Raw genomic sequence first — 51,173 nt, forward strand, 5'->3', positions numbered from 1 at the left:
CTATGACAAATTAAATGCAAAATGTTAATAAAATAGGAATAATTTCCAATTTTTAGAATATTTACTTTAGATTAGTTATTTTTTAACCAAACTGCTGCTTGTTTTGCAAAATAAGTTAGGATGCCATCTGCGCCAGCACGCTTAAATGCTAATAATGACTCCATGATTATTGCTTCTTCTGCAAGCCAACCGTTATCAATGGCTGCTTTATGCATGGCATATTCACCACTGACTTGGTAAGCAAATGTTGGTACACCAAATTCATCTTTTACGCGACGTACAACATCTAAATATGGCATGCCAGGTTTCACCATAACCATGTCTGCACCTTCTTGAAGGTCAAGGGCTACTTCACGAATAGCTTCATCAGAGTTGGCAGGGTCCATTTGATAGGTCTTTTTATCGGCGCCTTTCAAGTTACCTGCAGAGCCCACTGCATCACGGAACGGACCGTAGTAGCTTGACGCGTATTTGGCAGAGTAAGCCATAATGCGAGTATGGATATGGCCTTCGGCTTCGAGTGCTTCACGAATTGCACCAATGCGTCCATCCATCATATCTGAAGGTGCGACTATATCGGCACCTGCTTCGGCATGTGATAGCGCTTGCTTAACTAAGATTTCAGTTGTTACATCATTAATCACGTAACCATCTTCATCAATTATGCCATCTTGGCCATGTACTGTGAACGGGTCAAGTGCAACATCAGTGATCACACCAAGCTCAGGAAACGCTTCTTTTAATGCGCGAACTGTACGCTGTGCTAATGCATCAGGGTTGTAGGCTTCTTCAGCTAGTAAAGATTTTTTATCGCTAGGTGTTACGGGGAAAAGAGCAACGGCAGGTACACCTAATTCAACGAGTTCTTTTGCTTCTTCAAGTAGTAAATCAATAGAAAGGCGCTCTACGCCTGGCATAGACTCAATAGCTTCGCGGCGGTTTTTACCTTCTAAAACAAATACAGGAAAAATAAGGTCATTAACGGTCAGTTGGTTTTCAGCCATTAGGCGACGAGAGAAGCCATCACGACGCATGCGGCGCATACGTGTATAAGGGAAAAGGTCGAGTCCTGATTGGGCCATGCTTGTATACTCCTAGTTTGGTAGAGGATAACTCACTACGCGATTTCGACCTGATTGCTTAGCATGATATAAGGCTTTGTCGGCATAGTCAGTGAATAAACTTGGGTTATTAATGTCTTCAGCAATTGCGCTGTAAACACCTGCACTCAAAGTAAATTTAATCGTTGTTCCGGCAACTATTATATCAGTCTTTTCTGCGGCTTTGCGTATTTGTTCGGCAATTTCTAATGCACCTGTCAGTGGCGTATTAGGCAACAGCACGACAAATTCTTCGCCGCCGTAGCGGGCCACTTCATCGAGAGGTCGTTTCAAGTGCTGTTTAATGACATCGGCAGCAGATTGAATGGTTTGATCACCACTTAAATGACCGTAGGTGTCATTAATTGCTTTGAAATGGTCAATATCTAACATGATTATGGCTAAAGGTGTTTGTTCACGTCGCGAGCGACGAATATCCATCAGTAGCTTTTTATCGAAGTAACGGCGGTTCTTGGTTTTTGTCAGCGCGTCTTCCATATTGAGTTGTTCAAGCTCTCGGTTTTTCTCTTCAAGCTCGCGTAACGTCACTTGTAACTCAAAGGTACGCTCCTCGATATTTGCTTCAAGGTCTTGGCGCGCTTGTTCTTGCAGTTCAAGGCGTTCGCGCATTAAGGTATCTTTAGCTTTGCTTTCTGCTAATGCATTTTGTTGTGCTGCGACTTCAGCATCGCGCTGCATCAAAAACAATTTTATGACTGCATAACTCAAGCTCAAGCTACAAACCAAAAAGCAAATGAAGGTGAGTGAAAGCACGCCGATATTTAAATTAAATGGGTTAAATACTCCTAGTGCGCTGTAAATAATGGCGCAGAAAAAAGCGAATAGGGCGATTAGAAAAGCGCTACAAGGCTGTTTATACTCACGGTTAAACTGCTTTAGAGCAATACTTGCAAAGATGATAAGCACCACAGGTAAACTTAATAAGCAAAGTGTAATTGCAATATGAATTGGTAAGAACCACATTATTACAGTGACAAGCACTACGACCCACGCTAACCAATTCTTAAAGCGATTTAAGCGAGATTTGGCAAAGCCAAATATATACCCTTGCAATGGCACAAATAACGCACCACAGATAAAAAATAGGGTCGGAATAGTCAATTGTTGAAACGATGAACCGCTCGGTTGTAAGTAACGATAACCAAAGCCATAAAGGTACACTAACGACAACCAAAGTAAGGTAAGTAATAATCCTGTGTAGGCGAAATAGCGGCGCCTAGAAAAGCCATAAAGTACTAAATTAGTGAGTGCGAGCGATAAAATAAAACCGACTAATAAACCGTACAATAAATTGAACTTACTTTTGTGTTTTAGGTATTCAGCGGGGCTCCAAAGGCTTAGAGGCACTCTTAAGCCACCGTTGTTTTTAACTTTAAGGTAGATTTCGGAATGGCTGGCTTTTGGGATAGTTAATGAGGCTAACAGCGATTCATTCTTAATTTGACGATTGGCTAAAGGAACGGCGTCACCTATTTTGGTGTTAAATAATACATGCCCACCTTGCAGATGAAAGACACTTACTTCATCGAGCAAAGGGTTATCTATCGATAATATCAGGGGGACATCATCTAATGAGGTGTTTTTTATCGATAGCTTGAGCCACATGGGCTTTAAGATCATGCCTAGATTTAAGGTTTCACCTCGGATTGTCTGCCATTTTACATTAGCATTGCTAAATGCTTGTTGTTGAGTAATAGGATCAAGAGTGTACTCAACATTCAGCGTATGTTGAGATTTGAATTGTGAGCTAACAACAATGGAGTTAGCCTGCAAGTAAGGAGTAAATAAAACAACGAAGAGTACGCCACACAGTGACCATAGGCGCTTCATCTTAACCCTTAGTGGTAAATAATTGCCAAAAGTTTAGTGTAGTGTGTTTTGCAACATCAGTAAATTCGCATCCTTTCAAATCAGCAATTTGCTGGCATATATAAGGAAGGTTCTGAGGCTCATTGCGGCGAGATTTCGGTCTTGGTCTGATATTTCTCGGCATCAAAAAGGGGGCATCGGTCTCAATTAACAAACGATTCAAAGGAATTGACGGTACCAAGGCCTGTAGTTGCTCACCTCTGCGCTCATCGCATACCCAGCCCGTGACACCAATATAAAGCCCCATAGCTAGGTAGTTTTGTAATGCATCTTGGTCACCAGTAAAGCAGTGCAATACACCTCGCACCTTATAGTCACTCAAAATTGCGAGCATATCTTCGCAGGCATCTCGTTCATGCAAGTACACTGGCATATCAAGCTGTTCAGCAAGCTTCAGTTGGCGTCTAAACACGCTACGCTGCACATCTCGAGGAGAAAAGTCACGATTGTAATCTAAACCACACTCACCAATGGCAACCACTTCCATGTTTTGGCTAAGAGTCATTAAGTGTTCTTCAAGGTGTTTATCTGCTGTTTTTGCATCGTGAGGATGAACTCCTGCTGTGCAATACTGATTGAACTGTTTAGCGAGTTTCAAAGAAGTTTGGCTGCTCTGAAGATCGCAGCCAATAAGCAGCATCTGTGTTACATCTGCCTCAGCGGCACGTTGTAACACAGCGTCATGAATATCATCAAATTGATGATTGCTTAAGTTGACACCAGCATCAACTAGCGAAGTGCTCATTAGTTAGTACGTTTTACACGAATCGAACGGTTTTGACCTTTAACTTTTAGGAGGAAAGAATTGAAAATACCTCGTTCAATTATGACAACATCTTGTGCTTTTAAACGTAAGCTATCAGAGCCAACTTGACGCCATTGCTGACCATTATCAAGCTCGATGATCAGTTCACCATAAGGTGCTTTTTTTACGCTTTTTACTAAGGAACTTATTTGGTCATCGTTAACTTTTGCAACTTCTTTATGCTCTAAACCAAAGTCTTCATTTTTTGTTTTTACAATTTGTTCGCTTGTTGCAGCTGCAACAGGCGCCGCGACAACAGCTGCTGTAGAGCTTGCTGCAGGTTGTTTAATTTGTTGTTTTGTTGCTGGTTTAGACAGCGATTTACCAGCCATTACGTTGTCGTAACAAAGTAAGCGATTAAAATCATTTTCAACAAAAGTACACGCTTGTAGTGCTTGTAAGTTAACTTCGTTTGCTTGAGTAGTACCAGCAATTGTTAAAAGAGCAACGAAGGGAATGAGTTGTTTTTTCATTTTATTCCTCGGATTCCTGTTGAGGCTTGGCGGTATAAAATGCAGCCAAAATTAAACCTAATTCAAATAATAACAGCATGGGTAATGCTAGTAATGTCTGTGACAGTACATCAGGAGGTGTTAAAAACATGGCAACCACAAATACACCTACCACAATATAAGGTCGTTTTTCTTTTAAACTTTTTGTTGTTGTAGCACCACTCCAGCATAACAGCATGATGGCGACGGGTATTTCAAACGCAATACCAAAAGCAAAAAACAGTTTTAAAGCAAAACTTAAATAGCTACTAATATCAGGCGCTAATGTCATCATATCAGGGCCAGCGTTAGTAAAAAACCCTAAAATGATTGGCAGCACTACAAAGTAGCAAAATGCGATACCACTATAAAATAGCAAAATACTCGAGGCCAAAATCGGCATTAGCATACGCTTTTCATGTTGATACAAGCCGGGTGCTATAAAGCTCCAAACTTGGTGCAGTATCATTGGAATAGCAGCAAATAAAGCCACAAATAGAGTGAGTTTAAACGGTGCAAAAAAGGGTGCGGTTACATCCGTTGCGATCATGGTGGCAGTGCTTGGCAAATTTGCTATAAGAGGTGCTGCAACAAAGCTATAAATATCGTTGGCAAAATAAACCAAGCCGATAAATATTAGCAAAATGCTTAACAAAGCTTTCATGAGTCGATTTCGCAACTCAATTAAGTGGCCAACAAAGCCTGTGTGAGCTTGCTCGGTCATAATTTACTATTCATCATCGTTGTTATTGACCACAAAAGCAGAGATTAAATTCACTTTTTTTCATCATTATTGTTAATTTCTGCTTTTTCAGGCGTGTCTTTCTTGTAACTGTGGGTGACTGACTGGGCAGCCTTTTGTAGTTCGTTTACAGAGTCTTGCAGATCTGGAGAGAGTTCTTGCAAATTTTGTTGCTCTGCTTTTTTTAAGTTTTCGTGAAGCTCATGGATACGGAGTTCTTCGTTCACTTCAGCTTTCACTGAGTTGGCGACTGATTTTAATGTTTTTACCCAGCGGCTCACAGTGCGAATTGCCACAGGCAAGCGCTCTGGACCTAATACAATCAGACCTACGATCAGTACGACAACAAGTTCCCACATCCCCATGTTGATTAAGCCTTATGGTCGTCTTTGCTTTTCTCTACGGTTTCTTTGCTTTGCGTGTTAGAAGATTTTTCTATCTGCTCGCTTTTTGCGTTAGTTTGGTCTTCATCAGACACTGCTTTTTTAAAGCCTTTTACAGCACTGCCTAAATCACCGCCAATGCCACGAAGTTTCTTTGTGCCAAATAACAAAACGATGATTGCTAAAATAATGATTAATTGCCAAATACTGATACCACCAAAACCCATGGGTTACTCCGTTTTTATCAAATTTTTAGAATAGACTTGTCTCGATTATACTCACCAAAACATAAATAGCACTTAGTTTATGTGCTTCGCCATGCAGCAATAAAGCCCGCTACAGCAAAGCCAGCGGTAATTGCGCTCGCAACTAAATCATGCTGTAAATAACATAAGCCTGAAACAATCAAGCAGCTACCAGCAAAGATGCTAAGTAACAAAGGTTTAGCAGATTGCGGCGCAGGCAATTGTACAGGTTGTTGTTGACGTTTTAAGTTTTGATAAATTAAATCAGGTAATTCAGGCATTTTTTCTGCCCAAAATGGCAAGTTCGCATACATTTTTTTCATTACTGCAAGCGGACCAACTTGTTCTTTGACCCAATCTTCTAGGAAAGGTTTAGCAGTTTTCCATAGATCAAGCTGCGGATACAGTTGTCTGCCAAGGCCTTCAACATACAACAGCGTCTTTTGCAGTAACACTAATTGCGGTTGAACTTGCATATTAAAGCGACGAGCCGTATTAAACAGGTTGACTAACACATGGCCAAAAGAGATTTCAGCTAATGGTTTATTAAAAATTGGCTCACACACAGTACGAATAGCAAACTCAAACTCTTCGATGCTGGTATCGGCTGGTACCCAGCCAGAATCAACGTGTAGTTGCGCTACTTGGCGATAATCACGATTGAAAAAGGCAATAAAGTTTTCTGCTAAATAGCGTTTATCTTCGCGATTAAGGGTGCCTACAATGCCACAGTCAATACCTATATATTTTGGGTTATGTGGGTTTTCACGAGAAACAAAAATATTACCCGGGTGCATATCTGCATGGAAGAAACTGTCACGGAATACTTGCGTGAAAAAGACTTCTACTCCGCGTTCGGCTAGTAGCTGCATATTGGTATTTTGCGCAAGCAATGCTTCAGTATCTGATACAGGAATTCCGTAAATACGCTCCATTACCAATACATTACTTCGACTGTAATCACTGTATACAAAAGGGATGTAAAGTGAATTTGAGTCTTCAAAGTTACGACGTAGCTGTATTGCATTCGCCCCTTCTCGCATTAAGTCGAGTTCATCCAACAAGGTTTTTTTGTACTCGTTTACGACTTCAATAGGACGTAAACGTTTAGCCTCTTTTAATAACTTTGCAACTAATCGAGCGACTTTTTGCATCAGCATTAAGTCAGCATCAATTTGCTCTTTTATATTGGGGCGTATGACTTTAATTACCACATCTTGAGCTGCGCCATGCTCATCAATTAAGGTAGCAGTATGGACTTGTGCGATCGATGCTGATGCTAAAGGTGTTTGCGAAAAGTCACTGAACAATTCACTAATATCATTAATACCCAGCGCTTTTTCGATAAGCTGCTGGGCAAGTTCACCTTCAAAAGGTTCAACCTGATCTTGAAGTAGTGCAAGCTCTAATGCGACATCATGAGGGAGTAAGTCACGGCGTGTTGAAAGCATTTGGCCAAACTTGATCCATACCGGGCCAAGTTCTTGTAGAGCAAGTCGCAAGCGCATACCTGCAGGTTTATCTTTATGTTGGTTGCGTAACCAAAATAAGCTTCCGCGTCCGAGCTTTGCAAACCAAGGCACTCTTTTACGCGGAATTAATTCGTCTAAGCCGTAGCTCAGAAGGGTTTTAGTGATGTAATAAAGACGAGCAGACGACACACAAGTTCCTTAGCGCATTAGCGTGACTGTAACAGCGCGTTAATTCGCATCTCTAATTGAGATACTTGGCTTTTTAATTGGCGATTTTGCTGTTTAAACTCAGCAAGCTCAAGAGGGTGTATGGTCACTGCTAACTCATCTTGGCAAAGTGTTGTTAAGGTATTTTCTAACTTACTCTTTGTTTGTGAACCACGACGTTTTAAGGTTTGTAAAGAGAGCCACAACTGTTGTGCTGGGGCATCGCCAATGTATCGAGAAAAGTGCTCTGGCCAGTCAATATCAAGCTCTGCAAAAGCATTGCTAAAGCCTTGTGCAAGATTTAAATCGCCTTGCAAGTCGAGCTTATCTTGGCGAATGAGTTGCGTTAGCATTGACGGATCTTTAAGCGCCAACAAGGTATTGATATCAGCGCTGATCATGCAGTCAAAATTGCGCTCTTGCGTACTGTATAAATGAATTTGCTCGTCGCTGTATACGCACAAAATTGACTGTTGCCAATCACGTATCTCAACCAACAGCTGTTTATCAGCAATTGCTGCAAGTTTGCCTTTTAACTGAGGGTCTAACTGCAGCAGTTGATTAATGATTCGTTCGACGAGTGATAACAGAGCGTTTGCTAACATCGCGTTACCTACTTAATTAATAGAGTTTTTAGTATTTAAAACCACGATGGAGGGCAACAATACCGCCAGTAAGATTTTGATAATTAGTTTGTTCAAAACCTGCATCTTCCATCATGCTTTTTAACGTTTCTTGATCTGGATGCATTCGGATAGATTCCGCAAGGTATTGATAAGACTCGCCATCATTCGCTACTAGCTCACCCATTTTAGGTAAGATATTAAATGAATAGAAGTCATAGGCTTTGCTCAGTATTTCTTGTTCCGGTTTAGAGAATTCAAGTACTAATAAGCGACCGCCAGGCTTCAGAATACGATACATTGAGCGTAGTGCTTTATCTTTATCGGTAACGTTACGAAGACCAAATGCGATAGTGATCAAGTCAAAGCTGTTATCAGGAAATGGCAATGCTTCTGCATTCATTTGTACATATTCAATATTGCCAACACGACCAAGGTTACGAAGTTTCTCGCGGCCAACTTTCAGCATTGAAGAGTTAATATCGCCTAAGATAACCTGACCCGTTTCACCAACTAATTGACTAAATTTAGCGGTTAAATCACCAGTACCGCCCGCAAGGTCTAATACATAGTGACCTTTACGAACACCTGAACTTGCAATAGTTTGGCGTTTCCATAAACGATGAATACCGAACGACATAAGATCATTCATTACGTCATACTTTGCAGCGACTGAGTGGAATACATCTGCAACCATTGATGCTTTTTCGTTTTCAGCAACGGTTTTATAGCCAAAATGCGTGGTCTTTTCTTGATTCTCGTTCATGATTAATCTCTATCGTGGCAATAAAGACTAGTGTACTTGATTGTGGCTGTGGGGTGCAATTTGATTATAACTAAATCATCAGATTAGCGTGGCTTTTCATGACTTAGCGCAGTGTTAAACTTTATTGACCGGCAATAAAACTACTTTGTCCAAGCGACTTGGCTTTAGCTGCTGCTAAAGAAGCTTTACGGGCTAAACTATTAAAGTCACCATCGCCTTCATGCTTGGCAATACCAAGGGCTAGGGTGATAGCAGGTAGTTTGGTGCCATTTCTTGAGCTTACAAAGCGTAGCTTTTCGACACCATTTCGTACTTTTTTAGCTATTAAGTTGGCAGTTTCAGGCTCTATGTCAGCAAGTAAGATGGTAAATTCATCCTTACTTGTGCGCCCTGGCAAACCACTTTCTTGTACGTATTTTTGCACTTGCTTCGCGACTTTACTTAAAATGACTTCACCAATGACATCACCATAGTTTTCAATAAAATGATTTAAGTTTTCTATGTGAATAGAGATAGCACAAACCGCTTTATTTTGGCCGACCCAGAGTTGGGTTTGTTGATTTAAGTAATGGCGCTTGTATAAGCCAGTTTGTTGGTCGGTAATGTGTTGCTTGCGTAATTGAGTGAGCTGTTTTTGGGTTTTTTCTTGTATTGATTTGGCTTTTGCTATTTCTTGCTTAAATTGGCGATGCTGGTTGAGCAGTACTTCAGATTGCTTACTGAGCATTTTTAATGCGTGACGCGTTTGTTCAATATTGTTTTCATCGATTGAATGCACACAGTCACTAACTTGATCAGCAAAGCGCACAATATTTTGCTCGTTATTGCTAGCATTACGCGAAAGGGTGTTAATGACTGAGTCAACGTTGCGAACAATGGCGGTTTTCATTTTATGGCCTTGTTCTATAAAATCGAAATACAGCTGTTCTACATAGACACAATCAATGGCTTTTCTTTGTGCAATGGCGCGGTCAATTGTGGCATTAAGTTTGGGGTTAGATTGGCTGACGTAGGTGTAAACAACTTGGTAGTTAAGTGGTGACGGCGGTAATGCATGGTGTTCTAAAAAGATACATACCTTTGTCATTTTTTCTTGAGCAATAGCCATGGGATCATGGAACATCATTTTTCAATACCACTAAATACGCATATCAACCAATTAATCATCTCTTCCGTAAAGTGTATTTGCTTCCAAGCATAAATACTGAGTCTACAGTAATCTGTAATCAGCCTATTTAAAAGCAAAATCGCTAATTTTGGAACTTAAATTTGTTCTGTTTGTGTCTATTAGCTGATTTTCTCAACAACTTTAACAAGTGTAATTAAAAATTGCTTAAAGCTTGCACATTGATGCTTCCCCAGTGATGCTAATTTGAGCGCATTTAAACTGAGCTTGGTCGCATTTGCTTGGGTTTTAGTCAGTGCTGCGCTACTTTAGCAATACTGATTAAAACTAAAAAGAATGCTATGAAACAAACACTGTCGCGAACTTTAAACCGTTCTGTTATTGCGGTTGCTTTAGCTTGTACTTTAAGCGCTTGCCAGGTAACAAATATTGATGCTGATCAGCAATTTACTCAAGTAGCCGAAAATATTGTTAATTACCGTCAAAGTATCAGTCCATATGGTAAAGAAAATGGCGTAGATGGTTATTTATTAGAAAACCTATCAGCAGAGTTTCTAGAGCAAAAATATAAGAAAAATACAGCTTTACTCGCCGATTTAGATGCTATAGACCGTGATAAATTATCTGAAGAAAACCGCATCAACCTAACTATTTTACGTGGTCAAGTGCAAAATAGTGTCGATGAATATGTGTTTAACACGCATTATATGCCACTAACGTCTGAGTATGGGTTTCATTCTAGCTTATCATTTATGATTTCAAGCTCTGACTACACAAAAGAACAAGATTACCAACTATATCTTGCTAAATTACAGCAAATTCCTCGCTATTTTTCGCAAAATATTGGTTGGATGCGCAAGGGTCTTGAGGTGGGGCTGACTCAACCTAAGGCTGTTTTAGAAGGGTATCAAGACTCAATTACTGCGTATATTGTTGATGATGCAACAGAGTCAGAATTCTACAAACCATTTTTAAAAAATACCGCAGGTATTAGTGACAGCGAATTTGCAGCATTGCAAAAGCAAGCGCAAACTATCATTAAAGAGCAGGTTATTCCGGCTTATCAAGGTTACTTAACTTTCTTTAATAATGAATATCAGCCAGGTGCACGAACAGACATTGGTATTTCTAGTACGCCAAACGGTAAAGCGTTTTACGAAAACCGTGCTAAATACTATACCACCACAGATATGACGCCAAAAGAAATCCACGAGCTGGGTTTACAAGAAGTGGCACGCATTCGTGCCGAAATGGAAAAAATTATTAAGAAAGTAGGTTTTGAAGGCTCATTTGCTGATTTTGTCCACTTTTTACGTACTGATCCGCAATTTTACGCAAAAACACCAAAAGAACTGCTAAAAGAAGCCTCTTACATCGCTAAGAAAATGGATGCTCAATTACCTAAGTTATTCCACACCTTACCAAGAATGCCTTATGGTGTTGCGCCAGTGCCAGCGAGTATTGCGCCTAAATATACAACTGGCCGTTACTCAGGTTCTCGTCGCGATGACCAAGCGGGTTATTATTGGGTTAATACCTATGCGTTAGACAAGCGTCCATTGTATGTTCTTGAAGCATTAACTTTGCACGAAGCTGTTCCGGGGCACCACTTGCAAATCTCACTTAATGCGGAACTTGAGTCACTGCCAAGTTATCGCCGTAATGCTTATTTATCGGCATTTGGTGAGGGTTGGGGCTTATATTCAGAGTTTTTAGGTATCGAAGCGGGTTTTTATCAAGACCCATACAGTGACTTTGGTCGTTTGACCTATGAAATGTGGCGTGCAGCTCGTTTAGTGGTTGATACAGGTATGCATATGTATGGCTGGAGCCGCGAGCGTGCGATGAAGTTTATGAGCGAAAATACCGCGCTTTCATTGCATAATGTGAAGACCGAAACCGACCGTTATATTTCATGGCCTGCACAAGCTTTGTCATACAAAATTGGTGAGTTAACAATTAAACGTTTACGCCACGAAGCTGAGCAAGCGCTTGGTCAAGATTTTGATATTCGCGAATTTCATCATCAAATATTACGTCATGGCTCAGTGCCAATGTCAGTACTTGAAGAGCAAATTCAACTTTATATTAAAGCTGAGTTAGCCAAACGAGCAGCATAGCGGCATAAAAGAAACGAAAAGGCGTGATTTAAATCACGCCTTTTTTGTTTATTGCACCTAATATAAACAACTTATATGATTTGATAGATGTCATTTCACAAAGGGGCCTTGGATGAGTGATTTTATAATTTTTAGTATCGATGTATTTGCCAGTTTATTTATTTTTGCATTAGGCATCGTTTTGCTAGTGATTGTGTGTTTTTACATTAGTGATGTAACGCAATCTAAACATGCTATTCGCCGTAACTACCCAGTGATTGGCCGCTTTCGTTACTTTTTTGAACGCCAGGGGGAATTTTTCCGTCAGTACTTCTTTGCTATGGATAGAGAAGAATTACCCTTTAACCGTGCAGAGCGGAGTTGGGTGTATCGTGCTGCGAAGAATGTTGACCGTACGACGGCCTTTGGTTCAACTCAGAGTCTTGAAGCGACAGGAACCGTAATGTTTATGAATTGCGCGTTTCCTACCTTAGATGAAGAGGCGCTCGATCCTAGTGAAGTCACTTTAGGACCTTATTGTCCTAAACCCTATACCACAAATGCATTATTTAATATTTCAGGCATGAGCTTTGGTGCACTATCTAAGCCGGCTGTTCGAGCACTATCTCGAGGTGCTAAATTAGCTGGCTGTTGGATGAACACAGGTGAAGGCGGGCTAAGCTCTTATCATCTTGAAGGTGGTGCTGATATCGTGTTTCAGATCGGCACGGCAAAATATGGTGTACGAGATGAGCACGGTAAATTAAGCACCGAAAAACTCAAAGCAATTGCTGATCACGAACAAGTTAAAATGTTCGAAATTAAAATGAGCCAAGGCGCAAAACCCGGTAAGGGAGGTATGTTGCCGGGACGTAAAGTGACTGCAGAAATCGCAAAAATTCGGGGGATTCCTGAAGGGCAAGACTCAATTAGTCCAAATGGTCATCCTGAGATTAAATCACCAGCTGACCTACTTGATATGGTCGCCATGGTGCGCAATACCACGGGCAAACCCACAGGTTTCAAAGCGGTGATTGGTGAATACACTTGGCTCGAAACCTTATTCAGTGAAATTAATAACCGTGGCATTGAATCAGCCCCAGATTTTATCACAATAGATAGTGCCGATGGTGGTACGGGCGCTGCCCCTCAGCCTTTGATGGATTCTGTGGGGTTGCCCCTGCGAGAAAGCTTACCTTTGGTTGTTGATTTATTGAAGAAACATGGGCTTAGAGAGCGAGTGAAAGTGATTGCCTCGGGTAAGTTGATTGTACCATCTAAAGTTGCTTGGGCATTGGCATTGGGCGCTGACTTTATTGTTTCAGCTCGTGGTCACATGTTTTCGCTTGGTTGTATTCAAGCATTGCAATGTAATAAAGATACCTGCCCAACCGGCATTACTACGCATAATGAACGCTTACAACGAGGCTTGGATGTAACAGACAAAGCCCAGCGTGTTGCTAACTATAATAAGTACATTCATTACGGCGCAGGGCTTATAGCCCATTCGTGTGGCGTATCAAGTGCCAGAGAGCTGGCTCGTCAGCATGTGCGGGTGGTACAAGAAAATGGCTTATCAGAACCGCTCGATAAAATGTATGAGCACTACAATAAATAATCTAGTTGGGTTGAATAATTAAAAGGCGCATTGAGCGCCTTTTTAAATTTTTGACTATTAGTTTAATAAACTGATTAACAAAGAAAAGAACTCGTCTTTATTATTACAGCTTGTGGCATTGAGCATCAGTTGCTCGCCGAGTACAAGTGTTTGTTGTTGTACTGCTAAACGCGCTTGTTCATCTTCAATTCCATCGATATCAGCAACATGGGCTAAACCAATAGTACGGCGAATAAGTTCAGCGCCACAGTAGCCAATCGCATCTCGCAGTACTTGTTGTAAGTAATCTTCGCTAAAAGCGCGATTTGCAAAGCTAATATCAGTTGCTTCGTTACTTGCTAGGTTTAGCCAGTGTTGTTCAAATTGGCTATAACAGTCTTGTAAGCAAGTTAATAAATGGGTTTGATACTGACGGCGTTTTGCTTGTTCTGTGATACGGGCGTTTTGGGCGCAGTAATTTAGTAACAAATTACCCATAAATGAGCCGATATCAAAACCAACAGGACCAAAAAAGCCGAACTCTGGATCGATCATTTTGGTGGTATTGCTATCAACAAAAATACTGCCGCTATGCATATCACCATGTAATAAAGTTTGTGGGCAAGATAAGAATTTAGCTTTTAATTTTGCTGCTGCTAGTTTTAAAGCATCATTATTACGAATACTTTCGACGTGCTCATTAAGCTCAGCTGGGAAATTATTGCGCTCATGCTCAATGTACGGATCAGTAAAGAATAAGTCTTCTGTGATCTTACATAAATCAGGATTAATAAATTGACTGACTTTGGCTTTTTTATCTTCAGCAGATAAGTAAAAGTCTGAGTTATAAAAGCCTGTTCGGCTTAAATAGAGCGCAACATGACTTGCCAATAATGGAAATTGCTCTGCGTTGATTTGTGCGCCACGTAAAATTTGTAACTCACCTAAATCTTCTAATACAGTTAAAGCCAGTTCTACATTATGATGCAATATCGCCACTGTATGCTCTGGACATAACTGACCATGATTAATCAATACTTCGGCTTCAATGCGTGCGCGGTCCAAAGATAACGGCCATGACTCACCTACACAACGGGCGTAAGGAAGTGCTTGTTTTAAAATTACACTATTGTTGTGCTGATCAGCAACACGAAAAACTAAGTTTAAGTTTCCGTCGCCAAATTCGTATGCACTAAGCTTTGCATCATTAGTGAATACTGAAATTCGCTTACTTTCAATAAGTTCTTTAATGTAATCAACAGCATGCTCTGCAGTGAAGGCAGTATATTTAGCCATGGCTTAATCTCGTAATACAATTAACTTTAAGCATTCTATACCTGTAGCCGTTTAGATGTCCATACATCTAACTTGTTAGTTCTCAAAACTGATGTAAAATAACGACTCATCTAAATTAGTTATCTGGATTTTGTATGCAAGATCTCATCGCGAGCAGTATTAAATATCAGCAAGGTACGCTAACCGTGCTTGATCAGTATTTGTTGCCACATCAACAGCATTGGCATGTATGTAACGATGTTGAAACGATGAAAGATTTGATTCTGACTTTGAAAATCCGGGGCGCACCTTTAATCGGCTTAGGTGCTAGCTTATTGGTTGCACATTTAGCTGAGCAGGGCATGAGTCAATCAGCACTTTCTACTGCCATTGATGAACTTGAAGCAACCCGCCCAACAGCGGTAAACCTTATGCACTGTATGGCCAAGTTACGTGCAGCGCTTGCAGAGACGAATTATGTTGCAGCTGTTGTCTCTACAGCTGAGCAGTTATTTAAAGAAGATATTGCCCTTTGCGATAGTATGGCTGAACGTGGTGCTGCCTTGGTTGATAAAGGCGACAACATTTTAACCCATTGTAATACAGGTGCGTTAGCGACTGCGGGTGTTGGCACTGCACTAGGCGTTATTTATAAAGCGCAGCAACGCTATGGTGATATTCATGTTTGGGTTGATGAAACACGACCGTTACTGCAAGGCGGTCGTTTAACTGCTTTTGAGCTCGAGCGTTGGCAAATTCCTTACACCTTGATTTGCGATAACATGGCGGCCAGTTTAATGGCTGCGGGCAAAGTCGATAAGATATTTGTGGGCGCAGATCGTATTGCTGCAAACGGAGATTTTGCCAATAAGGTAGGCACTTATAACCTCGCTGTGTTAGCGCATTTCCATAACATTCCATTTTATGTTGTAGCGCCACTCACGACACTTGATACGCAAACGATATGTGGTAATGACATTGAAATTGAGCAGCGCAGTGTAAATGAAGTGCGCGGTGTTAGTGGTAGTTTTGGTGAAGCAATGTGGGCACCGACTAATGCACAGGTTTATAACCCAGCGTTTGATGTAACACCTGCTAACTTAGTAACAGGTTGGGTGCTCGATACCGGGGTTTATAACCAAGCAGATATCGAGCAAGGTATTTTAAAGCAGTTAAAATAGCGGATTTATTCAGCGCTTTTTTTAGTGTAGAGCTCAATGCTATTTTGATTGTTGGCAGTTAAGAAGGTCACTGCCAGCTTGTCGTTTTTAGCATTAAGGCGCGATATATAGTGAGAAGGCTTCATTTGAAGTATTGACTCAACGCCCTGCATTTTGGCTAAATTAATGCTGAAAACTTCAGTATCAGTGGCGATATACAAGCTATGTAGGTTACTTGCCATCGACACAATAGAAGGCTTTAACTCAGTTAGTTTGTCTGGTGTAGTCAGCTCACTATAGGTATTGTTATCGCTGTCTAAAAGCAGGTATTTATCGTATTTAGAATGAACAATCAGCTGTGTATCGTCATACCATGCGATAGCTAGAGGTGTATCTATAGTACTTTTGATCACTTCATCGCTGTTGGTGTGAAGAATCATTATTTGATTTAGCTGATTGCTAAGATCGGTATATAGCACGGCAATCTTGTTACCTCTTATAGCTGCCAACTTGGTACTACCAGGAAGTGTCCAGTGCTTAATTTCTGAGAAATCAGCTGCATTTAATAATGTTAATTGCTGATTGGTTTTATTAAAGCTAACAAGTCGGCTACTGTCACTATTTACTGCAATTACTGAGCTATCTTCACCAATTTTGCCAGTTATATTGATGTATTGGTTTGCTTTTCTGAGCCAGTGTTGGTGTTCTGCAAACTCAAAGTCAGAGAAGTACACATCATTATTGGCTAATGCGACTAAGTCGTCTTCGTGCTTATTCGCTGTGGCGATGTAACTCATTGTTTTTGAATTAAGGTCAAATATTGCGGCATCTTTATCGTGAAGGTCAGTACTGATCAAAACACTTTCTTTGCTTAACGGGTAAGCATAGTTTGCTCGCTTTACTGGCGCTTTTATAGCGGGTTGTCGACTCATACTATCAAAAGAGAATGATTCAATAGTTGAGGTGCCGCGGCTATACCAAACAAGAGAGTTAGTTTGCTGATCATAAGTTGCAGCCCAAGCTCGGTAATCGTTCGTCGTTAAAAGTTTAAGTGAACTGCCATCTAAATTCGCCATGTATATTTCTACTTGGCCAACATTATGGCGCTCGAAGATGATGCGGCTCGGGTTTTTAATAGTTGTTAAAATAAAGTCCCCAGTGCCAGTGATATTGGGTGTGCTAATGCGAATTTCTTCACCGGTTTTTAAATCTTGTGCATATAAAGCATATAAATGAGTTAAGCCACGGTAATTATTACGTCTTGAAATTGCGACATCACCCACTTCGATGTACTGACTTGGCTGAGAATTAAGTAAAGATTGGTTAATACGTGGTTTTATTAACGCTTCACTTGATAACAGGTTGCTTGCTTGCCAAGTGATACAATCGCTGTAGTCTTTGTTTTCACAGGAACCGTAAAATAATCGTTCTCCATCCTCAGACCAACCCTGTAAAAAGATATTGCCAGAGGCAATCACATATTCTTTTTTAGTGGTTAAGTCGACAACATAAAGGTACTTATTATCAGTATCATTTTGCAGTATGTAGGCTAATTTTGTTTTGTCTTGATTGAGCATTAAGCGATAGTGTGTGCCTTTATGCCATGAAATAGTTTCTGCTTGCAGGTCTAAATGAGGTACTTCACTTTGCTCTTCAGTAGTGGCTTTAGGCTGTTGTAAGAACAACCAAATAGCAGCAAGCAATAAACTCAATACTAAGGCTGCAAAAGGCCACGGCCAGCGTGAAGTATGATCTTTTTGTGGACTAATGTTGGCTGTATTAACTTGAGTCTCAGCGTCTTTATCTACTGTTATTACATTTTCTGTTTTTAGCTGTTCTGTACTCACAGCGTGATCAAGAGACTTAACTTCAATAAATAAACTGTAACCTTTGCGGTAATGGGTTTTAATGGTTTGCCCAGGTTGCTTTTCTGACTTGAGTACTTTTCTTAGCTCTGAGATTGCACGGTTGATGGCATTGTCATCAACAAAGCTTTGTTGCCAAATGTTCTCAACTAATTCTTGGCGAGTAATAATGCGATCATTATGGGTAATGAAAAAGCATAATAGTTTATAAAGTAAAGGTTCTAGTTCGCGCGTATGAGTGCCATCGCTGATGGTTTGCTGCTGTGTGTTAAATTGCCACTCACCCACATAAATAACAGTATCGCGTAAGGGTGAAAATGCCGACCCCATGTTTAGTCCTTTAACTAATAATTAGTAATGATCTTGATGAGGGAGAATAATAACAGCTTTTGTTCTTTATTTGGGTTTTTTTGTTTTAATTTTGTAAATTAAAGGCTCTTTTTAGCAACATATAACCAAGCTTGGTTGCTACACTGAAATGTTTCTTCAATGCGCTGATAATCGTCAACTTCGTAAGCATCTGCCTGAGCAAGCTCTTGTTCGGTGATTAAGTAAATTGTGCCATTAACCGTATCACTTTGTTTGCCCGTTTTGATTAAAGCGGGGTGAAAACGCTGGCCACTACTTTTAAGAACTGCTTCGTCGGTGATCTCGACCTCGCCAATGATATACCCTGATAATGTCGCAGGAATACCTTCTAGCAAGCGCCCGAAGGTATCCAATTGAACTTGTCGGTACTGCAAGGTACCGTACGAAAATAGCTTTTCCATGTTAATCCAGCAGTGGGAAGTTGGTCGCAATGGTTGACTCAGTGCTTTTAGCGACCCAACCTTCGGTATTATTGAATAAGCGAATTGCTGTGAATTCAGGGTCGCTGCCCATATCAAACCAATGTGGTGTGAGTTCTGGTACTGAAATTAAGTCGCCTTGTTGGCAAAGCACTTGATACACCTTATCGCCTAAGTGTAAGCAAAATAAACCTTGGCCTTTTACAAAGAAACGTACTTCATCTTCGCTATGAGTATGTTCAAACAAAAATTTGCTGCGTAACTCGCTGGCATTGGGGTTACCTTTGGCAAGTGAAATAACATCGACTGTTTGATAACCACCCTCTGCTTTAAGACGCTCTATATCGTTAGCATAGGCACTTAAAATAGCGTTATGACTGGTATCCTGATCAATCTTTGCCGTTGCTTGCCATTGCTCAAAGCGAACGCCAACTGCATTAAGCTCTCTAGCAATAGCGCTTAAATCTTCACTATGAAACAGTATGTTATCTGCGTTTGTATCATTAAAAATAGTTAATTGACTCATACTAAAAGCTCCGCGCTGAATGCTGTGAAATCGTTAATATATGGGTGGATATCACTTGCTTCTTGGCCATCTCGAATAAGGTGAAGCGTTCGCAGACCTGCCGCTTTTGCTGCATCAAGCTCTGCTACCACATCGCTTAAAAACAATACTTCTGCAGCATCAAATGGCAACTGTGCAATAATATTCTCATAAGAGCTTTGTTGTTGTTTTGCACCGACTTTAGTGTCGAAGTAATCACTGAACAAAGGTCTCACATCACCATAATCAGAGAACTCAAAAATCAGGTGCTGGGCTTTTACTGAGCCCGATGAGTAGACATATAAACTTTTGCCAGCCTGTTTTTGGGCTTGTAAAAAGTCATAAGCATCTGGGTAAAGGTGGCCTGTAAAATCGCCATTTTCGTAGCCCGTTTGCCAAATTAAGCCTTGTAATTGCTTGAGTGGGGTAATTTTTTGATCTGTTTCAATCCAATGAATTAAATGCTTAATTACCGTCTCGATATCGGCATCAGGTTGTTCTATATGTGCTTTAACAGCCTCAATTTGGGCTGCTACTTCTGGGTCTATTTTATGTGACTTTACAAACTCAGGTAACTGCCCAGCCGCGTATGGAAATAATACGTCCTTAACAAATGAGATTCGGGTAATCGTGCCTTCAATATCGGTTAAAATCGCTTTGATCATGGCTGAACTCCGGCTTGAATACCTTCTAGTTTTAAGCGCTCAAGTTCACAGCTAAATAGGAACTCTAAGCCTTCTAAATGACGAAGTACTTCTTTGATATTTCGACCTACTACATATAAACCATGGCCACGAATCAATACAGCATGCTCAATAGGGGTGTGAAGGTGATGATCACTAACAAGTAAGCTTAAACGGTCGATGTCTTGGTCATTATCAAAAATTGGAATACTTAGCGTATCTAAATGCGATTTAACACCACTTAGAGACTTTTGCATTTCGTAGCCATTTAAGTTGATAGTATGGCCCTTAATAACACGAGATAGCACGGTTGCTGCGACAGAATGAGTGTGCAAAACAAATTTAGCAGATGGGATTAGCTTATACATATTTAGATGTAGCTCAGTTTCTGCTGATGGATTACCAGAGCCTTTGGTGCGATTGCCTTCATGATCAAATTCGATAAATGCATGAGTGCCGAGTTGACCTTTATCGAAGCCACTTGCCGTGACAACATAACCGCTTGCAGTGCGGGCTGAAAAGTTACCACCAGTAGCAGGGACCCAGCCACGTTGGCTTACCCATTTACCAGCTTCAATTAGTTCTGAAATAGCGGTATTGTTGTGCATATATTCCTCGACATTCTAAAAGTTATTTAGACGGCTATACATCTGTTTTAAGCAATGATAGCATCGCTTTGGGCGCAAAACCATCTTTAAGGAACCTCTGTGTTTGAAAGTAAATTGCCGAATTTAGGCACTAGTATTTTTAGTCAAATGACAGCTCTGGCAAATCAGTACCAAGCTATTAATCTATCTCAGGGTTTTCCTGAGTTTGATGCACCTGATTTGTTAAAAAAACAACTCAATCACTATGTACTTGAAGGGGTAAATCAATATGCGCCTTCAAGTGGGGTTACAAAGCTACAACAGCAAATAGCTGCTCTGATTGCTAGAAAATACCATAACAACATAAACTACGAGCAACAAGTCACTGTCACTTCAGGGGCAACAGAAGCATTATTTGTAGCAATTCAAGCGCTTGTTAAAGAGGGTGATGAAGTTGTGGTGTTTGACCCCGCTTATGACTCGTACCAACCAGCAATTGAACTTGCTGGCGGTCGCTCAGTTCACGTTGCCTTGCGTGCGCCAGACTACAAAATCGATTGGCAAGCCGTATCCGATGTTATTACTGACAAAACACGTGTCATCATCATCAACACGCCACATAACCCAAGCGGTAAAATCTTTAAAACAGAAGATATTAATGCCCTTAAAGCGCTTGTTTCTAAGCATGATTTATATGTAATTAGTGATGAGGTGTATGAGCACATCACCTTTGATGGTGCTTTGCATTTAAGTGCGCTGAGCGATTCTGAGTTATTTGCACGTAGTTTTGTGATCTCAAGCTTTGGTAAAACTTTTCATAGCACTGGTTGGAAGATGGGTTATTGTGTTGCACCTGCCCAGTTGATGGTAGAGTTTCGTAAAATTCACCAATATGTGACTTTTTCAAGCTTTACGCCTGCCCAGCATGCACTAGCCGATATGCTCGAGTTAGAGCCAGAACATGTTGATGAACTAAGTTGTTTTTACCAACAAAAACGCGACTTGCTCAGCGAAGCACTAGCGCAAAGCCGTTTTAAAATATTACCAAGTGAAGGCACCTACTTTTTACTACTTGATTATAGTGAGGTGTCTGATCTTGATGATGTTGAGTTTTGCCAATGGCTGGTTGAGCAAGCGGGTGTTGCAGCTGTACCACTCAGTGTGTTTTATAACAGTGCTAGAAGCGATAAAGTGATTCGTTTATGTTTTGCTAAAAATGATGACACATTAAAACGTGCCGCGGAGATTTTATGTCAACTTTAACCTTAGCTTTAGTGCAGTCTTCACTACATTGGCTTGATAAAAGCGCTAACCTTGCGCACTTTACAGAGCAGCTTAACAGTTTTAGCGAGCAGGTTGATTTAATTGTCTTGCCAGAAACATTTGCCACGGGTTTTGCGATTAATCTAGATTGCAGCGAACCAGAACAAGGCGAGGTACTTAGCTGGTTACAAGCCACAGCTAAGCAAAAAAATGCTGTGGTTGCTGGCTCTGTTTTAGTTGCACAAGACGAGAAAAAGGCTAATCGCTTTTATTGGGTTTGGCCTAATGGCGAAGTGAAGTATTACGACAAACGTCATTTATTTTGCTTAGGTAACGAAGGCAATTTTGTTGTAGCGGGTAAGCAGCGTGAGATATTTACGATTAATGACTTTCGCATTTTACCGCAAGTTTGTTACGACTTACGCTTTCCTGTATTTCAGCGAAACTGCAACGATTACGATGTGATGATCAACGTAGCCAATTGGCCAGCAGCTCGTCGCCATGTATGGGATACCCTTCTAAAAGCACGAGCGATGGAAAATCTTTGCTTTGTCGTAGGTGTGAATCGCATTGGGGCTGATGGTAATGATGTTGCTCACAGTGGTGGCACCGCGGTTTATGACTATAAAGGTGATACCTTGGCTGAGCTGGAGGATAACCAATCGGGTATCATTATTCAGCAGCTCGAAAAGTCACCACTTGATGATTTTCGAAGAGCGTTTCCTGCTCACTTAGATGCTGATCAATTTCAGTTACTGTAATTGCTCGAAGCCGCATACTGAAAAATTTGTTAAACTCATGGTTGGATTATTTACTTTAAGCAATCATGAGTCGCAAAATCACCCCCGTTATTCTTGCTGGTGGCATAGGTTCTCGTTTATGGCCTTTATCGCGAAAAGCGATGCCTAAGCAGTTTTTATCTTTACTTAGCGAAAAGTCACTATTACAGAGCACGCTTTTACGAGTGGCTGACTCACGATTTAATGCCCCAATTTTAGTATGCAATGAAGAGCATCGCTTTATCGCTAAAGCGCAAATAGCAGAAATCACTGATAGCTATACGTTACTGCTCGAGCCTGAAGGTAAAAATACCGCGCCAGCGATTGCGTTAGCCGCTGAATTTGCATTGCAAAATGGCCTAACCGATCCCTTATTGGTGATGCCAGCTGATCACCACATAAGTGATTTTGATAAGCTTATTGCATGCTTAAATAAGGCTATAGCGCTTTGTCAGCAACAACAATTAGTGACTTTTGCAATTACACCTACTGATCCACATACCGGCTATGGTTATATTCGCCAAGGTGAGCAGTTAGCCCAGGAAGGCTGCTTTAAGGTGGCTGAATTCAAAGAAAAACCAGCCCTGCAATTAGCTAAAAAATACCTTGCCAGTGGTGAGTATGGCTGGAATAGCGGCATGTTCTTATTTCTGCCAGAAGTGTATTTAAACGAGCTTAATCGCTTTGCGCCAAAGATTGCACAAAGTGTCGCAAAAGCGGCTAGCTTTACTGAAGACTTAGGGTTTCAAAGGCCTGTTGCGAATGCGCTCACAGCATGTCCAAGTGATTCTATTGATTATGCTATTTTGGAGCGTAGTGCTAACGTTGCAGTTATTCCTGTTGATTTAACTTGGAGTGATGTTGGCGGCTTTTCAGCATTATCGAGAATCGCTGAAAAAGACCATCATGGTAACTATCTGGGCTCGCAAGGGGTGAGTTTAGATAGTGAAAATAATCTACTTATAAGTGAAGCAGAGCACACCATTGCGGCGCTCGGCGTCAGTAATAAAGCAATTATACATACTCATGATGCCACTTTAGTGGCAGACAAAAGCTCGCTCGATAAGCTTCCTGATTTACTTAAACAGCTTGCTGTAGTTGATAGTGATAAATTGACTCACCATCAAGCCGTATTTAGACCTTGGGGAAACTATCGAACTTTAATTGAAAGTACTGGTTTTAAGGTAAAGAAAATAATCGTCAACAGTGGCGCAAAGCTCTCAACTCAACGCCATCAGCATCGTGCAGAGCATTGGGTTGTAGTATCTGGTGTCGCAAGTGTACGAGTTGGCGATGAAGAATTTGAATTAACAGCCGATCAATCTTGTTATATTGCCGCTAAGCAATTGCATAGTCTTGCTAATCAACAAAGCACGCCACTGATCGTTATTGAAGTGCAAACTGGTGCAATACTTGATGAATGCGATATCGAGCGATTTGATGACAGGTATGGGAGAGGCTAGCTGAAAGCTATAAGTTTTAAGCAGATCGAGAGAATTGCTTTTTGATAGAGATAGCTTGGCTATCGTGAATTGGAGTATATCTTTTTACCGCTTATGTTTTTACCTTCAGCTTGGCCTGCATCTCAAACTTTCAATAATGATGATGGTCTATCGCAAAGTGTCATTTTTGATATTCTGCAAGTTCTTCAAGGCCTCATGTGGTTTTAATCACAGGCAGCTTTAAACCGTTTGATGGTTATGAGTTTACTGTATCCACAGTATCTATTCTTCGGCACTCGATAACGAATCGCAGTTATTTATTGGTACTTAAATAGTGGCGTTAAGCTGCTAGCATTACATAATGATCAATTTTCAGAGCCTATTTTTATTACAACTTTGCTTAAAAGGTTGAAAAGTTTATGTTACAACGACACTAACAATACTCTTTAGTTACAAACATGACTGAACTTTACCATTGGTTTGATTTATTCGGCGTAGCCGTGTTTGCTGTCTCAGGAACGCTACTGGCGTACAACAAAAAAATGGATGGCTTTGGGGTTGTTGTGTTAGCCACAGTCACTGCTATTGGCGGTGGTACAGTACGCGACGTTATTTTAGATGTTCCTGTATTTTGGCTGCATGATCAAAGCTACTTTTGGGCTATTTTATTGTCTGTATTTGTCACCACTCGTTTAATCAATAAGCAGCGCTCGATTTCACTTAATGCGCTGCAAGTTGCAGATGCATTTGGTTTGGCATTTTTTGCGGTGATGGGCACACAAAAAGCCATGCTTGCAGGTATGCCAGACACTACGGCGATTATTATGGGTGTAATAACAGCCTGTTTTGGTGGCGTTATCCGTGATGTGCTTGCTGGAAATATGCCGATGCTGTTAAAAGGTGAGCTCTATGCTATTGCTTGTATTGCTGGTGGCATCGTTTATACATTAAGTATCTCGCTTGGTTTAGTAACCGAAGTAGCCATGATTTTAGCAATGCTAATGACCTTATCGCTTCGTTTAGCGGCAATGAAGTGGCAACTTACACTTCACGTTTTTAAATATCCCGACTAAGCTTAGTATTAAGGATTAATGATAGGGACATCATGGATTGTGTCTTTAGCTAGAATATTTTCACGTGCACAAGTAGGTGTGCAAGCCCCTGAAGTAATTGTTGAAGTACACCTAGGAAATGGCTTGCCAGCTTTTCATATCGTTGGCTTGCCAGAGGCATCAGTCAAAGAGTCGAAAGACAGAGTGCGTAGTGCTCTCGAAAACTCACAGTTTGGTTTTCCTGACCAACGTATAACCGTCAACCTTGCACCTGCCGATTTGCCTAAAGAGGGTGGTCGTTTTGATCTGGCTATTGCTGTGGGTATTTTAGTCGCCTCTGGGCAAATAAACTGCCCTGATATACATCGATATGAGTTTTACGGAGAGTTGGCTTTAAATGGTGAAGTAAGAGGGGTTAACGCTATTTTACCATCGGTATTGGGAGCAAAAGAGCTGGGCCGCTGTTGTTTCTTACCCGCGGAAAACGATAACCTCGCAAGCCTAGTGTCGGGCGTTTCTCGAAAAGCCGTTTACTCCTTACAAGATGTCTGGAATGACTTATTAAATCAGCAACCTTTACCACTTAATATTAGCTATCCAGAACAGCAGTCGCAGCGTGATTCACTACTCGATTTAAGCGATGTGAAAGGCCAGCCTGGCGCAAAAAGAGTGCTCGAAATTGCTGCCGCTGGTGGCCATAATTTGCTGTTTCTTGGTCCTCCAGGTACTGGTAAATCAATGCTTGCCCAGCGCATGCCAACGATTATGCCAACTATGTCCGATGATGAAGCAATTAGTACTGCCGCGTTATATTCTATTATTGGTCAATCGGTTGATTTATCTAATTGGCGTGAACGCCCCTTCAGAAACCCTCATCATACTTGCTCTGCAGTTGCCCTAGTCGGTGGTTCTTCGAACCCTAAGCCGGGTGAAATCTCCCTTGCTCATAATGGCGTACTGTTTTTAGACGAGCTGCCCGAATTCGAAAGAAAAGTGCTCGATTCACTGCGTGAACCAATGGAAACGGGCGTGGTGACTATATCGCGAGCGGCACGACAAATGGAATTTCCATCGCAATTCCAGCTAATCGCCGCATTAAACCCTAGCCCCACAGGAAGTCATACCGATAAACGTGCAACACCAGATCAAGTTCTGCGGTACTTATCTCGGGTGTCTGGGCCATTTATCGATAGGATTGATTTACAAATTGAGCTGCCGCGACTTACCAGTAGCCAATTACAGAGCACGCAAGTGGAAGAGAGTAGTGAACAGGTGAGAGCCAGAGTCGAAAGAGCCTATACAATTCAGCTTAATCGACAAGGTAAAGTGAATGCGCGATTGAATAATAAAGAAATGAGCATACATTGTACGCTTGCAACTGCTGAGCTACACTTTTTAGCAAAAGCCAGTGAAAAACTGGCCTTATCACCCCGCTCGTATCATCGTGTTATTAAAGTTGCGCGTACCATTAGCGACTTAAAAGCGCAGCCTTCAATTACCTTAAACGAATTAAAAGAGGCGCTGAATTATCGCGCCTTTGAACGGTTAATTAGCCAACTAACGCAGTATTAGCAAGCTTGTTAAATAGACAGCATGTAGCCTTTGCCGCGAACGGTAACGATACGTTTTTGGTCTTTTTCATCGCTTAACTTTTTACGTAAGCGGCCAATAAGTACATCAACGGTACGATCGCTTGGGCTCCAGTCAGGTTGACCAATTTCTTCGGAAATTTTTTCACGTGATGTGGCCTTACCAGCATTTGCAATAAGACAAATAAGTACCTTGTGCTCTGCCTCTGTAAGACGAGACTCTTCACCATTAGGAGTGATCAATGTGCGGTTATCTGGGTGCAGTTTAAAGTCGGAATATTCTATAAATTCTTCACTTTCATCATCATGCTGTGAGCCTTTTATACGTTTAAAAAGGGCGCGCATTCTTAGTTCAAGTTCTAGTAAGTCAACTGGCTTGCAAATGTAGTCATCGGCACCTTGTGCAAGTCCGGCAATACGGTCAGCTTGCGAGTCACGACTAGACAGTACAATAACACCAATATCAGTTAAGGCGTTAAGTTCTTTGGCAAGAAGCAGCCCATCGCGCTTTGGTAATACAATATCGATAACTGCTAGAGAAATTGCTTCTTTAGACGAAGCACGTGATTGCACAATGCTTAGTGCATCTGCACCCGTTGAATCTACCTCAATATTAAACTCAGTTTCTTTAAAATGATTAAGAATGCGTTTAACGAGTAATTCGTCGTCTTCAACCAATAAAACTTGAATAGTCATTCGCTTTAATTTCACACTTGATTTGTTGTTATGTTAGCACTGTATGGCAAAGGCTGAGAAGTGTCATGGCGAAGTTTGTAACTATTTCTTACAATTTAATAGCTTAGCGTTTTTTAAATAGAGGGAAAACTGAGCACTCAACGAGTGCCCAGTTAAATAACTAAACTACTTTTCAGGATAAAGATATTGCCACCATTGTGGCTGATCTTTTAAGTTTTTATCAAAATAAGCCAACATCGTATTCCACCAATCAAAGCGCTTATCGCGAGCAAATATTTGGTGATCAGCACCCTTGTACTCAATCAGCTCAACATCCTTACCCAATAATTTTAATGCCGTGTACATATTGTGACTTTCACCAACAGGTACATTGGTATCTGAGTCACCGTGAAGTAGTAATAACGGCGTTGTTACTTTGTCAGCATGAAACACAGGGCTATGTTGGCTATAAAGTGTAGGATTGTTCCAAGGGTAGCTATTTTTAGATGCCTCAGCTGAGTATAAGTAACCCCACCAACCTTGGCCCCAATACGAGGTGATATTTGAAATCCCCGCATGGGCAATCGATGCACTGAACATATCCGTTTTGGTTGCTAATAACATGGTCATAAAGCCACCGTAGGATGCACCTAGATTACCCACACGTTTACTATCTACGAAGCTATATTTATCTAAAAAGGCTTTTGTGCCGTCAATGATGTCGTTGGCTGTGTACTCACCCCATGCGTTTACGTGTTTAGCTGAAAACTCTTGGCCAAAACCTGTTGCACCAGTAGGTTGTACAACGTAAACAACATAGCCATGCTCAGCCCATAAGTTAAATGGGTAACGACCCGTAAAACCACGTGTTACAGGCGATGTACCGCCATAGTAATAAACCAGTGCAGGGTATTGTTTATTGCTATCTAAATCATGGGGCAGATAAACACGGCCTTTAATTTCAATGCCATCTTTATTAGTAAAGTTAAACTCTTCCAGTGAGGCTACTTGAGTATCTTCATAGCCAATTGGCTTAGAGTCCCACAATACTTTAGCGCGATTCTTACCTAAGTGTAGTTGTTTTAACTGCTGAGGTGTTGACGCTGTGGTGCCGGTAACCAAGATCCGCGGGGTGCGTTCGTGTGAATAGCTAACTTGCTCAACAACATCAAAGCCCGTATTCACTTTATTAAAACGTTTTTTACTCAAGTCGAATTGATAAAGCTGCACAGTGTCTCGCTCGGTAACTTTAATTAGTGCATCACCATTATCAAGCACATTTAACTGGCCGATAGCTGGGTTAAACTCTTTACTTAGAGCGCTGGCTTTTTTACCGTCACGGCTCAGTAGATAAAGTTGACCGTCATAGTTATTAGCAAGCATTCCTTCAGGAAGATTACGACCTAAGCCATTATTAAAATCAGGGCCGGCAGTGACATAAATACCGTCATCAGTATATTTAGCCTGATTAAAGGTATTGTATTGACCAAGTACTGTGAGGGCCGATGTAGTTAGGTCTAACTCAACAAGTTCAGTTGCGGGTTGTGGTGATAGCTGCATTGCTTGTGCTGAGCGGCTCATTAAAACGTGGCCGTTTTTAGCATCAAAATCTTCAAGTGAATGGCTAAGCGGGCCTTGGCTTAAGATTTTGCTTAGACCTGTAGCGATATCGAGTAAATATACTTGCGATGTAGTACGAGCATAAGACCAACGGTCTTGCAGGCCTTGATAATGTTTAGTGAGCTTACCATTATCTGTTGGAGATTTTGACCAACTAAAAATTAAGCTGTTGTTATCAAAAAACTGAAAACCATTTGCACCAGCAAGGTTTTTAGCAATCACGTTAAGTTGCATGGTTTTTAGGTTTAAACGTTTAAGCTCGCCATTTAATAGATACACTAAAGTTTTACTATCTGGGCTCCAAGTAATGTTACTCGGTTGGGCTGACTCAAAACGATAAAGGGTGTTGTTTTTGGCGTCTTTAAGCTCAGTAACATATTGCGCTTGATTAGCGGTTGCATCTTCGTAATGACGTTGGCTAGTAATGAAGTAATCGCCATTTGGCGCCATTGAAATATAACTTACCGTTGGCGCATCGAATAATTGCTTAGCAGACAAACCGTGTTGTTGTTTAGCGCTAAATTGCACAGCATCTAGTTCAGACTTAGCTGTAAAATCAAGCTCAACCTCATTCCAGTTGGCAACTTGTTCAGTAATGATAACAAACTGATGATCGCCTTGGCTTAAAGCTAGCTCATAGCTTTTATTCTTTTCTGTTTGCTTTTCACCATCAATAAATAGCTGTGCGTTTTCAATGCCTTTAAGCGTTAATGAGCCTTGGCTAAAGCGCTCAGCTGAGGCGGTAAATTTAAGGGCTTGTAAACCACCAAGTGTTAGCGCACTAATTTTGTCGAATGATTGCCAGTCAAGCTCATTACCAAATACACGAATGCTATTGCTGCTTTTCTGTAAGCTAGGTAATAGGTTGGCAATAATGGCATCACGATGGTCCGTTTGATATGGCTTAAGTTGCATATCTTCGCCAAGAGGACCAATAAATTGCACCGCTGATTTATCAATGGCAGCGGCCATTGCAGTATTGCTTAATGCACATAGCGCTAATGCACTAAATGTTGTTTTTAGCTTGGCTGATTGGCTTAGCCAAGTAGTTGAAAGTGTCATAGTTTCGCCTGTTGAAGGTAATTTAAACCAATATAGCACGCTGCAAATTACCCAAAAAGTGCTCTGCGTTAGATTGCAGTCGGGTTTGAGCTTGTGGTTTTCAATTGCTATGGTGAGCAGGTTAACTTTTTAAGAGGGCTTACAGTGACATTGTTACTTGTTTATATGTTTGTTGCCATTGCGGTTTCGTTTTTGTGCTCAGTGATGGAGGCGGTACTGTTAAGTATTACACCAAGTTATGTTGCCATGCTCAGAAAGCAACAACCGCAACTGGCAAAACGTGTTGGTAAGCTTAAAGATAATATAGACCAACCTTTAGCAGCAATACTGACGTTAAATACCATAGCGCACACGGCAGGCGCCGCTGGCGTTGGCGCACAAGCTGCAGTGGTGTTTTCAGATGCAGCAGTTGGCGTTGCCTCCGCAATTATGACGTTATTAGTACTGGTGCTTTCTGAAATTATTCCTAAAACATTAGGCGCTAATTATTGGCGAGGATTAACCCCCATTGTTAGTGTGAGCCTCATTTGGTTGGTATTTATTTTAAAACCTTTTGTGTGGTTTGCAGATATCTTAACGCGCTTTTTGGGGCGTAATTACGATGAAGCTTATTACATCCGCCAAGAGATTGAAGCAATGGCTGATATTGGCTCTGAGTCAGGAGCGCTTGGGCAAGATGAATCTGAAATCATTCGCAGCCTGCTGCATTTTCGTCATGCCAAACTCGATACCTTAATGACGCCACGTACGGTGCTTTTTAAAGTGCATAAAGATTTAACTGTAAACCAATACTTGTCGGAACATGGTTCGTCTTCGTTTTCAAGGGTATTGGTGTATGACAAAAATGGTGACGATATTATTGGCTTCGTGCATAAAAATGACATCATGCTGGCTTATCATCGCTTAGGTGAAGACTATAAAATTAGTAAGCTCGTTAAGCCTATTTACACGGTACCAGAAACCTTGCATGTGCCTACATTACTCGAGACTTTACTGTCAGAGCGTACTCACATTTGTTTAGTGGTAGATGAGTACGGTGATGTACAAGGCATTGTTACTCTTGAAGATTTAATTGAAGCATTAATGGGACTTGAAATTGTTGATGAGCATGATCAATCAGCTAATATGCAAAAAGTCGCCAAACAGCGCTGGCGACAACGTTTAGCATCGAGTAATACCATCGTTAGTGACGATAAGCGTAATCCTTAACGGCGGTGTCCTGCTGCCGTCTTTACCATTTGCCGCCATGAGAGTGACCAATTTAAAAAATCTTCTTTGGCCTTCGGGCGGCACAGTAAAAAGCCCTGCATTAAAATAAACTCTTTGTAGCGGTCAAGGTACTCAAGCTCTTCCACACGCTCAATGCCTTCAGCAACAATGGCAAGGTCTTCTTGAATTGCTATATTCACCAAACTACTAACAATCACTTGTGAAAACTGGTCGGTTTCAATATTGCTAATCAGGGTGCGATCGATCTTTATTTCGGTAAATGGCAGCGTTTTTAGCTGCTGAACATTAGTAAATCCTGTGCCAAAGTCATCAAGTGAAATACCAAAACCGCGCATTCTCAGGCGGTTGAGTGTTTCAAGTTGAGCAGTACTACGGAGCGCATACTGTTCGGTAATTTCTAAAATTACTTCACTTGGTGTTAAATTGTTAAGGTGAAGTATTAAAGCGAGTTTATCTGGGCAACTTAAGTCCTCGAGCTGTGAGGGTGATAAGTTAAACGCCAATTTTAAGTTAGGATCAAACTGCTCTTTGATTTCTGCAAAGTCGTTAGTCGCCTTTTCAAATAATTGAAATGTGATGAGGTTTATTAAATCTAGGTCTTCAGCTATGCAAATGAAACGATCCGGTAAGATTATTTCCTCTTCTTGGCTAGTATTTATACGGGCAAGTACCTCAATACTTTCGACCCGATTATCATGGCGATTAATCTTAGGCTGATAAAACGGAATAATTTCATTATGGCTGATAGCGTGTAGTAACAGTGACTCAGAAATAGGGGTTTTGGTGCGCTCAACATGAATAGCAAAGTGCTCAAGTTTTTGCAGTAGTAAATAAACCTGATTTAGCTGTACCGGTTTAGTGACATTACCAATTAAGTGGGCGTTATGCTTACGTGCCAGATCAGCAGCAAGGTCAATAACTTTAGGATCCATTTCCGAAATAATAGCAATTGCTCCATGGTACTTCATAGAGCCTAAATGACGAATAAGCTCCATACCATCCATGTCTGGCATGTTGAGATCAGTAAAAATAGCATCAAAAAAGTGAGGGGCTTTTTTCACCTTTTCTAATGCTTCTTCGGCACTTAGACAAGTTGTTATATGCGGAACCTCAAGCTCATTTAAAATGGCATGCATAACAATCAAGATGGCTTTAGAGTCATCTACTACGAGAATGTGTCTATTTGACTTCACCATATTCACTCCATGAACAAGAACGCTAAAGTTAAAAGTAGTAGATAAAAGGTATTTAGTCATGTTTTTTACCTGTTTTATAGCGTAAAAAATACACAACCTTGTCCCTAAAGGAAATTAGTAATTTTGCAAGGCCTAAGTATAATGGCCGCACTTTTTATTCGTATATATAAGAACTATGGTCAGACTTCAGCTGAGTCTCGCAGACGAAACCTTTATTTTGCATTTAAATGGCTCACAGTTAATTCAGCTTTTTCATCAACAACAAGCAATTGCCTTCGATAACCCAGAGCTCGAACTTTATGAGTTTGATTTTCAGGGGCAGCGTATTGGTCTTGATACCAGTAAAGTGCACGAAAAAAGCTTAGCAATTTTTGTTAACCAGCAGCAGGTGAGCCAACTTGCTTTACCTGAGTTACAAGAAGCTGAACCAAAACGCGGCATTATAGGTTTGCTGGCACTGGGTTTTAAATTATTCAAAAGTGCAAAAGTAGTGAAAGCAGCTTTAGCGGGTGCTTCGGTGGCAGGCTACGCTTGGTTATTTTCCATTGAATTTGCCTTAATGTTAATTGCTTGCTTGGTTGTACATGAATATGGTCATGTGCGTGCTATGAAATATTTTGGCATTAAAACTAAAGGTATTTACCTTATTCCCTTTGTTGGTGGTTTGGCTGTTTCCGATGATAAAATTACCACGCGATGGCAAGATGTGGTGATCTCACTCATGGGGCCCGCTTTTGGCTTAATTACCTCAGTACTGGGAGTCGTGCTTTACTACGCCACTGAAATGGAAATATTCGCTGGTGTGGCGGTACTCAGTGCACTGTTAAACCTATTCAACTTGTTACCTATTCTGCCCTTAGATGGCGGCCATGTACTTAAAAGTATTAGTTTTTCGATGCGTTCATGGATAGGTCTAAGTGTGTGTTTATTAGGTGTGTTATTTGGCTTATGGCTAAGCTACACCTTTGGTTTGATGCTACTTGTGTTCTTCTTATTTGTAGGGGCACTTGAGATTATCTTTGAGTGGCGCGGACGTCACTACTCACACCTCATCCCTCTTGATACTTATGGGCAAGGCTTCTCAGCGGTAATGTACGCACTGGTTGTTGCAGGTCATGTGGCAGTGATGATGCACTTTGCCGATTCAGAAAGCGCAATCCTAAGCTTACCAATGAAGATTTTAGCAAGTTAATAAGCATTGCAATATTAAATATTAGGAAGTGTTTTTTCACTTCCTAATTTTGAGTTAAGGATAAAAGCTCAGCATCAAAGATATAAACACGCCGGTGATGATCAGCTGCACAAGACAAAAGCCCATGATGTCTTTTGCTTTTAGGCCTGCAATAGCAAGCACAGGGAGTGCCCAGAACGGTTGAATTAGGTTGGTCCAGGCATCGCCCCATGCAACCGCCATAGCAACTCGTGGCATATCAGCGCCAAGTGTTTGTGCGGCTGGAATGACAATCGGCGCTTGCACTGCCCACTGGCCGCCGCCTGATGGCACAAATATATTCACAAACCCTGCACTTACAAAGCTCCAAAATGGCAGTGTCTCGGCGGTTGCAATGGCAATAAACCCTTCAGAGATTTGTTGAGCGAGTCCCGTTTTTACCATAATCGCCATGATCCCAGCATAAAATGGAAATTGAATGACAATACCAGCGCCGCTGGGGATTGCTTGTTGTAAGCTGCTTAGTAAATTATGTGGTGTTTGATGCAGTAAAATTGCACTGAATAAGAAAATAGCGATCACGCTATTTAAGTTTAAGCCGCCACCGTTTAGCACAAAATAATAGAATAAATAGGCAAGACCAACGGCACCTACCCCCATACCAAGCAAGCGACTGTGCTCGATGACTTCGGCAGGGCGGGTAGGCGTCGCTATTTGTTGTGATTCATCTTCAAGCTTTGCTAGGTCAACATAAACGCTGTCTTTTTCGCTTGGCAACATATAGCGATTTACCAGCGGCATAATAATAAATAAGCCCACAACGATGGCGATATTGAATGCTGAAAAGATCGTGTTCTCGGTGCCTATTATGCCAATGCTTTGCTGTGAAAAGTGACCATCGGTTGCGATAGTCAGCGGTACTGAGCCGGCTAAGCCGCCATGCCAAACAATAAAACCAGAATAAGCACTGGCAACTAGTAAACGGTAATCAACGCGGGTTTGTTTCGCAATTGCTTTGGCGAACAAAGCGCCAATCACTAAACCAAAGCCCCAATTTAGCCAGCTAGCCAATAAAGACACGAGCGTAACGAGTATGATCGCTTTGGCAGGGCTGTTGGCGAGAGTTGCAAGTTTGTTGAGTATGCTGCGCATAACAGGGGTACTCGCTAGCATGTAGCCCGTTAGCAGCACCAGCAGCATTTGCATGGCAAATTGTAATAGGTTCCAAAACCCACCTCCCCAAGCCGCGAGTACCTGCGTGGGCGTTGACGGAGTAAAGAGACTTGCAACGATGAAGCTCAGTAAGGTGAGTAAAATAACAAATACAAACGGGTCGGGTAGATAACGCTCAACTAGTTTAGTGAATGGTTTAGCAACGCGATTTAGCATAGTTTTTATTGTTGTCGTCGAATCGATAATGCCAATAAATCATGAATAACGATAATTGGCAAATTGCGACGCCGTTGCTTTAGCTGATGCGTTTAAAAACAGATGCTATAGCGATTACTGTGAGTCTTGCTCTAGCACGGCTTTTAAGCGAGCTTGAACTTCTTCTACTAATAGTATTGGCTGGAACTTGGATAAAAAGGCATTACAGCCAACCTTCTCAACTAAAGCTTGGTTAAAGCTTCCGCTTAGGGATGTATTAAGAACGATATGTAAGTTCTTCATTCGGCTGTCGTTACGAATTTCGTGTGTTAAACGGTAGCCATCCATTGCTGGCATTTCAGCATCGGTGATCACCATAAGTAGTTCTTTCTCAACATCTTTGCCTTGATCAGCCCAGCCTTTTAACATCTCAAGTGCTTCAAGTCCGTTACGAGCAGGTATGATTTCGATACCAAGTTGCGATAATGTATCGCTTACTTGCTTACGTGCTGTAGGTGAATCATCGGCATGAAGAATTTTGCGGCCTGCAAATTCGTTCACGATGCTTTTATCAAGAATATCTTCAGATATTTGGACTTCGTATTCAACGATTTCGGCGAGCACTTTTTCTACATCAATAATTTCAACCAACTGCTCTTGGTCATCACGTTTCAATTTCGTTAAGGCAGTTAGGTAGTGATTTTTACCAATAGCAGTTGGCGGCGGCATGATATCTGACCATGTCATATTGACAATTTGATCAACTTTACCAATTAAAAAGCCTTGCACGGTGCGATTGTACTCAGTGATAACGAGGTTTGTATCTTCGATGTGTTTAGCTTCTGGCATGTTTATCGCTTTGCGTAAATCAATCACCGGAATGGATTCGCCGCGAATATTTACGACCCCAGACACTTTAGGATGCGCATGGGGAATTTTACTAATTTGCGGTAACTTGACCACTTCTTTCACTTTGAACACATTGAGTGCGAATAAGTGGCGGCTGTGTAGGTAAAATAGCAAAAGCTCTAAGCGGTTTTCACCGACCAGTTGCGTACGCTTATCAACAGAAGCAAGAACACCTGACATATTTCACCCTAAATACCTAATACAGAGATAGTATAGTCTACTATTATTTTTCATCGACATGCATTAGGAATTTTCCATCAGTTGCCAAAGAGCAAGCATTACAGTACCGTATCGATAATTTCCTCCACTATAAATCGCAAGGATTATGCATCATATATTTAATCGTTTAGTGGTACTTATTCGCAGTCATATAGATCAAGTAAGTTGGCAGGCTGTGGTATTTACTACGCTTTTGCATATGCTACTTATTTGGTGGCTACTTATGCTTGCAGGAGAGCAAGCGCTCACACCACTCAGTACTTATTTTTATTATTATGTAGTAACAACATCAACAGTTGGCTATGGCGACTTTAGCGCTAGCACAGAGCTTGGCCGTTGGATTGTCGCATTACTACAAATACCTTTTGGTTTAGCATTATTTGGCGTTCTGTTAGGAAAAACAGGGCAAACAGTAACTTATTTAATTAGGCGCGCTATGACGGGTGATAAAAGCTTCGCACATATAAACAATCACATAATTATCTTTGGTTGGCACGATACACGGACTAAGAAGATGGTTGACTATATTTTGGCCGATCATAAACGTTTAGATCGTCGTATTCTATTGGCGGTCACAGAGCAAATGGAACATCCATTTTTAGCAAATCCGATGGTTGATTTTGCTCGGCTAAGTAGCTTTACTGACTTAGATGAGTTGAAAAGAATCGCCATTGATCGCGCCGACAAAATTATAATTGATGGCCAAGATGATGACCAAACGTTTACAACAGCCCTGCGTATTAGCAAGTTGGTCAATGAACAGTGCCACATCAGTGCGCACTTTACTGATGAAACTAAAATCGAAATGCTACATGAGCATTGCCACAATGTAGAATGTAGCAGTGCTAAATCAGCAGAGATATTAGTGCGTTCAATGCAAGACCCAGGTTCAAGCCGCGTGCAAGAAGAGTTGTTATCGACACTACACGGGGATACTCAATTTAGTTTACCAATTCCAAAAGGCGTGCAAGCAATGGAATTTGGCAAGCTGTTTCATCACTTTAAATATAGTCACGATGCTATACTACTGGGTGTCGCACATAACTTGAGTGCAAAAAATATGGACTTAAACCCGCCACTTGATTATGTAGTAAGTGAGGGAGATATTTTGCATTATATTGCTGCGGAGCGTGTTTTGAGCGACGAAGTTGATTGGTCAGCGTTGGTATAGTACCAATCCGCAATAATACTTAATCATTTTGAGGGATTAAACCTGTTGCTAACTGCGTTAAAAATTCCTCATTTAGAACAACTAAATAACAAAATTTTTGCCTTGCTATCAACAAGGTTTTATTGCCTCAAAATGGACCACTTAATTAAGCGAATTGGTATTTATGAGTGAAGTTGCGTTTTTAATTATTGTATTGAGTGCCTACATCTTACCTGTGGTCATTGTGCTCAATAGTAAACGCACTCAGGGCCACGAAAAGAATGCTTGGTTAATAGGTATCATCTTCTTTTCGTGGTTAGCTTTAGTGATGTACTTAACAATTATCCCCAAACACGGACGGGTCAAAAAACACCGCAAAGTAAAACCCAAGGGTTAACTTACGCCTTAAGGCTTCAAGCTGCTGTATCACTTCAACTGTTTTAGTTTATGATCTATCACAGGGTCATCCGGTGAGAGTTGCTGCGCTACTTCTAATACCTTAATAGCATCGTTTGGGTGTTCATCTTGATGTTTGATTGCAACATCAATCAGCGGTTGCACATCAATCGCATCCTTTTGTTCTTGCATATGCTCAGCTTTTTCTTCTGCTAAAATTGTATGCGCGGTGCTTAGTAAGGCTAAACGATGTGGCGAACTCTTGTTTGCTTTATTTAGACGACGATAATAGTCTTCTTTAAAGCGCAGGGTTTTTGTTTGTTGGCGGAACTGGGCTATATCAACTTGCTGGTGGCTAATAAAATCAACAGCAACATCTTTATAAAAGCCAAACTTATTTAAATATGTTGCATGAACACTATGGCCCATACCAAACACGCGTAAGTGGGTTAGTTGTGGGTAACGTTTAGCATGAGCGCGGTCGATGCGATTCGTTGGATCGTAAATAATATAACCCTTTGCATGGCCTAAATCTAAATCGTGGTAGTCACCGTTCCAATCGAATTTTTGCGCGATTTCGGTGCTTGAACGATCATCCCATGGCGCTTTTTCTTTGTTTTTTGTGCTAACAGGGTGAAAGAGTAAAACTTTATCAAGCTTTAATAGATTGGCAAATGCACCAACGGCAAAGCCTCCTCGACTCAAGCCATAACCTAACCGTTCTTTAAACCCACTAATCAGTGGTGCTAGCTGCTCAATGAAAAACAACAGATTACGGTGTCTAAACCAGTTACTAATGCCTAAATGTTGAAAGGCGATAATATTCACATCTTGCTTTTTCGCGAGCTTATAAGCCCAAGGCGAAAAATCATCAGTGATATCATGTTCTTGATAATTTGTTCCAGCAGGAGAGAAGGTAATTAGCAGGGGCTTATTGGCATCAATGATATGGTATTTTACATAAACATCGCCGAGCAAGTCACCGCCAGTCATAGGCATAAGGCTTTGTTGCTCATCGCGGGGGAGACTGGTCCATTCCTCTAACCAATACAGTAATTTCATACATCCCCCTTAGTACCTCTAAAATAAAGGGGCGAAATTATAGCAAAAATAGCAGCTCATTAAAAATGGTCGCTACTTTAATAGCTCATTGCTATGATCTGTTGCCAATCATGTTCGGTTACCGGCATTACTGACAGTCGTCCGCCTTTTTTAAGGGCTATTTCGGTAATTGACTCATTGGCTTTAATTGCTTGCAGGCTAACTAGCTTTTTAAGGTGTGATTGATATTTCACATCGACCACAAACCAGCGCGGGTTATCAGCGGTTGCTTTGGCATCGTAGTAATCGCTATTTAAATCAAACTGTGTTGGGTCGGCATAGGCTTCGCGAGTTACCGTCGCGATACCTGCAACACCCACCTGTTTGCAACTTGAATGATAAATCATCACCAAGTCACCTTGCTTGATACCATCGCGAAGAAAGTTGCGGGCTCGATAATTACGCACGCCATCCCACATAGAGGTTTGCTCAGGTGCGTTCTTTAGATCATCAATTGAAAATGCATCGGGTTCGGTTTTAAAAAGCCAATAAGCCATAATGAGGTGCTCTTACAAAGATTTACTTCCAATTAGTCTATAGTATCATTAAACGCTTGTCGGGATTGAGGATAAATAAATGAGCCAAGTATTAGATGACCTACTGTCATTAATGTCGTTAGAAGAGATTGAGCAAGGCTTGTATCGCGGGCAAAGCCAAGATTTAGGGTTTAGAGCTGTATTCGGTGGTCAAGTAATGGGGCAAGCCCTATCTGCAGCAAAAGAAACATTACCACAAGGGCGTATTGTTCACTCTTTACACTCTTACTTTTTACGCCCAGGTGATGCTGCAAAGCCGATTGTCTATGATGTCGAGAATATTCGTGATGGTAAAAGCTTTAGTACTCGCCGTGTAAAAGCAATTCAATACGGTAAGCCGATTTTTTACATGACCGCCTCATTTCAAGGTGAAGAAGAGGGCTTATCACATCAAGCGCAGATGCCTGATGTACCTCAGCCTGAAGAATTAAAATCATCTCTTGAATTTTACCAAGCAAATGCAGAGCTTATTCCTGAACCAATTCGTAATAAGTTCATCCGTGAAGTACCGATTGAAATGCGTCCTGTGACTTTCCATAACCCGTTCAAACCACAAGTTATGGAGCCAGTTAAGCATATTTGGTTTAAAGCAAATGGTGAGATGCCTGATGACCAGCGTATTCATAATTACTTACTTGCGTACGCGTCTGATTTTGAATTTTTACCAACCGCATTACAGCCACACGGTGTATCGTTTATGCAGCCGAATATGCAGGTTGCGACGATTGACCATGCAATGTGGTTCCACCGTCCTTTTAGACTTGATGATTGGATTTTATATTCGGTTGATAGCCCAAGTGCGAGTTCTGGTCGTGGTTTGGTACGAGGTCAGTTCTTTGACCGTCAAGGCAATTTGGTTGCCTCAACGATCCAAGAAGGGGTCATGCGCCAGCGTTAATTTTCTGAATGCTGAGCTTGGCTTTGCACTATATCATCAATTGACTGCCAGACCCGTGCTGGCAGCAATGCTTTAAGATATAAATACACTTCACACAGCTCATTGCTGCCCGTTAAGCCTTGCTCTGTTTCGGTAATTAGCTTTTGCTCACGTAAGCTTGAAATAAAACCAATAAGCACTTTTTTATCAAAGAACTCTGGGGTTTTAATGCCATGCAAGGTGCCTAAGCGCTCTGCTAACACTTGGCTTTCGTGTTCAAGTTCTTCACGCTCAATACCACTGCTAGTTTGAATAAAGCCAACCACGATAGCGTAACGCTGTAGCGTAAGGTTTAAGGCACGACCTAGCATTTCGAGTTTTGCTAAACAGTCGTTGCTGTTGGTGATCTTGATGTTATCGCCATCAATTTCAATGAGATCTTGATCAACGAAGCTTGCTAGAACCCGAGTAATGTAGTTTTCATCTAACTCATGTAGGAACCACTCTTTGGCAAACAGCGGGTAAAAACGCGCAATTAAGGCTTGGCACTCTGCTAAGGTCGTTTTGTGTGCCTTGAATAAATGCAGCGCCAATAAGCTTGGAACTGCAAATAAGTGCAATACGTTATTTCGGTAGTAGTTAAACAGTGTTTTTTCTTTATCGTTGATAGCGATAATTTCGCCAAATTCATCACTGATAACATCAAACTTATTAAGTTTGAGTGCATGCTCTAGTAGCTGTTCTGCGCTTTCGTCTGGTGTGGTTACCTTTTCACTGTAACTTGCGCTACGTTGTAAATGAAGATAAAACTCAAGTTGAGCAATCAGCTTAGGTCTACTCAATGCATGTTTATCATTAACTAATAAAATCATGGCAAGTAGATTCACTGCATTTAGTGCAGCAGCACTATTAATATTAACCATTACCTTATCAGCAAGTTCGGCGACCTGCGGTCCAAGCCATTGTGGTTTCTGAACATCAGTTGGGTGAATAGATTCACGCCAATCAGGTTGTTGATCATTTAGGTATTGATTAATCGAAATAGGGTCGCCAAAGTTTAGGTAACCACGGCCATAGTTTTTTAGGTTTTTTATCGCTTTAAAGATACCTAATACCGACTCACCTTTCTTATCGTTACCAGCAAGCTCTTTTAAGTAGGTATTTATTTCCATTACGTGCTCATAACCAATGTATACAGGAACAATCGAAATAGGGCGATCAATGCCACGTAGCATGGCTTGCAACGTCATGGCGAGCATGCCTGTTTTTGGGGGTAACAAGCGACCAGTGCGGCTACGGCCACCCTCAGTGTAAAACTTTACTGAATAGCCTTTGATAAATAACTGGCTCAGGTACTCTTTAAATACAGATGAATACAATTTATTGCCCGCGAATGAGCGGCGAATAAAGAAAGCACCACTACGACGGAAAATACCACCTGCTGGGAAGAAGTTTAAGTTGATACCTGCGGCGATATGCGGCGGAACCAAGCCCAAATGGTAAATAGAGTAGGTCAGCAATAAGTAATCCATATGCGAGCGGTGACATGGCATATAAATAATCTCGTGACCTTTATCTGTAAGCTCATGCACTTGTTCAGAAAACTTAATATCAATACCGTTATAAAGTTTATTCCAAAGCCAAGTTAAAATACGGTCTGCAACACGAATAGTTGCATCGCTGTAATTGGCGGCAATCTCATCAAGTAATTTAAGGGCATTTTGGCGAGCTTGCTCTTGGCTAATGTTCTTTTCTTTCGCTTCTATTTGAATTGCTTTTTTAATTGTTGGTGATGCAAGTAGCGAATTAAAAAGCTGCTCACGCGATGGCATCTTCGGGCCTGTCGCTGCTAGTTTTTGACGGCGAAAGTGTACACGGGCTACACGTAATAATTTATGCGGAAGCTCATCAACATCGGCTTTTTCATTTACTAATAAAGATAAGTCGAGCGGCTGACTAAAACGAATAAAGTTATCGCGCCCAGAGAATAGCAGCACAAAGAACTTACGAAACCAGCTAGGAGTTAATGAGTGAGATACCAAAGTCCCCAAACCAGGCTTTTCTTTTCCTGGGTTTCTGCCCCATAAAATCGTCACTGGGATCACTTGAACGTTTTTCTCACCTGATTGCATCAGATGGTCAATAATCTGTTTGCCTTGTTGCAGGGCATTGCTTGGTTTACTTTTGTTACCAATTAGCGGTGGCGGGTTTTGAATACCAATAAAGCGATCAAGTTCAGCATTACCTAATAACTGTTCTTCGGTTGGGTCTGGTAAACCGTATTTCTTACATACCCGTGCGAGTGCGGCTAAATCAGAACGCGCATTAAGCCTAACAATATAGAAGGTCGGGTTGGCTGGGTTTAGATTGTATTGTTCAATCGGGTTTTCTGGTAGCACCTTACTTTTTACAAACAAGCGGTTCATACCGGCAGAAATGAAATTTAAACAACGATTAATGATACGCATCAACTCACCAAAGTTATTAGTAGATATTAAATAGACCGAGTGTGGTCAAAAATAAGCAGCATAGAATAACAATTATTAACTGGACTGACCATTTAAAAGCGATTTTCTAGCTCCTTTACCGAACCAAGTATAATTTAAAGACGCTAATGTTATTGATAAAGTTCGAAAAACAAACAAAATTTAATTTAGACCTTTGGGATTTTCAAAATAGTTGTTGCATTTATCACCAATCTATCTATAATACGCAGGCTTTCAAAATTCCCTCGGGAACTTGGAAGGAAAAATTAAGCTTGGATTTCAAGCTAATAAACAGGAATTCCGATTTGGAATTCAACGTAGATATAAGAGAACAGCCGACATCTTAATTAATAAGTATGTTTCGGTCGTTTTTTTATGCTCTTTTTAAATGCTCTTTATATTGAGGTTTAAGAATGTCAAATCAACGCATTCGTATTCGCCTAAAAGCTTTTGACCACCGTTTGATTGACCAATCAACGGCGGAAATCGTGGAAACTGCGAAACGCACTGGCGCACAAGTACGTGGTCCAATCCCACTACCTACACGCTTTGAACGTTTTACTGTACTAACTTCACCGCACGTTAACAAAGACGCGCGTGATCAGTACGAAATCCGCACCCATAAACGTCTGATCGACATCGTAGAACCAACTGACAAGACTGTTGACGCTCTTATGCGTTTAGATCTTGCTGCTGGTGTTGATGTTCAAATCAGCCTGGGTTAATCGGAAGATTAGAGAGGTTTTAGGAAAATGGCATTAGGTCTAGTCGGTCGTAAAGTGGGTATGACACGTATCTTCACTGAAGATGGTGTATCTATCCCTGTGACAGTTATCGAAGCGACTCCTAACCGTATTGCTCAGATCAAATCTGAAGCAACTGACGGTTATAACGCGCTTCAAGTAACCGCAGGCACTAAAAAAGCAAGCCGTGTAAACAAAGCAGCAGCGGGTCACTTCGCTAAAGCTGGTGTTGAAGCGGGTCGCGGTCTGTGGGAATTCCGCCTAAATGGTGGTGAAGGCGATTTTGAAGTAGGCGCTGAGCTTACTGTTGAATTATTCAACGAAATCAACAAAGTTGACGTAACCGGTACTTCTAAAGGTAAAGGTTTCCAAGGTGGTGTTAAGCGCTGGAACTTCAGCATGCAAGACGCTACTCACGGTAACTCTCTATCTCACCGTGCTCCTGGTTCAATCGGTCAAAACCAATCACCTGGTAAGGTGTTTAAAGGTAAGAAAATGGCCGGTCACATGGGTGCTGAGCGTGTAACGACTCAAAACTTAGAACTAGTTCGCGTTGACGCTGAGCGTAACTTGCTTTTAGTTAAAGGTGCAGTACCTGGCGCTATCGGCGGTGACGTTATCGTTAAACCAGCTGTTAAAGCATAAGTCCTGGAGATTTAGTGATGGAATTAGCAATTAAAGACGCTTCTGGCGCTCTTGAAGTTTCTGAAGCTACTTTTGGACGTGAGTTTAACGAAGCATTAGTACACCAAGTAGTTGTTGCTTACGCAGCAGGTGCTCGTCAAGGTACTCGTGCTCAGAAGACACGTTCTGAAGTAAGCGGTGGTGGTAAAAAACCATGGTCTCAAAAAGGTACTGGCCGTGCACGTGCTGGTACAATTCGTAGCCCAATTTGGCGTTCAGGTGGCGTTAGCTTCGCAGCTAAACCACAAGATCACAGCCAAAAAGTAAACCGTAAAATGTACCGCGGTGCGATCAAAAGCATCTTATCTGAATTAGTTCGTCAAGAGCGTTTAATCGTTGTTGAACAGTTTGGTCTTGAAGCACCAAAAACTAAAGAACTAGTTGCTAAGCTTAAAGAACTTGAGCTTAAAGATGTTCTAATCGTGACTGAAGAAGTAGATGAGAATCTTTTCTTATCGGCACGTAACCTATACAAGGTTGACACGCGTGATGTAGCTGGTATCGATCCTGTAAGCCTAATCGCTTTCGATAAGGTACTTATTACAGCTGCTGCTGTTAAGCAACTTGAGGAGGCGCTAGCATGATCCGTGAAGAACGTCTTTTAAAAGTGATCCTTGCTCCACACATCTCTGAAAAAAGCACTATCGCTGCTGAAGAAAACAACACGATTGTTTTCAAAGTAGCTTCTGATGCAACTAAAGCTGAAATCAAAGCTGCAGCAGAAAAGCTTTTTGAAGTAGAAGTAACTGGTGTTCGCACACTAAACGTTAAGGGTAAAACAAAACGTACTGGCATGCGTTTCGGTCGTCGTTCAGACTGGAAGAAAGCTTACGTTACTCTTAAAGAAGGTAGCGAGCTAGACTTTGTCGGCGGCGCCGAGTAATAAGGGGAGTTAGAATTATGGCACTTCAAAAGTGTAAACCAACTTCTGCGGGTCGTCGTCACCTGGTTAAAGTGGTTAACCCAGATCTACATAAGGGTAAACCTTACGCACCACTACTAGAGAAAAACTCTAAGTCTGGTGGTCGTAATAACAAAGGTCGTATCACGGTTCGTCACATCGGTGGTGGTCATAAGCATCATTACCGTGTAATCGACTTTAAACGCACTAAAGATGGCATTCCAGCTGTTGTTGAGCGTCTAGAGTATGATCCAAACCGTAGCGCAAACATCGCTCTTGTATTATATGCAGACGGTGAGCGTCGTTACATTATTGCACCTAAAGGCTTAAAAGCTGGTGATTCAATCCAATCTGGTATTGATGCACCAATCAAAGCTGGTAACACGTTACCAATGCGTAACATGCCTGTAGGTTCGACTGTTCACAACGTAGAATTAAAACCAGGTAAAGGTGCGCAAATCGCACGTTCTGCTGGTGCATACGTTCAAATCCTTGCTCGTGAAGGTCAATACGTAACTCTACGTCTTCGTTCTGGCGAAGTTCGTAAAGTTCTATCTGACTGTCGCGCAACACTTGGTGAAGTAGGTAATGCTGAGCATATGCTTCGTTCACTAGGTAAAGCTGGTGCAAATCGCTGGCGTGGTATCCGTCCGACAGTTCGTGGTGTTGCCATGAACCCGGTAGATCACCCGCACGGTGGTGGTGAAGGTCGTACATCTGGTGGTCGTCATCCTGTGTCTCCATGGGGTAAACCGACTAAAGGTGCTAAGACACGTAAGAACAAGCGTACTGATAAATTTATCGTACGTCGTCGTACTAAATAATAGTTGAGGAATAGCCATGCCACGTTCTCTCAAGAAAGGTCCTTTTATTGACCTACACTTGCTGAAGAAGGTAGAGAAAGCGTTGGAAAGCGGTGACAAGAAGCCAATTAAAACTTGGAGCCGTCGTTCAATGATCATACCTAACATGATCGGATTGACCATCGCTGTCCATAATGGTCGTCAGCACGTTCCTGTGTTCATCACAGACGAAATGATCGGTCACAAACTAGGTGAATTTGCACCAACTCGCACTTACCGCGGTCACGCTGCGGATAAGAAAGCGAAGAAACGTTAAGAGGGGAATGATAAATGCAAGCATTAGCTAAACATAAATTCGCCTCTGGTTCGGCGCAAAAAGCACGTCTAGTTGCAGATCAGATCCGCGGACTTCCGGTTGATCGCGCTCTAGAAATCCTGGCGTACAGCCCTAAAAAAGCGGCTGTATTAGTTAAGAAAGTACTTGAGTCTGCTATTGCTAACGCAGAGCATAACGAAGGTGCTGACATTGATGAGCTTCGTGTAACTACGATCTTTGTGGACGATGGTCCAACAATGAAGCGTATTATGCCACGTGCTAAAGGACGCGCAGACCGCATCCTTAAGCGTACAAGCCACATCACTGTTGTGGTTTCAGATAGCTAGGAGTATAAGTAATGGGACAAAAAGTTCATCCTACTGGTATTCGCCTAGGTATCTCTAAACCTTGGGTTTCTACCTGGTACGCGAATTCAAAAGATTTCTCTGATCAGCTTTTTGGCGATCACAAAGTACGTACATTCCTTACTAAGGAATTAAAAGCGGCTTCTGTGTCTAAAATCGTTATTGAGCGTCCAGCTAAATCTATCCGTGTAACAATTCACACAGCTCGTCCTGGTGTTGTTATCGGTAAAAAAGGCGAAGACGTTGAAAAACTACGTCAAGCAGTAACTAAGATTGCAGGTGTTCCGGCTCAGATTAATATCGCTGAAGTTCGTAAGCCTGAACTTGATGCACAACTAGTAGCTGACGGTATTGCGTCACAGCTAGAGCGTCGTGTTATGTTCCGTCGCGCTATGAAGCGTTCGGTACAAAATGCAATGCGCATTGGTGCAAAGGGTATCAAAGTTGAAGTTAGCGGTCGTCTTGGCGGTGCTGAGATCGCACGTTCAGAATGGTATCGTGAAGGTCGTGTACCTCTACATACTCTTCGTGCTGATATCGACTACGCAACTTCTGAAGCCTTAACCACTTATGGTATCATTGGTGTTAAAGTTTGGATCTTCAAAGGCGAAGTTATTGGTGGTTTACCACTAGTACAAGAGCAAGAGAAGCCAGCTAAACGCGCGCCAAAGAAAGCCAAAAAAAGTGCTAAGTAGAGGTAGCGAGTAATGTTACAGCCAAAACGTACAAAATTCCGTAAAATGCACAAAGGCCGCAACCGCGGTTTAGCGCAAAACGGTAACAAAGTAAGCTTCGGTACTTTCGGTTTGAAAGCTACTGGCCGTGGCCGTATGACTGCTCGTCAAATCGAAGCAGCTCGTCGTGCTATGACACGTCACGTAAAGCGTCAAGGTAAAATCTGGATTCGTGTATTCCCAGATAAGCCAATTACGAACAAACCATTAGAAGTTCGTATGGGTAAAGGTAAAGGTTCTGTTGAATATTGGGTTGCTGAAATTCAACCTGGTAAAGTACTTTACGAAATGGAAGGTGTTTCTGAAGAGCTTGCTCGTGAAGCATTCAACCTTGCAGCGCGTAAATTACCATTCACAACAACTTTCGTAACTCGGACGGTGATGTAATGAAAGCTAGCGAACTAAAAGACAAAAGCGTAGAAGAGCTAAATGCTGAACTTCTAGGACTTCTTCGTGAGCAGTTCAACCTGCGCATGCAAGCAAGCACTGGTCAGTTAGCTCAGACACACACGCTAAGAACAGTACGTCGCGATATCGCGCGTGTAAAAACAGTTATTAACCAGAAGGCAGGTCAATAATGAGCGATAAAATCCGTACTCTTCAAGGCCGTGTAATCAGCGACAAGATGGACAAATCTTTCACTGTTGCTATCGCACGTTACGTGAAGCATCCAGTATATGGTAAATTCATCAAACGTACGACTAAACTACACGTACATGACGAAAACAACACAGCTCAAACTGGTGACGTAGTTACTATTTCTGAGTGCGCTCCTATTTCTAAGACTAAGTCTTGGACTTTAGTAGACGTTGTTGAGCGTCCAAAGAAAGCTTAATTTTTAATTAAGTTTCCTTACTAAAAAGCCCCGGCATCTGCTGGGGCTTTTTGTTTTTAAAATACAGCAATATGCTGATCGAGAGAGTGGCTTTTTAACTTGAGTTCATTAACTCAAGTTTGTTACCGCTATGCCAATTCATTTCTCACATGCTTTAAATAGGCTTGTAGGCTTTCTTGCCAAAGTACCATGGCATCAGTTAATGAGTCCTTCAAAGGTTTGTTATCGAGTAGCCTACGCTCAATTTTCTTAAGTTCTAAACCATAGCGGTTAAAGCCTAGTTGCAAAGCTGTGCTAGCTTGGCGGTGGAGTAGCTTGATACACTGATCTTTATCGTCTTCGACGAGCTGCTGGCAGCGGATCAGTTTGTTTCTAGCTGAGAGTACAAACTCGTTGTAAATTGATGACATCTCATCTTCATTGAATGAACTTACAAGAGTGGCTGCGGCCGTTTCATCATAAAGTGTATCACGCAGTTCTACGGCAATACTTGCTGCTTGATTCGTTTGTGAATCACTGAGCGCTTGGCGTAGTTTTTGCTGCTTTATTGGCTTGCCTACAATGTCTTTAATACCGAGTGCTAAGTACTCTTTAATTTCATCCGGACTAAGGCTTGCGGTAAACGCTAATACAGGGGTTCGTTGGTTTAAATGGTCAATATTTTTTAGCTTTTTCAGCACTTCTTGGCCAGTTAGATCTGGTAAATTCATATCCAATAATACTACATCAAAGTGATGTTTCTGCATCAGTTCAATTGCGCTGGTACCATCTTTAGCAAGCTTAATTTTGTGTTCATCATCGGCCATAAATTCAATGGCAATTTTCTGGTTTAAATCGAGATCTTCAACTAATAAAACATCAAGACCGGTTACGTAATCTTTTGATTGATGGCGTTGTTCAACTAAGCTGAGTTCACCAATAGCAAGAGGAATATCAAAGCTGAAAGTACTGCCTTTATCTAGTTCACTTTCAATAATCAGTTTACTGCCTAATTTTTCGAGTAAACGACTGGTGATCGCTAAGCCAAGGCCCGTTCCGCCTTTTTCTTTACCTGCGCTGCTTTGTACATAAGGTTCTGTTAGGTATGCAATCTCTTCATCTTCAATACCTGGACCTGAGTCTATTACACTAACACGCACAAGGTGATCTAATTGACCTTCATTTAGCAGTTTAACATGGATTTTCACGGCACCGTGGTCGGTAAATTTAATCGCATTTCCAACAAGATTAATAATTACTTGCCTGAGTTTTTGTTGGTCGCAGTAATAACATGCTTGTTCGGGTAGGTTGTAAATAAGTTCAAATTTTAAGTGTTTTTGCTCTGCTAAAGGGCTTAGTAAAAGGCAGAGGTTATTGAGCCAGGTTTTAAACTCTACGTCTTCTTCGTAAAGCGCTTCATCACGTTGGTCGAGGCTTGCATAGTCGAGTACTTTATCTACCAATAGGTTTAGTGATTCAGCTGAGTTAATTATCGCCTCACAGTAAGGCTTATCTCGTGGGTCACTCGACTGATTCATTATTAACTGTGCACTTCCTAAAATTCCATTTAATGGTGTGCGTATCTCATGGCTGATAGTTGATAAGAATAAGCCACGTATTTCTAGATCTTTATGCGCTTTTTCGGCTAATTGGTTTAAGTTTTGTTCGCGACGTTCATTACATAAAAGTGCCATACCTGTTGCGTAAAAGATCGGCGCGATGACGCCATTTATCAACAAAGGGATACTAAACCAATTTGTAGATAGTAGATTAGCTGCAGTGACATTTTCCATCATTACAGTACGGCCTGTGAAAACCGCTAGAAGAATGCTGAGAATTAAAATATAAACAATACTGCCATTTGGGTAACTTTTACGACCATTACGAATGAATAAAGCCAGTAAAAATAGTACCTCAACGATATGTTGAAGGTCTGAAACCAGAATTCGACTACGTAATTCTGCGCTGTCGGAGGCAAGGTAAATTATACTGATAGCTAGTACGACGGTAATAGCAATAAAGGTTTTAAAGCCAACGCATTTGGCATTTAAAAACTGGCAAATAGCGAGTACATGAATAATGGAGGCACTAAAGAGCAACGTATTTGCAATGCCAACACTGGCAATATTATTGATGTGGCCATGTAATGCAAAACTCATTACAGATGCAAACATCACTAAAGGATAGAAAATATAAAGTAAAGTACCCGGAGTTTTTTTATTGGTTCGCCATGTAAGATAGTTAAGAAGGGTCATCACTGCCATCATGGCTGCACTGGCGTAATATAAAGTAACAGAATCGAGCATTGTATTTCCGGTGTTTTGCAATCAGTTTGAGCATAAAGTCAATTGCAGTGTTTAGCAACCAGAAACAAAAACAGACGCGGCTGCGTCTGTTTTAACTAGTAGGATGTTTGGTTTAACGAATTTCGTCTGGAATATTTTGCTGTGCCCAAGACAATAGCTCGATACGGTTACGACATTTAGTTTTTCTAAATGCACTATATAAATGAGTTTTAACTGTATGTGGGCTGATGCTTAAGTCTTCAGCAATTTCTTTATTCTTCGAACCTTTACTCATTAGTGAGATAATTGCTTTTTCACGTTTAGTAAGTTTAACCGGTTCGATATCACCATCTGTCAATTTGTGGAGTGCATCTTTATTGAACTGCAACATACGATTTAGTGCGTTACACATGATATCGCGGCGGTACCATAGTTGATCTTCAAGTAATAAACGAATGCCTTTCATTAACACATCTGCATTATCTGTTGTGTAAAATACACCACGAATACCACTTAATAGAGCACGGTTAGCAAGTTCAGGGTTTTCATCTAAGTTAAACAGTACGATATCGCATTTCATTCGAAGATTAACTAGTTGTTCTTTTAACTTACCCCACGGATCAGTGCTTGAAGTTTCAATAAATAACAAGCGTGTTCCTTCTGGTACTTCAGAGATATCAGTACCAGATGTCACTGCAAGTCCTTGTGTTTTTAACAATGGCTCTAATACGTTTATGCCAATAGTGTTAATTGGCTCTGGATCTAATAATAAAAAGGCTGAACTACTCATATATATACACTCTTGAATAAAGTTGACAGTTAAATCCTATCACGCAATCCACCCCTTTCGTATTAGAAATTTCTGAGAGTTGTGCAGGAAAAGTACAGTTTGTGTGTGTTTTCTGTCAAAAATTACAGTTAGTTAACAAAGTGCAGTATGTTAACTAACTGATATATAA

The 51,173-nt window shown here is 41.3% G+C and carries 51 protein-coding genes; 24 read left to right on the forward strand and 27 right to left on the reverse strand.

What is annotated here, in order from left to right; translation table 11 throughout:
* Nucleotides 1–71: 71 nt before the first annotated feature.
* From hemB to L1D46_RS05570, 11 genes are all read right to left on the reverse strand, one after another.
* Nucleotides 72–1,082 (reverse strand): porphobilinogen synthase, encoded by a 1,011-nt coding sequence (gene hemB / locus L1D46_RS05520; protein ID WP_130050243.1) that lies wholly within the window; start codon nucleotides 1,080–1,082, stop codon nucleotides 72–74.
* 12 nt (nucleotides 1,083–1,094) lie between these two features.
* Nucleotides 1,095–2,951: a diguanylate cyclase gene (locus L1D46_RS05525; protein WP_239977034.1), complete on the reverse strand. Its 1,857-nt coding sequence runs from the start codon at nucleotides 2,949–2,951 to the stop codon at nucleotides 1,095–1,097.
* A 1-nt stretch (nucleotide 2,952) separates the two neighbouring features.
* Nucleotides 2,953–3,735: a TatD family hydrolase gene (locus tag L1D46_RS05530; protein ID WP_130050245.1), complete on the reverse strand. Its 783-nt coding sequence runs from the start codon at nucleotides 3,733–3,735 to the stop codon at nucleotides 2,953–2,955.
* On the reverse strand, nucleotides 3,735–4,268 hold the full coding sequence (locus L1D46_RS05535) for a hypothetical protein (RefSeq protein ID WP_130050246.1): 534 nt from the start codon (nucleotides 4,266–4,268) through the stop codon (nucleotides 3,735–3,737). The genes L1D46_RS05530 and L1D46_RS05535 overlap by 1 nt, the downstream gene beginning before the upstream one ends.
* A 1-nt stretch (nucleotide 4,269) precedes the next feature.
* On the reverse strand, nucleotides 4,270–5,010 hold the full coding sequence (gene tatC, locus L1D46_RS05540) for a twin-arginine translocase subunit TatC (protein WP_130050247.1): 741 nt from the start codon (nucleotides 5,008–5,010) through the stop codon (nucleotides 4,270–4,272).
* A 50-nt stretch (nucleotides 5,011–5,060) separates the two neighbouring features.
* Nucleotides 5,061–5,393 carry a Sec-independent protein translocase protein TatB gene (gene tatB, locus L1D46_RS05545; RefSeq protein WP_130050248.1) on the reverse strand — a complete coding sequence of 111 codons (333 nt, stop codon included), beginning with the start codon at nucleotides 5,391–5,393 and terminating at the stop codon, nucleotides 5,061–5,063.
* A gap of 5 nt (nucleotides 5,394–5,398) precedes the next feature.
* A complete protein-coding gene (tatA, locus tag L1D46_RS05550; RefSeq protein WP_130050249.1) occupies nucleotides 5,399–5,638 on the reverse strand; it encodes a Sec-independent protein translocase subunit TatA in 240 nt (79 codons plus the stop codon).
* 77 nt (nucleotides 5,639–5,715) lie between these two features.
* Nucleotides 5,716–7,317, reverse strand: a complete 1,602-nt coding sequence (gene ubiB / locus L1D46_RS05555) for a ubiquinone biosynthesis regulatory protein kinase UbiB (protein ID WP_130050250.1) — start codon at nucleotides 7,315–7,317, stop codon at nucleotides 5,716–5,718.
* A gap of 17 nt (nucleotides 7,318–7,334) precedes the next feature.
* A complete protein-coding gene (locus L1D46_RS05560) occupies nucleotides 7,335–7,940 on the reverse strand; it encodes an SCP2 sterol-binding domain-containing protein (protein WP_130050251.1) in 606 nt (201 codons plus the stop codon).
* Between the two features lie 28 nt (nucleotides 7,941–7,968).
* Nucleotides 7,969–8,724 (reverse strand): bifunctional demethylmenaquinone methyltransferase/2-methoxy-6-polyprenyl-1,4-benzoquinol methylase UbiE, encoded by a 756-nt coding sequence (gene ubiE, locus L1D46_RS05565; RefSeq protein WP_239977036.1) that lies wholly within the window; start codon nucleotides 8,722–8,724, stop codon nucleotides 7,969–7,971.
* Nucleotides 8,725–8,845: 121 nt separating this feature from the next.
* Complete coding sequence (locus L1D46_RS05570; RefSeq protein WP_239977048.1) at nucleotides 8,846–9,832, reverse strand: GGDEF domain-containing protein; 987 nt, start codon at nucleotides 9,830–9,832, stop codon at nucleotides 8,846–8,848.
* A 359-nt stretch (nucleotides 9,833–10,191) separates the two neighbouring features.
* Between L1D46_RS05570 and L1D46_RS05575 the strand changes: the two genes are divergently transcribed.
* Nucleotides 10,192–11,970 carry a DUF885 domain-containing protein gene (locus L1D46_RS05575; RefSeq protein WP_130050253.1) on the forward strand — a complete coding sequence of 593 codons (1,779 nt, stop codon included), beginning with the start codon at nucleotides 10,192–10,194 and terminating at the stop codon, nucleotides 11,968–11,970.
* 112 nt (nucleotides 11,971–12,082) lie between these two features.
* On the forward strand, nucleotides 12,083–13,567 hold the full coding sequence (locus L1D46_RS05580) for an FMN-binding glutamate synthase family protein (protein ID WP_130050254.1): 1,485 nt from the start codon (nucleotides 12,083–12,085) through the stop codon (nucleotides 13,565–13,567).
* A gap of 57 nt (nucleotides 13,568–13,624) precedes the next feature.
* Here the strand turns inward: L1D46_RS05580 and mtnK are convergent, their stop codons facing one another.
* Nucleotides 13,625–14,842: an S-methyl-5-thioribose kinase gene (gene mtnK, locus L1D46_RS05585; protein ID WP_130050255.1), complete on the reverse strand. Its 1,218-nt coding sequence runs from the start codon at nucleotides 14,840–14,842 to the stop codon at nucleotides 13,625–13,627.
* A 134-nt stretch (nucleotides 14,843–14,976) separates the two neighbouring features.
* On the opposite strand from mtnK, the gene mtnA reads away from it, so the two are divergent.
* Nucleotides 14,977–16,002, forward strand: a complete 1,026-nt coding sequence (mtnA, locus tag L1D46_RS05590; RefSeq protein ID WP_178926375.1) for an S-methyl-5-thioribose-1-phosphate isomerase — start codon at nucleotides 14,977–14,979, stop codon at nucleotides 16,000–16,002.
* 5 nt (nucleotides 16,003–16,007) lie between these two features.
* On the opposite strand, the gene L1D46_RS05595 is transcribed toward mtnA, so the two are convergent.
* The 5 genes from L1D46_RS05595 to L1D46_RS05615 form a co-directional block, all read right to left on the reverse strand.
* Nucleotides 16,008–18,176: a winged helix-turn-helix domain-containing protein gene (locus tag L1D46_RS05595; RefSeq protein WP_130050257.1), complete on the reverse strand. Its 2,169-nt coding sequence runs from the start codon at nucleotides 18,174–18,176 to the stop codon at nucleotides 16,008–16,010.
* A gap of 98 nt (nucleotides 18,177–18,274) precedes the next feature.
* Nucleotides 18,275–18,616, reverse strand: a complete 342-nt coding sequence (locus tag L1D46_RS05600) for a gamma-glutamylcyclotransferase family protein (RefSeq protein WP_130050258.1) — start codon at nucleotides 18,614–18,616, stop codon at nucleotides 18,275–18,277.
* Nucleotide 18,617: 1 nt separating this feature from the next.
* Nucleotides 18,618–19,160 carry an acireductone dioxygenase gene (locus L1D46_RS05605; RefSeq protein ID WP_130050259.1) on the reverse strand — a complete coding sequence of 181 codons (543 nt, stop codon included), beginning with the start codon at nucleotides 19,158–19,160 and terminating at the stop codon, nucleotides 18,618–18,620.
* Complete coding sequence (mtnC, locus tag L1D46_RS05610) at nucleotides 19,157–19,843, reverse strand: acireductone synthase (protein WP_239977038.1); 687 nt, start codon at nucleotides 19,841–19,843, stop codon at nucleotides 19,157–19,159. The genes L1D46_RS05605 and mtnC overlap by 4 nt, the downstream gene beginning before the upstream one ends.
* Complete coding sequence (locus tag L1D46_RS05615; RefSeq protein WP_130050261.1) at nucleotides 19,840–20,469, reverse strand: methylthioribulose 1-phosphate dehydratase; 630 nt, start codon at nucleotides 20,467–20,469, stop codon at nucleotides 19,840–19,842. The genes mtnC and L1D46_RS05615 overlap by 4 nt, the downstream gene beginning before the upstream one ends.
* 99 nt (nucleotides 20,470–20,568) lie before the next feature.
* On the opposite strand from L1D46_RS05615, the gene L1D46_RS05620 reads away from it, so the two are divergent.
* From L1D46_RS05620 to L1D46_RS05640, 5 genes are all read left to right on the forward strand, one after another.
* Nucleotides 20,569–21,711: a methionine aminotransferase gene (locus L1D46_RS05620; protein ID WP_297331716.1), complete on the forward strand. Its 1,143-nt coding sequence runs from the start codon at nucleotides 20,569–20,571 to the stop codon at nucleotides 21,709–21,711.
* Entirely contained in the window at nucleotides 21,699–22,472 is a 774-nt protein-coding gene (locus tag L1D46_RS05625) for an amidohydrolase (protein WP_239977040.1), read from the forward strand. The genes L1D46_RS05620 and L1D46_RS05625 overlap by 13 nt, the downstream gene beginning before the upstream one ends.
* A 65-nt stretch (nucleotides 22,473–22,537) precedes the next feature.
* Nucleotides 22,538–23,953 (forward strand): mannose-1-phosphate guanylyltransferase/mannose-6-phosphate isomerase, encoded by a 1,416-nt coding sequence (locus L1D46_RS05630; protein ID WP_239977041.1) that lies wholly within the window; start codon nucleotides 22,538–22,540, stop codon nucleotides 23,951–23,953.
* 437 nt (nucleotides 23,954–24,390) lie between these two features.
* The gene (locus L1D46_RS05635) at nucleotides 24,391–25,005 is read left to right on the forward strand and encodes a trimeric intracellular cation channel family protein (protein ID WP_054563935.1); all 615 of its coding nucleotides are present in this window, start codon (nucleotides 24,391–24,393) and stop codon (nucleotides 25,003–25,005) included.
* 39 nt (nucleotides 25,006–25,044) lie between these two features.
* Nucleotides 25,045–26,556 carry a YifB family Mg chelatase-like AAA ATPase gene (locus L1D46_RS05640; RefSeq protein WP_130052228.1) on the forward strand — a complete coding sequence of 504 codons (1,512 nt, stop codon included), beginning with the start codon at nucleotides 25,045–25,047 and terminating at the stop codon, nucleotides 26,554–26,556.
* An 8-nt stretch (nucleotides 26,557–26,564) separates the two neighbouring features.
* Here L1D46_RS05640 and L1D46_RS05645 read toward each other — a convergent pair whose 3' ends face one another.
* Entirely contained in the window at nucleotides 26,565–27,269 is a 705-nt protein-coding gene (locus L1D46_RS05645) for a response regulator transcription factor (protein WP_130050265.1), read from the reverse strand.
* A 165-nt stretch (nucleotides 27,270–27,434) separates the two neighbouring features.
* Complete coding sequence (locus L1D46_RS05650) at nucleotides 27,435–29,930, reverse strand: S9 family peptidase (protein ID WP_239977043.1); 2,496 nt, start codon at nucleotides 29,928–29,930, stop codon at nucleotides 27,435–27,437.
* Nucleotides 29,931–30,074: 144 nt separating this feature from the next.
* Here L1D46_RS05650 and L1D46_RS05655 point away from each other — a divergent pair, with 144 nt between their 5' ends.
* Complete coding sequence (locus L1D46_RS05655) at nucleotides 30,075–31,139, forward strand: hemolysin family protein (RefSeq protein ID WP_130050267.1); 1,065 nt, start codon at nucleotides 30,075–30,077, stop codon at nucleotides 31,137–31,139.
* On the opposite strand, the gene L1D46_RS05660 is transcribed toward L1D46_RS05655, so the two are convergent.
* Nucleotides 31,136–32,356, reverse strand: a complete 1,221-nt coding sequence (locus tag L1D46_RS05660; RefSeq protein ID WP_130050268.1) for an EAL domain-containing response regulator — start codon at nucleotides 32,354–32,356, stop codon at nucleotides 31,136–31,138. The genes L1D46_RS05655 and L1D46_RS05660 overlap by 4 nt on opposite strands.
* Before the next feature lie 175 nt (nucleotides 32,357–32,531).
* Here L1D46_RS05660 and L1D46_RS05665 point away from each other — a divergent pair, with 175 nt between their 5' ends.
* Nucleotides 32,532–33,548 carry a site-2 protease family protein gene (locus L1D46_RS05665; protein WP_130050269.1) on the forward strand — a complete coding sequence of 339 codons (1,017 nt, stop codon included), beginning with the start codon at nucleotides 32,532–32,534 and terminating at the stop codon, nucleotides 33,546–33,548.
* Nucleotides 33,549–33,602: 54 nt separating this feature from the next.
* On the opposite strand, the gene L1D46_RS05670 is transcribed toward L1D46_RS05665, so the two are convergent.
* Nucleotides 33,603–34,916, reverse strand: coding sequence for a TIGR00366 family protein (locus tag L1D46_RS05670; protein WP_130050270.1), 1,314 nt, complete (start codon nucleotides 34,914–34,916; stop codon nucleotides 33,603–33,605).
* A 114-nt stretch (nucleotides 34,917–35,030) separates the two neighbouring features.
* Entirely contained in the window at nucleotides 35,031–35,984 is a 954-nt protein-coding gene (locus L1D46_RS05675; RefSeq protein WP_130050271.1) for a chemotaxis protein CheV, read from the reverse strand.
* A gap of 145 nt (nucleotides 35,985–36,129) precedes the next feature.
* Here L1D46_RS05675 and L1D46_RS05680 point away from each other — a divergent pair, with 145 nt between their 5' ends.
* Together L1D46_RS05680 and L1D46_RS05685 are read left to right on the forward strand one after the other, a co-directional pair.
* Entirely contained in the window at nucleotides 36,130–37,194 is a 1,065-nt protein-coding gene (locus tag L1D46_RS05680; RefSeq protein ID WP_054563927.1) for a potassium channel family protein, read from the forward strand.
* 163 nt (nucleotides 37,195–37,357) lie between these two features.
* Nucleotides 37,358–37,570: a hypothetical protein gene (locus L1D46_RS05685; protein ID WP_130050272.1), complete on the forward strand. Its 213-nt coding sequence runs from the start codon at nucleotides 37,358–37,360 to the stop codon at nucleotides 37,568–37,570.
* Between the two features lie 29 nt (nucleotides 37,571–37,599).
* On the opposite strand, the gene L1D46_RS05690 is transcribed toward L1D46_RS05685, so the two are convergent.
* Nucleotides 37,600–38,631: a cytosolic protein gene (locus tag L1D46_RS05690; RefSeq protein WP_239977045.1), complete on the reverse strand. Its 1,032-nt coding sequence runs from the start codon at nucleotides 38,629–38,631 to the stop codon at nucleotides 37,600–37,602.
* A 77-nt stretch (nucleotides 38,632–38,708) separates the two neighbouring features.
* Entirely contained in the window at nucleotides 38,709–39,167 is a 459-nt protein-coding gene (locus tag L1D46_RS05695) for an EVE domain-containing protein (protein ID WP_239977046.1), read from the reverse strand.
* Between the two features lie 79 nt (nucleotides 39,168–39,246).
* Between L1D46_RS05695 and tesB the strand changes: the two genes are divergently transcribed.
* Nucleotides 39,247–40,104, forward strand: a complete 858-nt coding sequence (gene tesB, locus L1D46_RS05700) for an acyl-CoA thioesterase II (RefSeq protein WP_130050275.1) — start codon at nucleotides 39,247–39,249, stop codon at nucleotides 40,102–40,104.
* Here the strand turns inward: tesB and plsB are convergent.
* A complete protein-coding gene (plsB, locus tag L1D46_RS05705) occupies nucleotides 40,101–42,551 on the reverse strand; it encodes a glycerol-3-phosphate 1-O-acyltransferase PlsB (protein ID WP_167658234.1) in 2,451 nt (816 codons plus the stop codon). The genes tesB and plsB overlap by 4 nt on opposite strands.
* Before the next feature lie 431 nt (nucleotides 42,552–42,982).
* Here plsB and rpsJ point away from each other — a divergent pair, with 431 nt between their 5' ends.
* Genes rpsJ through rpsQ form a run of 11 tightly spaced genes read left to right on the forward strand, consistent with a single transcriptional unit; the run spans nucleotide 42,983 to nucleotide 47,950 of the window.
* Nucleotides 42,983–43,294, forward strand: a complete 312-nt coding sequence (gene rpsJ, locus L1D46_RS05710) for a 30S ribosomal protein S10 (protein ID WP_002957900.1) — start codon at nucleotides 42,983–42,985, stop codon at nucleotides 43,292–43,294.
* Between the two features lie 27 nt (nucleotides 43,295–43,321).
* Complete coding sequence (gene rplC, locus L1D46_RS05715; protein WP_036974218.1) at nucleotides 43,322–43,957, forward strand: 50S ribosomal protein L3; 636 nt, start codon at nucleotides 43,322–43,324, stop codon at nucleotides 43,955–43,957.
* Between the two features lie 17 nt (nucleotides 43,958–43,974).
* Complete coding sequence (rplD, locus tag L1D46_RS05720) at nucleotides 43,975–44,580, forward strand: 50S ribosomal protein L4 (RefSeq protein WP_062568199.1); 606 nt, start codon at nucleotides 43,975–43,977, stop codon at nucleotides 44,578–44,580.
* Entirely contained in the window at nucleotides 44,577–44,879 is a 303-nt protein-coding gene (rplW, locus tag L1D46_RS05725; protein ID WP_054552368.1) for a 50S ribosomal protein L23, read from the forward strand. The genes rplD and rplW overlap by 4 nt, the downstream gene beginning before the upstream one ends.
* A 17-nt stretch (nucleotides 44,880–44,896) precedes the next feature.
* Nucleotides 44,897–45,721: a 50S ribosomal protein L2 gene (gene rplB / locus L1D46_RS05730; protein WP_130050277.1), complete on the forward strand. Its 825-nt coding sequence runs from the start codon at nucleotides 44,897–44,899 to the stop codon at nucleotides 45,719–45,721.
* Nucleotides 45,722–45,737: 16 nt separating this feature from the next.
* Nucleotides 45,738–46,016, forward strand: coding sequence for a 30S ribosomal protein S19 (gene rpsS / locus L1D46_RS05735; protein ID WP_010376377.1), 279 nt, complete (start codon nucleotides 45,738–45,740; stop codon nucleotides 46,014–46,016).
* 14 nt (nucleotides 46,017–46,030) lie between these two features.
* Nucleotides 46,031–46,363 (forward strand): 50S ribosomal protein L22, encoded by a 333-nt coding sequence (gene rplV / locus L1D46_RS05740; RefSeq protein ID WP_004588690.1) that lies wholly within the window; start codon nucleotides 46,031–46,033, stop codon nucleotides 46,361–46,363.
* An 11-nt stretch (nucleotides 46,364–46,374) separates the two neighbouring features.
* A complete protein-coding gene (gene rpsC / locus L1D46_RS05745; RefSeq protein ID WP_054552370.1) occupies nucleotides 46,375–47,076 on the forward strand; it encodes a 30S ribosomal protein S3 in 702 nt (233 codons plus the stop codon).
* A 12-nt stretch (nucleotides 47,077–47,088) separates the two neighbouring features.
* On the forward strand, nucleotides 47,089–47,502 hold the full coding sequence (gene rplP, locus L1D46_RS05750; RefSeq protein ID WP_036974208.1) for a 50S ribosomal protein L16: 414 nt from the start codon (nucleotides 47,089–47,091) through the stop codon (nucleotides 47,500–47,502).
* Complete coding sequence (rpmC, locus tag L1D46_RS05755) at nucleotides 47,502–47,693, forward strand: 50S ribosomal protein L29 (RefSeq protein ID WP_054552371.1); 192 nt, start codon at nucleotides 47,502–47,504, stop codon at nucleotides 47,691–47,693. The genes rplP and rpmC overlap by 1 nt, the downstream gene beginning before the upstream one ends.
* The gene (gene rpsQ, locus L1D46_RS05760; RefSeq protein ID WP_054552372.1) at nucleotides 47,693–47,950 is read left to right on the forward strand and encodes a 30S ribosomal protein S17; all 258 of its coding nucleotides are present in this window, start codon (nucleotides 47,693–47,695) and stop codon (nucleotides 47,948–47,950) included. Before rpmC ends, rpsQ begins: the two co-directional genes overlap by 1 nt.
* A 128-nt stretch (nucleotides 47,951–48,078) precedes the next feature.
* On the opposite strand, the gene L1D46_RS05765 is transcribed toward rpsQ, so the two are convergent.
* Nucleotides 48,079–50,235, reverse strand: coding sequence for an ATP-binding protein (locus L1D46_RS05765; protein ID WP_239977047.1), 2,157 nt, complete (start codon nucleotides 50,233–50,235; stop codon nucleotides 48,079–48,081).
* 112 nt (nucleotides 50,236–50,347) lie between these two features.
* Nucleotides 50,348–51,004: a response regulator transcription factor gene (locus L1D46_RS05770; RefSeq protein ID WP_063701100.1), complete on the reverse strand. Its 657-nt coding sequence runs from the start codon at nucleotides 51,002–51,004 to the stop codon at nucleotides 50,348–50,350.
* Between the last annotated feature and the right edge of the window lie 169 nt (nucleotides 51,005–51,173).

It is taken from the genome of Pseudoalteromonas sp. Isolate3 (assembly GCF_022398505.1).
GTDB lineage: Bacteria > Pseudomonadota > Gammaproteobacteria > Enterobacterales > Alteromonadaceae > Pseudoalteromonas > Pseudoalteromonas apostichopi.

Coding starts and splice junctions, on each gene's coding strand:
- L1D46_RS05665 (WP_130050269.1), top strand. CDS start 32,532: ATGGTCAGACTTCAGCTGAGTCTCGCAGACGAAACCTTTATTTTGCAT.
- L1D46_RS05605 (WP_130050259.1), bottom strand. CDS start 19,160: ATGAGTCAATTAACTATTTTTAATGATACAAACGCAGATAACATACTG.
- L1D46_RS05530 (WP_130050245.1), bottom strand. CDS start 3,735: ATGAGCACTTCGCTAGTTGATGCTGGTGTCAACTTAAGCAATCATCAA.
- L1D46_RS05660 (WP_130050268.1), bottom strand. CDS start 32,356: ATGGTGAAGTCAAATAGACACATTCTCGTAGTAGATGACTCTAAAGCC.
- L1D46_RS05690 (WP_239977045.1), bottom strand. CDS start 38,631: ATGAAATTACTGTATTGGTTAGAGGAATGGACCAGTCTCCCCCGCGAT.
- tatA (WP_130050249.1), bottom strand. CDS start 5,638: ATGGGTTTTGGTGGTATCAGTATTTGGCAATTAATCATTATTTTAGCA.
- rplD (WP_062568199.1), top strand. CDS start 43,975: ATGGAATTAGCAATTAAAGACGCTTCTGGCGCTCTTGAAGTTTCTGAA.
- L1D46_RS05650 (WP_239977043.1), bottom strand. CDS start 29,930: ATGACACTTTCAACTACTTGGCTAAGCCAATCAGCCAAGCTAAAAACA.
- L1D46_RS05635 (WP_054563935.1), top strand. CDS start 24,391: ATGACTGAACTTTACCATTGGTTTGATTTATTCGGCGTAGCCGTGTTT.
- L1D46_RS05675 (WP_130050271.1), bottom strand. CDS start 35,984: ATGTCAGGTGTTCTTGCTTCTGTTGATAAGCGTACGCAACTGGTCGGT.
- L1D46_RS05600 (WP_130050258.1), bottom strand. CDS start 18,616: ATGGAAAAGCTATTTTCGTACGGTACCTTGCAGTACCGACAAGTTCAA.
- rplP (WP_036974208.1), top strand. CDS start 47,089: ATGTTACAGCCAAAACGTACAAAATTCCGTAAAATGCACAAAGGCCGC.
- rplB (WP_130050277.1), top strand. CDS start 44,897: ATGGCACTTCAAAAGTGTAAACCAACTTCTGCGGGTCGTCGTCACCTG.
- L1D46_RS05630 (WP_239977041.1), top strand. CDS start 22,538: ATGAGTCGCAAAATCACCCCCGTTATTCTTGCTGGTGGCATAGGTTCT.
- L1D46_RS05575 (WP_130050253.1), top strand. CDS start 10,192: ATGAAACAAACACTGTCGCGAACTTTAAACCGTTCTGTTATTGCGGTT.
- L1D46_RS05695 (WP_239977046.1), bottom strand. CDS start 39,167: ATGGCTTATTGGCTTTTTAAAACCGAACCCGATGCATTTTCAATTGAT.
- L1D46_RS05645 (WP_130050265.1), bottom strand. CDS start 27,269: ATGACTATTCAAGTTTTATTGGTTGAAGACGACGAATTACTCGTTAAA.
- L1D46_RS05535 (WP_130050246.1), bottom strand. CDS start 4,268: ATGAAAAAACAACTCATTCCCTTCGTTGCTCTTTTAACAATTGCTGGT.
- L1D46_RS05580 (WP_130050254.1), top strand. CDS start 12,083: ATGAGTGATTTTATAATTTTTAGTATCGATGTATTTGCCAGTTTATTT.
- rplV (WP_004588690.1), top strand. CDS start 46,031: ATGCAAGCATTAGCTAAACATAAATTCGCCTCTGGTTCGGCGCAAAAA.
- rpsJ (WP_002957900.1), top strand. CDS start 42,983: ATGTCAAATCAACGCATTCGTATTCGCCTAAAAGCTTTTGACCACCGT.
- L1D46_RS05560 (WP_130050251.1), bottom strand. CDS start 7,940: ATGTTAGCAAACGCTCTGTTATCACTCGTCGAACGAATCATTAATCAA.
- hemB (WP_130050243.1), bottom strand. CDS start 1,082: ATGGCCCAATCAGGACTCGACCTTTTCCCTTATACACGTATGCGCCGC.
- L1D46_RS05525 (WP_239977034.1), bottom strand. CDS start 2,951: ATGAAGCGCCTATGGTCACTGTGTGGCGTACTCTTCGTTGTTTTATTT.
- L1D46_RS05685 (WP_130050272.1), top strand. CDS start 37,358: ATGAGTGAAGTTGCGTTTTTAATTATTGTATTGAGTGCCTACATCTTA.
- L1D46_RS05595 (WP_130050257.1), bottom strand. CDS start 18,176: ATGGGGTCGGCATTTTCACCCTTACGCGATACTGTTATTTATGTGGGT.
- ubiE (WP_239977036.1), bottom strand. CDS start 8,724: ATGAACGAGAATCAAGAAAAGACCACGCATTTTGGCTATAAAACCGTT.
- rpsC (WP_054552370.1), top strand. CDS start 46,375: ATGGGACAAAAAGTTCATCCTACTGGTATTCGCCTAGGTATCTCTAAA.
- L1D46_RS05625 (WP_239977040.1), top strand. CDS start 21,699: ATGTCAACTTTAACCTTAGCTTTAGTGCAGTCTTCACTACATTGGCTT.
- L1D46_RS05770 (WP_063701100.1), bottom strand. CDS start 51,004: ATGAGTAGTTCAGCCTTTTTATTATTAGATCCAGAGCCAATTAACACT.
- rpsS (WP_010376377.1), top strand. CDS start 45,738: ATGCCACGTTCTCTCAAGAAAGGTCCTTTTATTGACCTACACTTGCTG.
- rplC (WP_036974218.1), top strand. CDS start 43,322: ATGGCATTAGGTCTAGTCGGTCGTAAAGTGGGTATGACACGTATCTTC.
- mtnA (WP_178926375.1), top strand. CDS start 14,977: ATGCAAGATCTCATCGCGAGCAGTATTAAATATCAGCAAGGTACGCTA.
- plsB (WP_167658234.1), bottom strand. CDS start 42,551: ATGCGTATCATTAATCGTTGTTTAAATTTCATTTCTGCCGGTATGAAC.
- L1D46_RS05615 (WP_130050261.1), bottom strand. CDS start 20,469: ATGCACAACAATACCGCTATTTCAGAACTAATTGAAGCTGGTAAATGG.
- rpmC (WP_054552371.1), top strand. CDS start 47,502: ATGAAAGCTAGCGAACTAAAAGACAAAAGCGTAGAAGAGCTAAATGCT.
- rpsQ (WP_054552372.1), top strand. CDS start 47,693: ATGAGCGATAAAATCCGTACTCTTCAAGGCCGTGTAATCAGCGACAAG.
- mtnK (WP_130050255.1), bottom strand. CDS start 14,842: ATGGCTAAATATACTGCCTTCACTGCAGAGCATGCTGTTGATTACATT.
- L1D46_RS05670 (WP_130050270.1), bottom strand. CDS start 34,916: ATGCTAAATCGCGTTGCTAAACCATTCACTAAACTAGTTGAGCGTTAT.
- tatB (WP_130050248.1), bottom strand. CDS start 5,393: ATGGGGATGTGGGAACTTGTTGTCGTACTGATCGTAGGTCTGATTGTA.
- L1D46_RS05570 (WP_239977048.1), bottom strand. CDS start 9,832: ATGGCTATTGCTCAAGAAAAAATGACAAAGGTATGTATCTTTTTAGAA.
- L1D46_RS05680 (WP_054563927.1), top strand. CDS start 36,130: ATGCATCATATATTTAATCGTTTAGTGGTACTTATTCGCAGTCATATA.
- L1D46_RS05765 (WP_239977047.1), bottom strand. CDS start 50,235: ATGCTCGATTCTGTTACTTTATATTACGCCAGTGCAGCCATGATGGCA.
- tesB (WP_130050275.1), top strand. CDS start 39,247: ATGAGCCAAGTATTAGATGACCTACTGTCATTAATGTCGTTAGAAGAG.
- mtnC (WP_239977038.1), bottom strand. CDS start 19,843: ATGATCAAAGCGATTTTAACCGATATTGAAGGCACGATTACCCGAATC.
- rplW (WP_054552368.1), top strand. CDS start 44,577: ATGATCCGTGAAGAACGTCTTTTAAAAGTGATCCTTGCTCCACACATC.
- tatC (WP_130050247.1), bottom strand. CDS start 5,010: ATGACCGAGCAAGCTCACACAGGCTTTGTTGGCCACTTAATTGAGTTG.